The sequence below is a fragment of the Pseudoduganella umbonata genome (assembly GCF_014192225.1).
In the GTDB taxonomy this organism is placed as follows: domain Bacteria; phylum Pseudomonadota; class Gammaproteobacteria; order Burkholderiales; family Burkholderiaceae_D; genus Rugamonas; species Rugamonas umbonata.
The window spans coordinates 1-57,671 of record NZ_JACHXS010000004.1 but is presented as its reverse complement, the minus strand read 5'-3'; the positions used below and the strand labels follow the sequence as shown (position 1 = coordinate 57,671).

At 61.0% G+C, this 57,671-nt stretch carries 48 protein-coding genes (1 of these 48 running past the window's edge); 25 read left to right on the top strand and 23 right to left on the bottom strand.

Translation table 11 applies throughout. From position 1 onward, the window contains the following. The 5 genes from paoC (FHS02_RS12130) to FHS02_RS12110 form a co-directional block, all read right to left on the bottom strand. Positions 1-736, bottom strand: partial view of an aldehyde oxidoreductase molybdenum-binding subunit PaoC gene (gene paoC / locus FHS02_RS12130; protein ID WP_137312014.1) — the beginning only. It extends 1,475 nt beyond the left edge of the window; 736 of the gene's 2,211 nt are visible here — the first part of the coding sequence; it begins with the start codon at positions 734-736; its stop codon lies off the left edge, out of view. Continuing rightward, a complete protein-coding gene (locus FHS02_RS12125; RefSeq protein WP_137312015.1) occupies positions 733-1,692 on the bottom strand; it encodes an FAD binding domain-containing protein in 960 nt (319 codons plus the stop codon). The genes paoC (FHS02_RS12130) and FHS02_RS12125 overlap by 4 nt, the downstream gene beginning before the upstream one ends. Beyond that, on the bottom strand, positions 1,689-2,327 hold the full coding sequence (gene paoA / locus FHS02_RS12120; protein ID WP_137312016.1) for an aldehyde dehydrogenase iron-sulfur subunit PaoA: 639 nt from the start codon (positions 2,325-2,327) through the stop codon (positions 1,689-1,691). Before paoA (FHS02_RS12120) ends, FHS02_RS12125 begins: the two co-directional genes overlap by 4 nt. 404 nt (positions 2,328-2,731) lie before the next feature. Continuing rightward, complete coding sequence (locus FHS02_RS12115; RefSeq protein ID WP_137312017.1) at positions 2,732-3,508, bottom strand: SDR family oxidoreductase; 777 nt, start codon at positions 3,506-3,508, stop codon at positions 2,732-2,734. 40 nt (positions 3,509-3,548) lie between these two features. Next, positions 3,549-4,997: an MFS transporter gene (locus tag FHS02_RS12110; protein WP_307722181.1), complete on the bottom strand. Its 1,449-nt coding sequence runs from the start codon at positions 4,995-4,997 to the stop codon at positions 3,549-3,551. 636 nt (positions 4,998-5,633) lie between these two features. On the opposite strand from FHS02_RS12110, the gene FHS02_RS12105 reads away from it, so the two are divergent. From FHS02_RS12105 to FHS02_RS12075, 6 genes are all read left to right on the top strand, one after another. Further along, positions 5,634-6,110 (top strand): (R)-mandelonitrile lyase, encoded by a 477-nt coding sequence (locus FHS02_RS12105; protein ID WP_229422452.1) that lies wholly within the window; start codon positions 5,634-5,636, stop codon positions 6,108-6,110. Positions 6,111-6,372: 262 nt separating this feature from the next. Further along, complete coding sequence (gene paoA, locus FHS02_RS12095) at positions 6,373-7,026, top strand: aldehyde dehydrogenase iron-sulfur subunit PaoA (RefSeq protein WP_137312018.1); 654 nt, start codon at positions 6,373-6,375, stop codon at positions 7,024-7,026. Then, on the top strand, positions 7,023-7,976 hold the full coding sequence (locus FHS02_RS12090) for an FAD binding domain-containing protein (RefSeq protein WP_137312019.1): 954 nt from the start codon (positions 7,023-7,025) through the stop codon (positions 7,974-7,976). The genes paoA (FHS02_RS12095) and FHS02_RS12090 overlap by 4 nt, the downstream gene beginning before the upstream one ends. Positions 7,977-7,980: 4 nt before the next feature. Further along, entirely contained in the window at positions 7,981-10,173 is a 2,193-nt protein-coding gene (paoC, locus tag FHS02_RS12085; protein ID WP_137312020.1) for an aldehyde oxidoreductase molybdenum-binding subunit PaoC, read from the top strand. A gap of 537 nt (positions 10,174-10,710) precedes the next feature. Continuing rightward, complete coding sequence (locus FHS02_RS12080; RefSeq protein WP_137312021.1) at positions 10,711-12,255, top strand: class I SAM-dependent methyltransferase; 1,545 nt, start codon at positions 10,711-10,713, stop codon at positions 12,253-12,255. A gap of 448 nt (positions 12,256-12,703) precedes the next feature. After that, positions 12,704-12,880, top strand: coding sequence for a hypothetical protein (locus FHS02_RS12075; protein ID WP_175424654.1), 177 nt, complete (start codon positions 12,704-12,706; stop codon positions 12,878-12,880). A 167-nt stretch (positions 12,881-13,047) separates the two neighbouring features. Here FHS02_RS12075 and FHS02_RS12070 read toward each other — a convergent pair whose 3' ends face one another. From FHS02_RS12070 to FHS02_RS12035, 8 genes are all read right to left on the bottom strand, one after another. Further along, on the bottom strand, positions 13,048-14,319 hold the full coding sequence (locus FHS02_RS12070) for a maltoporin (protein WP_137312022.1): 1,272 nt from the start codon (positions 14,317-14,319) through the stop codon (positions 13,048-13,050). Positions 14,320-14,630: 311 nt separating this feature from the next. Continuing rightward, positions 14,631-15,578, bottom strand: a complete 948-nt coding sequence (locus FHS02_RS12065) for a PfkB family carbohydrate kinase (RefSeq protein ID WP_175424655.1) — start codon at positions 15,576-15,578, stop codon at positions 14,631-14,633. Positions 15,579-15,691: 113 nt separating this feature from the next. Next, a complete protein-coding gene (locus tag FHS02_RS12060) occupies positions 15,692-16,609 on the bottom strand; it encodes a helix-turn-helix domain-containing protein (protein WP_137312024.1) in 918 nt (305 codons plus the stop codon). 98 nt (positions 16,610-16,707) lie between these two features. Further along, complete coding sequence (locus FHS02_RS12055; protein ID WP_229422453.1) at positions 16,708-18,186, bottom strand: mannitol dehydrogenase family protein; 1,479 nt, start codon at positions 18,184-18,186, stop codon at positions 16,708-16,710. Positions 18,187-18,191: 5 nt separating this feature from the next. After that, positions 18,192-19,259, bottom strand: coding sequence for an ABC transporter ATP-binding protein (locus tag FHS02_RS12050; protein WP_137312026.1), 1,068 nt, complete (start codon positions 19,257-19,259; stop codon positions 18,192-18,194). A gap of 31 nt (positions 19,260-19,290) precedes the next feature. Continuing rightward, positions 19,291-20,109: a carbohydrate ABC transporter permease gene (locus FHS02_RS12045; RefSeq protein WP_137312027.1), complete on the bottom strand. Its 819-nt coding sequence runs from the start codon at positions 20,107-20,109 to the stop codon at positions 19,291-19,293. A gap of 51 nt (positions 20,110-20,160) precedes the next feature. After that, positions 20,161-21,021 carry a carbohydrate ABC transporter permease gene (locus tag FHS02_RS12040; RefSeq protein WP_137312028.1) on the bottom strand — a complete coding sequence of 287 codons (861 nt, stop codon included), beginning with the start codon at positions 21,019-21,021 and terminating at the stop codon, positions 20,161-20,163. A gap of 129 nt (positions 21,022-21,150) precedes the next feature. Then, positions 21,151-22,461, bottom strand: a complete 1,311-nt coding sequence (locus FHS02_RS12035; protein ID WP_137312029.1) for an ABC transporter substrate-binding protein — start codon at positions 22,459-22,461, stop codon at positions 21,151-21,153. Positions 22,462-23,295: 834 nt separating this feature from the next. Between FHS02_RS12035 and FHS02_RS12030 the strand changes: the two genes are divergently transcribed. Both FHS02_RS12030 and FHS02_RS12025 read left to right on the top strand, forming a co-directional pair. After that, positions 23,296-24,069 (top strand): IclR family transcriptional regulator, encoded by a 774-nt coding sequence (locus FHS02_RS12030; RefSeq protein ID WP_137312030.1) that lies wholly within the window; start codon positions 23,296-23,298, stop codon positions 24,067-24,069. Between the two features lie 219 nt (positions 24,070-24,288). Next, complete coding sequence (locus tag FHS02_RS12025; protein ID WP_137312031.1) at positions 24,289-25,470, top strand: acetyl-CoA C-acyltransferase family protein; 1,182 nt, start codon at positions 24,289-24,291, stop codon at positions 25,468-25,470. A 616-nt stretch (positions 25,471-26,086) separates the two neighbouring features. On the opposite strand, the gene FHS02_RS12020 is transcribed toward FHS02_RS12025, so the two are convergent. Further along, positions 26,087-26,323, bottom strand: coding sequence for a hypothetical protein (locus FHS02_RS12020; RefSeq protein ID WP_137312032.1), 237 nt, complete (start codon positions 26,321-26,323; stop codon positions 26,087-26,089). Between the two features lie 257 nt (positions 26,324-26,580). Between FHS02_RS12020 and FHS02_RS31515 the strand changes: the two genes are divergently transcribed. The 3 genes from FHS02_RS31515 to FHS02_RS12010 all read left to right on the top strand — a co-directional run bounded on the left by FHS02_RS31515 (position 26,581) and on the right by FHS02_RS12010 (position 28,842). After that, positions 26,581-27,093 carry a histidine kinase dimerization/phospho-acceptor domain-containing protein gene (locus FHS02_RS31515; RefSeq protein ID WP_137312033.1) on the top strand — a complete coding sequence of 171 codons (513 nt, stop codon included), beginning with the start codon at positions 26,581-26,583 and terminating at the stop codon, positions 27,091-27,093. A gap of 3 nt (positions 27,094-27,096) precedes the next feature. Further along, the gene (locus FHS02_RS32080) at positions 27,097-27,729 is read left to right on the top strand and encodes a sensor histidine kinase (protein WP_137317178.1); all 633 of its coding nucleotides are present in this window, start codon (positions 27,097-27,099) and stop codon (positions 27,727-27,729) included. An 87-nt stretch (positions 27,730-27,816) separates the two neighbouring features. Then, complete coding sequence (locus FHS02_RS12010) at positions 27,817-28,842, top strand: chemotaxis protein CheB (protein WP_229422454.1); 1,026 nt, start codon at positions 27,817-27,819, stop codon at positions 28,840-28,842. A gap of 341 nt (positions 28,843-29,183) precedes the next feature. Here the strand turns inward: FHS02_RS12010 and FHS02_RS12005 are convergent, their stop codons facing one another. The 3 genes from FHS02_RS12005 to FHS02_RS11995 all read right to left on the bottom strand — a co-directional run bounded on the left by FHS02_RS12005 (position 29,184) and on the right by FHS02_RS11995 (position 32,925). Next, positions 29,184-30,329 carry a sensor histidine kinase gene (locus FHS02_RS12005; protein ID WP_137312035.1) on the bottom strand — a complete coding sequence of 382 codons (1,146 nt, stop codon included), beginning with the start codon at positions 30,327-30,329 and terminating at the stop codon, positions 29,184-29,186. 577 nt (positions 30,330-30,906) lie between these two features. Then, entirely contained in the window at positions 30,907-31,074 is a 168-nt protein-coding gene (locus tag FHS02_RS12000; RefSeq protein WP_175424656.1) for a hypothetical protein, read from the bottom strand. A 60-nt stretch (positions 31,075-31,134) separates the two neighbouring features. Beyond that, positions 31,135-32,925: an acyl-CoA dehydrogenase gene (locus tag FHS02_RS11995; protein WP_137317179.1), complete on the bottom strand. Its 1,791-nt coding sequence runs from the start codon at positions 32,923-32,925 to the stop codon at positions 31,135-31,137. 300 nt (positions 32,926-33,225) lie between these two features. Between FHS02_RS11995 and FHS02_RS11990 the strand changes: the two genes are divergently transcribed. The 6 genes from FHS02_RS11990 (at position 33,226) to FHS02_RS11965 (ending at position 41,036) form a co-directional block, all read left to right on the top strand. Next, positions 33,226-34,383, top strand: a complete 1,158-nt coding sequence (locus FHS02_RS11990; protein WP_137312036.1) for an FAS1-like dehydratase domain-containing protein — start codon at positions 33,226-33,228, stop codon at positions 34,381-34,383. A gap of 42 nt (positions 34,384-34,425) precedes the next feature. Further along, the gene (locus FHS02_RS11985; RefSeq protein WP_137312037.1) at positions 34,426-35,676 is read left to right on the top strand and encodes a CaiB/BaiF CoA transferase family protein; all 1,251 of its coding nucleotides are present in this window, start codon (positions 34,426-34,428) and stop codon (positions 35,674-35,676) included. 89 nt (positions 35,677-35,765) lie between these two features. Next, on the top strand, positions 35,766-37,355 hold the full coding sequence (locus tag FHS02_RS11980; protein WP_137312038.1) for a class I adenylate-forming enzyme family protein: 1,590 nt from the start codon (positions 35,766-35,768) through the stop codon (positions 37,353-37,355). Further along, positions 37,352-38,524: an iron-containing alcohol dehydrogenase family protein gene (locus FHS02_RS11975; RefSeq protein WP_137312039.1), complete on the top strand. Its 1,173-nt coding sequence runs from the start codon at positions 37,352-37,354 to the stop codon at positions 38,522-38,524. Before FHS02_RS11980 ends, FHS02_RS11975 begins: the two co-directional genes overlap by 4 nt. Before the next feature lie 3 nt (positions 38,525-38,527). Then, entirely contained in the window at positions 38,528-39,943 is a 1,416-nt protein-coding gene (locus FHS02_RS11970) for an aldehyde dehydrogenase family protein (RefSeq protein WP_137312040.1), read from the top strand. A 40-nt stretch (positions 39,944-39,983) separates the two neighbouring features. After that, complete coding sequence (locus FHS02_RS11965) at positions 39,984-41,036, top strand: NAD(P)-dependent alcohol dehydrogenase (RefSeq protein ID WP_137312041.1); 1,053 nt, start codon at positions 39,984-39,986, stop codon at positions 41,034-41,036. Positions 41,037-41,250: 214 nt separating this feature from the next. Here FHS02_RS11965 and FHS02_RS11960 read toward each other — a convergent pair whose 3' ends face one another. After that, on the bottom strand, positions 41,251-42,822 hold the full coding sequence (locus tag FHS02_RS11960; RefSeq protein WP_137312042.1) for an MFS transporter: 1,572 nt from the start codon (positions 42,820-42,822) through the stop codon (positions 41,251-41,253). Between the two features lie 367 nt (positions 42,823-43,189). On the opposite strand from FHS02_RS11960, the gene FHS02_RS11955 reads away from it, so the two are divergent. From FHS02_RS11955 to FHS02_RS11925, 7 genes are all read left to right on the top strand, one after another. Then, positions 43,190-44,152, top strand: a complete 963-nt coding sequence (locus FHS02_RS11955) for a Bug family tripartite tricarboxylate transporter substrate binding protein (RefSeq protein ID WP_137312043.1) — start codon at positions 43,190-43,192, stop codon at positions 44,150-44,152. A 101-nt stretch (positions 44,153-44,253) separates the two neighbouring features. Next, positions 44,254-45,231, top strand: coding sequence for a tripartite tricarboxylate transporter substrate binding protein (locus FHS02_RS11950; RefSeq protein ID WP_137312044.1), 978 nt, complete (start codon positions 44,254-44,256; stop codon positions 45,229-45,231). Positions 45,232-45,244: 13 nt separating this feature from the next. Then, a complete protein-coding gene (locus tag FHS02_RS11945) occupies positions 45,245-46,597 on the top strand; it encodes an MmgE/PrpD family protein (RefSeq protein ID WP_137312045.1) in 1,353 nt (450 codons plus the stop codon). A gap of 50 nt (positions 46,598-46,647) precedes the next feature. Then, positions 46,648-47,439: a crotonase/enoyl-CoA hydratase family protein gene (locus FHS02_RS11940; protein WP_137312046.1), complete on the top strand. Its 792-nt coding sequence runs from the start codon at positions 46,648-46,650 to the stop codon at positions 47,437-47,439. Positions 47,440-47,467: 28 nt separating this feature from the next. Beyond that, a complete protein-coding gene (locus FHS02_RS11935; RefSeq protein WP_137317180.1) occupies positions 47,468-48,058 on the top strand; it encodes a DUF2889 domain-containing protein in 591 nt (196 codons plus the stop codon). Positions 48,059-48,137: 79 nt separating this feature from the next. Next, positions 48,138-48,599, top strand: a complete 462-nt coding sequence (locus FHS02_RS11930; RefSeq protein WP_137312047.1) for a tripartite tricarboxylate transporter TctB family protein — start codon at positions 48,138-48,140, stop codon at positions 48,597-48,599. A gap of 12 nt (positions 48,600-48,611) precedes the next feature. After that, positions 48,612-50,156: a tripartite tricarboxylate transporter permease gene (locus FHS02_RS11925; RefSeq protein WP_137312048.1), complete on the top strand. Its 1,545-nt coding sequence runs from the start codon at positions 48,612-48,614 to the stop codon at positions 50,154-50,156. A gap of 496 nt (positions 50,157-50,652) precedes the next feature. On the opposite strand, the gene FHS02_RS11920 is transcribed toward FHS02_RS11925, so the two are convergent. Then, positions 50,653-51,705 (bottom strand): porin, encoded by a 1,053-nt coding sequence (locus FHS02_RS11920; protein WP_137312049.1) that lies wholly within the window; start codon positions 51,703-51,705, stop codon positions 50,653-50,655. A 389-nt stretch (positions 51,706-52,094) separates the two neighbouring features. Here FHS02_RS11920 and FHS02_RS11915 point away from each other — a divergent pair, with 389 nt between their 5' ends. Beyond that, positions 52,095-53,024 (top strand): LysR family transcriptional regulator, encoded by a 930-nt coding sequence (locus tag FHS02_RS11915; RefSeq protein ID WP_371870569.1) that lies wholly within the window; start codon positions 52,095-52,097, stop codon positions 53,022-53,024. A 587-nt stretch (positions 53,025-53,611) separates the two neighbouring features. Here FHS02_RS11915 and FHS02_RS11910 read toward each other — a convergent pair. The 4 genes from FHS02_RS11910 to FHS02_RS32075 form a co-directional block, all read right to left on the bottom strand. After that, the gene (locus FHS02_RS11910; protein WP_137312051.1) at positions 53,612-54,427 is read right to left on the bottom strand and encodes an NAD-dependent epimerase/dehydratase family protein; all 816 of its coding nucleotides are present in this window, start codon (positions 54,425-54,427) and stop codon (positions 53,612-53,614) included. After that, positions 54,427-54,876, bottom strand: a complete 450-nt coding sequence (locus FHS02_RS11905; protein WP_217496879.1) for a MarR family winged helix-turn-helix transcriptional regulator — start codon at positions 54,874-54,876, stop codon at positions 54,427-54,429. Before FHS02_RS11905 ends, FHS02_RS11910 begins: the two co-directional genes overlap by 1 nt. Positions 54,877-55,555: 679 nt before the next feature. Then, a complete protein-coding gene (locus FHS02_RS11900; RefSeq protein ID WP_137312052.1) occupies positions 55,556-56,536 on the bottom strand; it encodes a tyrosine-type recombinase/integrase in 981 nt (326 codons plus the stop codon). After that, the gene (locus FHS02_RS32075) at positions 56,529-56,816 is read right to left on the bottom strand and encodes a GIY-YIG nuclease family protein (RefSeq protein ID WP_371861496.1); all 288 of its coding nucleotides are present in this window, start codon (positions 56,814-56,816) and stop codon (positions 56,529-56,531) included. The genes FHS02_RS11900 and FHS02_RS32075 overlap by 8 nt, the downstream gene beginning before the upstream one ends. Between the last annotated feature and the right edge of the window lie 855 nt (positions 56,817-57,671).

The window sequence follows — 57,671 nt, the reverse complement described above, 5'->3', positions numbered from 1 at the left end:
AACCGCCGCCAATGTATGGCGAAACGATGCGGATGTTTTCTTTTGGGATGTCCAGGGTCTTCGCCACATCGCGCATGCCCCAGCTTACCAGCTGAATGGCTGTCCACAGCGTCAGCTTGTCGCCATGCCACGCCGCGATCGTGGCATGCGGCTCCATCATTGCATGGCCGTGATCGGGGGTCGTGTAGGTAGCGTCCAGCGTCACTGGCGCGGCAGCGAAGGCACCGTCGAAATCACCAACGGCGGTGTCCGCGAATCGCTTCTGTTGCAGTGGCTGCTGCGCGGGCTTCTTGCCTCGTGCCTGTTCGAGATCGAAGCTGCCTTCGCCGCGCGCATAACGTACACGCACCAGATGGGCAGCGGCGCGCGCCTGCTCGAACGTCTCGGCAACCACGATCGCCACCGCCTGGTGATAGTGGTCGACGTCCGGGCCGGCAAGTGCGCGGGCAACATAGAACGCGCCGACGCCGAGTTTTCCCGCATTGGCGGCGGTGACGATGCCAAGTACGCCAGGCGCGGCTTTCGCCCGGTCGACGTCGATCGACTCGATCCGTCCCTTGGCAATGCCGGCGCCGACGATGTAGCCGTACGCGGCGCCGGGGGCGGCATTGTGTTGTTCGTAGGCGTAAGTTGCGGTGCCGGTGGTTTTGAGTGGACCGTCGATGCGCGCGGTCGGCTGGCCCACCACTTTCAGACGGTCGATAGGGTTGCGGCTTGCAGGAGTATCGAATTTCATGATTTGCTTGTCCTCGCGTCGGCAAGTATGGCATCGAGCGTGCGCTCGACCAGGGGCACCTTGAAAGCGTTATCCTCCATGGGCTTGGCGCCGGCCAGCAGGCTGGCCGCGGTGGCTTTCGCTCCCTGCGGCAACAGTGCATCGGCTGCGGGTACGCGCCATGGCTTGTGGGCGACGCCGCCCAAGGCCACGCGGCCCGTGCCGTCGGGCTGCACGATTGCGGCCACGGAAACGAGTGCAAACGCATAGGAGGCCCGATCGCGCACCTTGTGATACACGTGCTTGCCGCCAAGCGGCTTGGGCAGCGTCACTGAGGTTATCAGCTCTCCGGCCGTCAGCGTGTGTTCCACGTGCGGTGTATTGCCGGGCAGGCGGTAGAAATCCGCGATCGGAATCGTGCGCGTACTGCCGTCCGGCCTTACCGTTTCGATGCCGGCATCGAGCAGTTGCATGGCCACCGCCATGTCGCTTGGATGGGTGGCGATGCAGGCATCGCTGTGGCCGATGACCGCATGGCCACGGGTATGGCCTCCGATCGCCGAGCAGCCGCTTTCCGGCAGGCGCTTGTTGCATGCCTGGTTGGTGTCGTAGAAATAGGGGCAGCGGGTGCGCTGCAGCAGGTTGCCGGCGGTGGTCGCCTTGTTGCGCAACTGCGCCGAGGCGCCTGCCAGCAGCGCCCGCGACAATACGCCATAGAATCGGCGAATGCGAACATCCGCTGCCAGGTCGGTATTGCGCACCAGCGCGCCGATGCGCAGACGCCCATCTGCCGTCGGCTCGATCTTGTCCAGTCCCAAGCCATTGACGTCGACCAGATGGGCAGGCGTTTCGATCTCGAGCTTCATCAAGTCGAGCAGGTTCGTGCCTCCGGCGATGAAGCGGGTACCGGGCTGACGCGCAGCCATTGCCGCTGCTTCGGCGGGTGTGCGTGCGCGCTCGTAAGTGAAAGCCTTCATGCTTTGCCGCCGACTTCGACGATCGCGTCGATGATGTTGGAGTAGCCGCCGCAGCGGCACAGGTTCCCGCTCATCCGCTCGCGTAGTTCGGCGGCGGACAGCAGGGGCCTGGTACCCAGGTCGGCCGTCACGTGGCTGGGGATGCCACGCTTGATTTCATCGAGCACGGCCACGGCCGAGCAGATCTGGCCCGGCGTGCAGTAGCCGCACTGGTAGCCGTCGTGTTTGACGAACGCTGCCTGCATCGGGTGCAGTTTGTCCGGCTGACCCAGCCCTTCAATCGTCGTGATGCTGTCGCCTTCATGCATGACCGCCAGCGACAGGCAGGAATTGATGCGGCGGCCACCCACGAGCACCGTGCAGGCGCCACACTGGCCCTGGTCGCAGCCTTTCTTGGTGCCTGTCAGGTGAAGATGCTCGCGCAGTGCATCGAGCAGCGTGGTCCGTGTGTCGAGTTCCAGCGACTGGCTCTTGCCATTGACGGTCAACGAAACCGTGGCTTTCGGCGGCGGCGCAGTTGCGTTGTCGTTGTCCTGGGCGTAGGTGACAAGTGGCACGGCGGTTGCCGCCGCCGTCGCGGCACTGGCTTTCAAAAAGTCACGGCGGGTAGTGTCGGGTCCATCGGGAAATCCCATGAGCGATCCTCCAGTATTGGGTGAGCGATGCGTGGCAAGGTACTGCCGTCGGCGGGAGGAGGGCGATGCATCATGCCGCGCAAGCCGCCAAAAGTGTTGTCAACTTTACTGGAGACGATTGAATGCGAATAGTACGGGAATTGCGCAAGAAGCTATAAGCCAGGCTAATCAATTGGGTAATGCTCGGTGAGCACATATTCCGGCCCGCGGCCAGCGCGGCCTGGTTGCTCGAGTCGTTTTCATTCAACTTGAACCGCTGTAACCGTGCTTTCACGAGCGCCGAGGTTCAAGCTGGCCAACTCCACGAGTTATCGAACATGCATGTGCGCCTTGCGCCCGGTCCCGGCAATGTGCTGCCGGAGCACCCGGACTGCCTGGCCATCGCCGAAGCAGGTGACCGAATCTCAATGCTGTGGCGAACGGCCGCGTACGTGTTGCAGGTCGTTGCGCACGCTGTCAGGCTCGGCACTAAGGGCCATGTTGGGCGCATCATGGACAGCATCGAGTGCACCCTGGATATCCCTGTCGAGTTTTTCCGCTACGACATCGAGGTCGTCCTGTTCCGGGCCGTCGTCGGAGGTCAGCTCGAAGGTTTTTCCCCGGGCTGCGTCGGATCGGACACTCCACAATAGTACTCGTGCCAGCTGCTGGCGTGCGATGACACCGTCGCGGGGTGTGCCCGACTGGTTCCTGTCCCCTTGCAGCATAACGATGCGATGCTGGCCAGGTCGATTGGCATCGAACCAGCCCGGCCGCACGATGGTATAGGGCATGCCACTCGCGCGAACCAACCGCTCGCCACGCCGTTTCCAGTCATGCGCGCCCTTGCGGTCGGTTACTGCAACCGTCGTCATCAGCGCAATGCGAACCTGCCTGCCTGCCAGGGCAGCGAGCACGTTGCGTACTGCGCCATAGTCGACTGCTTCCGGTCCGGGAGGACGACCATTGGCGCCGTGCGTGAACACGACAGCGTCGATGCCATCCAATGCAGGGCCAAGCGAAGATGATTCTGTCAGGTCGCCAACCGCTACTTCGACGCCGGTCGGAAACAATTCGGCCTGCTTACGGTCCCGTACCAGCGCGCGCATGGCAAGTTTTGCCTGGTTGCCTTCGATGATGACCTGCCGGCCAATACTTCCCGTTGCGCCAACGACCAGAACCTTTTTGACGGCCGTGCTCATGATGTTTTCCTCCTTTATGCAGCTTTGACTGTTATTCACTTCATGCAGCGATGGTTACGTCCGTATCGGGCCGTCTCGCGGTGAAGAATGCAATGAGTAATCCCACCACAAGCATCGCGGCGGCGCACAGCATGGCGTTTCCGATCCTGTGGGTGAGCAGGAGCCTGCCCGTCAAAGCCCTCGCTCCGATAGCCGACGCAGCGATCTGCAAGCCGAGCCCGAGCGAACTGCCCAATTGATGCGCTACATTGACGAGCCCGGACGCTGCGCCTGCGTCGCTTGCTGAAACATTGGCGATGCCCGCCGAAGTCAATGGCCCCAAGGCGCCTCCCTGGCCCAGGCCGATCAGCAGCATAGGCACAGCCAGCCCGCTGAGGTAAGTCGTGCCGACAGATACTTGGCCCAGCAGTAACATGCCAAGCAATCCCGACAGCATGCTGCCGAAAAGAACGATACGGCTGCCGAACCGGGCGATTACCCTGGGGGCAGCAAGCGCTGCGATGAAATTAACGATCATCGCCGGCAGGAACGCCAGGCCAGCCTGGGCGGGACTATAGCCCAGTACACCCTGCATATATTGCGTGGAAAAGAAGAAGAAACCGACGTTTGCGCCAAGGAAGAGCATGCGCACGGCATACGCGCCAGATCGCTCGCGACTGGCAAAAAGTCGCAGTGGCATGATTGGCTGTTTGGCACGCGCTTCCAGGAAAACAAAGATGCTCAGCAAGATTATCCCAGCGAGCACTGCCACAGCAGGCCGCAGGGGCGCTCCCTCCGCCGCCACCGAATCGACAATGCCAAATACCAGGGCGCTCATGCCGAGGGTCGATGTGATCGCACCGGCAATATCGAAAGTGCCAGGATGTTGCGCGGTTTCCTCGATGTGCCGTAATGCTGCAATGATCAGGCCCAGACCAATCGGCACGTTGATGAAAAAGCCGACGCGCCAGGAAAGCCAGTCCGCCAGCACGCCACCCAGCACCAGCCCGATACTGGCCGAAATTCCCGCAGCCGACGCATAGAAGGAAATCGCTCGGGTCCGCTGTGGGCCTGCCGGGAAGTTGGTTTGCAATAATGCCAGAGTCGAAGGAGCCAGGATAGCGGATCCAAGGCCTTGCACGGCGCGTGCACCCACAAGCCACGAGGCTGTGCCGGCCATGCCGATCATGAGCGATGACACCATGAAGATCGACAAGCCTACGATAAACATCCTGCGCCGGCCGAGAATATCGCCGGCCCGGGCGCCCAACAGCAGGAAACCTCCGAACACCAAGGTATAGGCGTTGGATACCCATGAAAGCCCCTCGCTGCTGAAACCGAGTTCGGCTTGGATTTTCGGTAAGCCCGTGATGACGATCGAGATGTCGAGGACAATCATCACGTAGCTCACCATGATGATCGCAAGTATGGCCGTTTGATTGGCTGGGAAGCGTACTTCGGATGCGGCGGAGTGTGGAGGCCCCTGCATGTTGGCCGATTTGATAGGCATGACTCGATCCTCTTTTTCTGTAGTCATCGTTGCCAAAGCGCTGGCTCGTTCGTTTGACGCCAACTATAGCGCGTGTGCAGGCAGTGATTAAGAGGTGGAATCCGCATGAGCTAATTAGTGGCGCTTATGAGTCAGGCAGTTAAACCGATCCGGGGATTGCCCCGCTGCGGTTATGCAACGGCGTCGCGGTGCTGTGAAAACATGGAACGTCAGTCGGATACTGCATGGATCGATGCGGGCCATCGATTCGGCGCAGGAATGGGCACAAGCGCCATGAGTTGGCTGGCTACACAAAGCAACCCGCTTCAGGGCGAAGGCCATCAAACACTTACGGCATAGAGCACCGGAGCACCGGTTCATCGGCTCTTGGCGGTTCCCATTGATTAGTTCTACTAATAACGCCTTGCGATATTTTGTAGCTAATCATTTTCAGTCTTGTCCGGTACAGTGAAGAAAATGCAAGTCGGAGGCTTACCAGGAATCGGCGGCGTGCCTGCCGCTATCGTCGATGCCGTCCACAACGCGATGGCGTCAGCGTGAGCGATCATCCGATCACGCTGGACAAGCCCTGGTCCGCCTGCCGCGCACGGTGTGAGCGGCGAGCCTGTTTCCAACCTCGATACGAAAGATACCCCCATGATGAAAAGCGCCCTGGTCGCCATGACACTGTCGAGTGCAATCGGCGCGGCGTGTGCCGCGGAACAGGCACAGGCAAGCGTAACGGTCAACCGTGCCGGCTCGCAGCCCTCCCGCGCCGGACCGGCCCAGAATTTCACCGGTTCTGTGCGCGTCGACTCGCCATTCCGGGCGTCCGCGCCCGGCCGCGTTTCCGGCGGCGTGGTCACATTTGAACCCGGGGCGAGGACGGCATGGCATGTCCACCCGCTGGGCCAGACCCTGATCGTGACCTCGGGCGTGGGCCGCGTGCAGCAATGGGGCGGGGCGCAGCAGGAAATCCATCCTGGCGATGTTGTCTCGATTCCCCCCGGTGCCAAGCACTGGCACGGCGCGAGTGTTTCGACAGGCATGAGCCACGTAGCGATCACCGAATCGCTGGACGGCAAGACGACCGACTGGATGGAGAAGGTCAGCGACGCGCAGTACCAGCCATGAACCATCGTCATCGACAGAAACCACCGATGAAACATCTGGTCAGAAGCATCCTTGGCACCGCCTTGCCGACAGAATGGCTTGACGGAAGCGGAACTGGTGGAGGCCATCACGCATCTTGCGTTCTATACCGGCTGGCCGAATGGCGTGGGGGCCGATCCTGATCGCCAAGGAAGTCTTCAATGAACCATGACCCCATGCGGCGCCGTGCCTGCCGCGATGCCAATGTCCGCCACGCATTCCCGAATTGAAAGGAAGCATCCCGATGGACCACCATGACATCAATCAGACCCGGCGTGACCTGCTGATCACCGGCGCCCTGTCCGCGACCGCTACCGCGCTGCCGGCCGTTGGCCATGCACAGGCGCTGGCCGAAGCGGGCACGGCGGCATCGACCCCCGCGCCGGCGACGGGCAAGGTCGCGCTGCGCGTCAATGGCCGGCAGGTCGAGCTGGACGTCGACACCCGCACCACGTTGCTCGACCTGCTGCGCGAGCACCTGCACCTGACGGGTACCAAGAAGGGCTGCGACCAGGGCCAATGCGGTGCCTGCACCGTGATCGTCGATGGCCGCCGCATCAATTCCTGCCTCAGCCTGGCGGTGATGCATGAAGGGGCCGAGGTCACGACGATCGAAGGCCTGGGCCAGCCCGGCAAGCTGCATCCAATGCAGGCCGCCTTCATCAAGCATGACGGCTACCAGTGCGGCTACTGTACGCCAGGCCAGATCTGCTCGGCCGTGGCGGTACTTGACGAGGTGCGGCGCGGCATTCCCAGCCACGCAAGCGCCGACCTGAACGCGAAGCCGCTGCTGTCGGCGGCCGAAATCCGCGAGCGCATGAGCGGCAATATCTGCCGCTGCGGTGCTTATTCAAACATCGTCGACGCGATCACCGAAGTCGGGGGAGGCAAGGCATGAAGGCATTCACTTACCAACGCGCAAAAACACCGGCCGAAGCGGCAGCCGCGGCGCTGCAAAAGCCGAACACGCGTTTCATTGCCGGTGGCACGAACCTGCTGGACTTGATGAAGCTCGAAATCGAGACGCCGGCCCATCTGATCGACGTCAATGGCCTCGGTCTCGACAAGGTCGAGCCAACGCCGGAGGGCGGCCTGCGCATCGGCGCCCTGGTACGAAACACCGACCTGGCGGCGGATGCGCGCGTGCGCCGCGACTACGGCGTGCTGTCGCGTGCGCTGCTGGCGGGCGCCTCGGCCCAGCTGCGCAACAAGGCCACCACGGCCGGCAACCTGCTGCAGCGCACACGCTGCCCGTACTTCTACGACACCAACATGGCCTGCAACAAACGCGTGCCCGGCAGCGGCTGTGCGGCAATCGGCGGCTTTACACGGGGCCATGCGATCGTCGGTCAGAGCGATGCGTGTATCGCGACGCATCCAAGCGACATGGCAGTGGCCATGCAGCTGCTCGACGCGGGCGTCGAGACCGTCAACCCGGACGGCAAGGCGCGCACGATTCCGATCGCCGATTTCTACCGCCTGCCAGGCAATACGCCGCATATTGAACACGCGTTGCAGCCGGGCGAACTGATCACTGCGGTCACGCTGCCCAAGCCGCTCGGCGGCAAGCACTTCTATCACAAGGTGCGCGACCGCGCATCCTACGCCTTTGCACTGATCTCGGTGGCGGCAGTGGTGCAGCCCGACGGCGGCGGCCGCGTGACCCTTGGCGGCGTGGCGCACAAGCCATGGCGCGTGCCGGGCGCAGAACAGGCTCTGCCGCGCGGTGGCAAGGCGGTGACTGAGGGGTTGCTCGCGGGCGCACGCACGACCGACGAGAACGCCTTCAAAGTGGTACTGGTGCAGCGCACGATCGATGCGGTACTAGCCGAAGCACGGGGAGCATGAGGACATGAAATTCACTACAGCAGCCACCACCAATCCGATTGACCGCCTGCGGGTCGTCGGCAAGCCGGCCGACCGGATCGACGGCCCGTTGAAAACTACTGGCACCGCGCCCTATGCCTATGAGCAGCATGCAGCGGTGCCCGGCGCAGTCTACGGCCATGTCGTCGGCGCGGCGATTGCCAAAGGCAGGATCGCTGCGATCGACACGGCTGCGGCCCGGCGTGCGCCGGGAGTCATTGCTGTCGTCACCCATGAGAATGCGGGCAAGCTCGGGCTGGGCAATTTCAATACCGCCAGGCTGCTGGGCGGACCCGAGATCGATCATTATCACCAGGCGATCGCCCTGGTCGTTGCCGAAACGTTCGAACAAGCCCGCGCGGCCGCTTCGCTCGTCAAAGCGGACTATGTGAAACAGCAGGGCAGCTACGATCTGGCGGCCGCGATGAAATCGGCAACGTCGATCCCCAGGCAAGATGTAGGCGCCGGCGACTTCGAGGGCGGCTTTGCCGCCGCGCCGGTCAGGCTCGATGCGACCTACACCACGCCGGATCAGACGCACGCGATGATGGAGCCGTATGCCTCGACCGCGCGCTGGGATGGCGACAAGCTGACGGTGTGGACCTCGAACCAGATGATCAACTGGACCAAGAACGACCTGGCCAAAACGCTGGGCATTCCTGCGGAAAACGTGCGCCTCGTTTCCCCGTATATCGGCGGCGGCTTCGGCGGCAAGCTGTTCCTGCGTGCCGAGGCGCTGCTGGCGGCGCTGGGCGCCAGGGTGGCGCGACGCCCCGTCAAGGTGACGATGCAGCGCGCGCTGATCATCAACAACACGACCCACCGTCCGGCGACCATTCAGCGCATCCGGATCGGTGCCACGCGCGAGGGCCGGATTTCGGCGATCGCGCACGAGAGCTGGTCCGGCAACCTGCCGGACGGCAAGCCGGAAACTGCCGTGCAGCAGACCCGCCTTCTCTACGCGGGGGCCAACCGCATGACCCGGCTGCTGCTCGCCACCCTCGATCTGCCGGAAGGCAATGCGATGCGTGCGCCAGGTGAGGCGCCGGGCCTGATGGCGCTGGAGATCGCGATGGATGAAATGGCGGAAAAGCTGAAGATGGATCCGGTGACCTTCCGGATCATCAACGACACCACGGTGGACCCGCAAAAGCGCGAACGCAGATTCTCGCAGCGCCGCTTCGTCGAGTGTCTGCGCCAGGGAGCGGATCGCTTCGCGTGGAAAAACCGCAGCGCGACGCCGGGAAAGGTACGCGATGGCCGCTGGCTGGTCGGCATGGGCGTAGCATCGGCCTTCCGCAACAACATGAACATGAAATCCGCGGCGCGGGTGCGGCTGGAACGCGATGGAACGGTAACGGTGGAGACGGACATGACCGATATCGGTACCGGCTCCTACACCATTATCGCGCAGACCGCTGCCGAGATGCTTGGCTTGCCGATCGAACGCATCGCCGTGCGGCTTGGCGACTCGGACTTTCCGGTGTCGGCGGGTTCGGGCGGGCAGTGGGGCGCAAACAGTTCGACGGCCGGCGTCTATGCTGCGTGCGTGAAATTGCGTGAAGAGATTGCCCGTAAGGCTGGCCTGGATGTGGAACAGGCAGACTTCACCGGGGGCGTCGTGGCCGCTGGCGGGCGTTCGATGTCGCTGCGCGACGTGGCGGCGAACGGGGAGATTGCCGCCGAGGACACGATGGAATACGGTGACCTGGCGAGACATGCCCAGCAAAGCACGTTCGGCGCGCATTTCGTCGAGGTGGGCGTGGACATCGCGACTGCGGAAATCCGCATCCGCCGCATGCTGGCGGTTTGCGCCGCCGGCCGCATCCTCAACCCCAAGACCGCGCGCAGCCAGGTGATCGGCGCGATGACGATGGGCGTGGGCGGCGCCATCATGGAAGCGCTTGCTGTCGACAAGCGGCTGGGCTTCTTCGTGAACCATGATCTGGCTGGATACGAGGTGCCAGTACACGCCGACATTCCGCACCAGGAAGTCATTTTCCTCGATGAAGTCGATGCGATGACGTCGCCGATGAAAGCGAAGGGCGTGGGAGAACTCGGGCTGTGCGGTGTGAGCGCGGCGGTGGCGAATGCCATCCATAACGCCACGGGCATTCGTGTGCGTGATTACCCAGTCACGCTTGACAAATTGTTGGACAAGATGCCGGCCCTGAGGTGAAAAACAGGGCGTGCAGGTGAAGCCGGCTTGACCGGCAGGGGTCTGCACGGGTGTCTCGTACATGCCGATTGTAACCAGGTCGAGCTGGCAGTTCAGTGGCTGCGAGAGCCATGCATGCAAGTCCATGCAAGTCCATGCAAGGCCAAGTACATCGCGCTCACTGCGATCAATGTCGTGGTGTTGTAGCCGATTTTCTGATTTGTCTACCCGTGCGGCGCCAGCTTGTATGACCCCGTCAATATCCATCACCAAGACCTGGGCCGAGAACGTGCTTGCGCGTTGTCGGTGCCGTAAGCCTTCTCTCCGTCGGGAAATTCATTAGTGCACCTTATAACTACAAGCGGTCACGACTACCTAGTCAGCGCAAGTACGGTCCTGTAAAGTGATCAAAATCGCAATTTCTAGATGGCAATATGTGCTGGTGCCCGTGCATCCACGTCCCCGCGCCTGTCTTCCTTGGGAATTGCCAACGGTTCCATGCCTGCCTTGAAATAACAGGGCGCGGGATATTACATTGAGACCTTGAGAGGAGTTTGCATGTCTGACTGGACCGCCGGCTACGTTGCCGACGTTGGATATACCTTTGGCACATACGCCGAACTGAACCCGCAACGTATCAAGCTGGCGTTCCTGATGGCGGGACTCGTGCCGCCGGAAAACGGTACGGCCTGCGAGCTTGGCTTCGGCCAGGGCATGAGCGTCAACATTCATGCCGCAGCGTCGGTAACGGAGTGGCACGGCACCGATTTCAATCCGTCGCAGGCAGGGTTCGCCCGTGAACTGGCCGCTGCCTCCGGTGCAAACCTGCACCTCAACGACCAGGCGTTTTCCGAATTCTGCTTGCGTACCGACTTGCCGGAATTCGACTTCATCGGATTGCACGGTATTTTCAGTTGGATCTCCGACGAGAACAGGCGCATCATCGTCGACTTCGTCCGCCGCAAGCTGAAGGTCGGCGGGGTTCTTTACATCAGCTATAACACCCAGCCGGGCTGGGCCGGCATGGCACCGGTCCGGGATTTGCTGACGGAGCATGCCAATGTGATGGGGGCGGCCGGCAGCGGTTCGCTGGCACGTGTGGACCAAAGCTTCAATTTCGTGGAACGGCTGTTTGCCACCGATCCGCTCTTCGTGCGCGCAAACCCCAATGCCAAGCTCCGCTTTGAAAAGGCGAAAGAGCAGAACCGTGCCTACCTCGCGCATGAATATTTCAACCGCGACTGGGTACCGATCGGTTTTGCGCACATGGCGCGGTGGCTCGAGCCTGCCAAGCTTACCTATGCATGTTCCGCGCACTATCACGATCATATCGATGCGATCAATCTCAGCCCTGAACAGCAAAAACTGGTCGCAGAGATAGGGGACACGCATTTTGCCCAGACGGTCCGTGACTTCATCGTGAACCAGACGTTCCGGCGCGACTACTGGGTTCGCGGTGCGCGGCGACTGAGCCCGCTCGACCAGGAAGAACGCCTGAACGCATGCCGTATCGTGATGTTGACATCGCGCGAGCAGGTCGCCCTGAAAATCACGAGTCCACGTGGCGATGTGACGCTGCAGGAGACTGTGTATGGCCCGTTGCTGGACATGCTGGCGGACCAGGGCACCCACACGATCGGTGAACTGAGCGAGCGTGGAGCGCGGGAGCACCAGGTGAATAAACTGCAGGTATTGCAGGCGGTATTCATTTTGGCAGGTAGCGGGAAAGTGGCCGTCCTGCAGGACGACGACGTAATTGCCCGCGCCGCGCCGCAAGCGCAGAAGCTGAATTTGCATCTGTGCACGCTGGCGAAATCCAGTACCGATTTCCATGAATTCGCACTGCCGGCGACAGGTGGATCCATGACGGTGGACCGCTTCCAGCAGCTGTTTACGCTGGCACGCGCGCAGAGCGGAAAAGACGATGTCGAGGCATGGGCATCGTTCGCCGCATCGGTGCTGGCGCGGCAGGGACAGCGTATCGTCATTGACGGAAAACCTGTGGAATCGGACGAGATGCAACTGCGTGAATTGACGAAACGCGCGGTGCAGTTCCGTGACCATACTCTGCCCATGCTGAGAAAGCTAGGTGCAGTGGCCTGATTTGGCACACCACAGGATATGGAGGGCGCTATCTTATGGACAGCGCATCGAGTGGGAATGAGCAGCCTGTAGCTGAAACGCCGATCGGGAAGTGCCCGCAAGGGAGTTACTCGCTCGATAGGCCGGCGAAAGGCCGGCAGTCCACCGACACATCAACCAGGAAGGCCGTTCCGGTTCCAAGAGAGCTGTCGACGCAGACGCTACCGCCACGGCTCTCAGCCATCGCCTGTGCACACTGCAAGCCGATCCCCCAGCCCACCGCCGACCGAGGCGCGTCCTCGCGACGCAAATGTTCCACGGCATTTCAAACTGATGGGAGGAATCGGCTTCATCACCAGTATGCTCGGCAAAATCGGTTTGCCACCCGCGCTGGGCTACTGGTAGATATTGGTGAAGTCATCGCCCCGTGCTGATGCTGGCCGGCTTGTTCACCCGGGGAGCTGCGCTCATGGTCGTCGTCAACATGGTCGTCGCGCTGTTACTGGCGCATGCCGGTCAGTTCTTTTCGCTGAACGAGACCGGCGGCTGGACTCGCGAATTGCAGGGAATGTACCTCGCTGTCGCCGTTGCCTTGCTGGGTGCGGGCCGCTATAGCATCGGTGGAAACCGTGGCCGCTTCAACTGAAGCGGCCACGGAAACGCGCCCTGCAAGAGGCTATAAGCCGTGCCCATCGATCGACAGGGTGCTGCAGCACAATCGATGCTGGGTAAGCACCGGCACTGCTGCAGGAGGCGGTGCGTACGGCATATGGCCATACGCGCGCGAGGCGGCTAGCCTTGCTGGCGTGCAGTTTAGAACCAGGCTTCGGCGTGGAATCCGAAAGAAGTCCCGCTTGTCCCGTTGTTATAGACCGGTCCGGAGTTGTTGGCAGCATTCACGGATGCCGTTGCCGCGTTGTTCCACCTGCCGTAGGTCACGAATGCGCGCAATTCGGGACGTGCCCATAAATCCGGGCCAGCAGCAATGGTGGGCGCGAAGGTCAGCTTGGTCAGCCGCTTTGCCGGGCCTCCGTTAGGTGAAGTCACGCGGTCCGCGCTGAACTCCCCGATCAGCTTGAGATGCCTGGCGAGCGCGTACACCGGGCGCACGCCCATCGACATCCAGGTACTCGACCCGTTCGCGTTGGACTTGTCCTTCTGGACCAGCGCAATCATCTCCATGCCGAGATTCCAGGTCGGTTGAATCCACAGGTTATCGAGCATGCGCGTGCGGGTCACGTCCGCCCCCAGCAGCGTACTGCCGGACGCTCCCATGCCGCCGTGGCTGCCGCCAATGCCGGTACCGGGACCGACACCGTGCTGGATGCCGAAGGTATTGGCGCCCCCGAGCACGTTTTTCTGCTTGTGGAAAACCGACACCTGCCAGCCGTCGTGCCGTTCGCCCCGTGCTTCCGTGCCTTGCGCCGTAATGAGGGATAGGGCAACGTCGATGGTGCCGCCGGCATTGACAGGCAACTCCTGGTACGCCAGGTTCTGCCGGATCGCGGCCGTGCTGTCCAGAACCCGTCCATCCGGCCCGGTGAGGTTGAGGTCGTTGTCCTTGAAGAACGCGTAAGAGAACTTCCCCGGCCCTAGTCCAACTTTGTCAAGCCCGGCACCGGTGCCGCTGAAATTGATGTACTGGAAATCCATCATGTGAATGCTGGGCCGGTTGTAATAGCGCTTGCCGATCCATGCGGTGCCACCGCGCAGGAAGTCCAGGCCCTTCGCTTCGATATAACCCTTCAGCAAGTCGATCTTGGCATCCTGGAAACCGGTCTTGTTGCTGTAGGCAGCGCCCCAGATCGTGGCGACGTATTGCACGTCGCCCGACTGCGCCACGGTCTTGGTATAACCGCCTTCGAACACCGAGTCGCAGTCGTTGCCGAGGCGGTACGGCACAGTATTGCCGCCCAGGCTATAGCAGCTTTGCGGGCCGCGGTCGTTGCTGGCCGAGGTCCCGGTGCCGACGCGCATATAGGCGTGAAATCCTTCCCGGTCCTGGCCGCTGTCGGCAGCGGCGCCGCCGCAGGTCGCTGCGAGGAGGGCGGCCAATAGTCTGGATCTTCCGGTGCGGTAGTACATGTTTGTCTCCTGTCTGGTTGTTTTTGGTTTCTTCCAGGCGTGCGAGTACATCGCGCCGCCCTGGGGTAACACTTGTTGATTGATGCTGTGATTGGGTGGCAGCGCTGGACGCTTTCCGGCGCTACCAGGCGCGGGTCTAGCCGGCGCCTCGCGGCCGATCGGCCGCCAGGGGATTAATCATGGCTGTCTCCATCGTGTTTTTGTCATGGTGGGGCAGCCGGGCCACCGTAAAGAAAGTCTAGCAGCGGGGAGCGGCCTGGATCGATACGGAAACCGCGAGTATCGATACTCTGCGGCACTGCAGCCATCCGCTATCGGGACGCGGCGAGCAGGGTCTCGACTTCCGCACGCAGGGGCGGGCTGCAACCCTCGCGCATGACATTGATGCTGGCAGTGGCAATGGCATATTCGAGTGCACGTCCCATGGTGCCGGGCGCCAGTTCGGACAGGGCCTCCGCCGACAGCACACCTGCCTGGTGCAGGCTGGCTACCAGGCCTGCCTGGAAGCAGTCGCCTGCGCCGACCGTGTCCACGACGGTCACGCCCGGCGGAATCGGCAAGGCAAAGCTGGACTGGCGCGACAACAGCACCGCGCCGCGCTCGCCCAGCGTCAGCGCGATCAGCCGTGCCGCCGTGCCATCGAACAGCGTGCGTGCGGCGGACAACGGGTCCGGGCTGCGCATTCCCATGTACAGCAGGTCTTCGTCACTGACCTTGATCAGGTGCGCCACGTCGAGCGCGCGCCGTACCCCGGCCACGTAGAGCGCCTGATCGGCAACGGCCAGGGGACGCAGATTGGCGTCGACCGAAAGCAGTGCGCCCGCATCGATCGCCGCCGTGGCGATGCGCAGCGTGGCGTCGATGTCCTCGGGCAGCAGGGCCAGGCCGCCGGTATGGAACAGCGATGGCGCCGCCGGGAGCAGCGCGCAGGCTTCCTCGGGCGTGATATCGCGGTCCGCTACCGCGGCGCGATGGAACGCATACGATGGCACCTTGTGCGCATCCAGCGTGACCACCGCCAGCGAGGTCGGTAGTGCACTGCGTGTGCCGCAGGCCAGGCGGATGCCGGCTGCCTCGAGATGCCGTGCGAAACGCTCGCCAAAACTGTCCGACGAGAGCGGGTTGAGGTAGCTTGCCTGCATGCCCTGGCGTGCTGCCGCCAGGGTGAAATTGCACACCGCACCACCCAGTACCGCGGCAAAGCGCCCATCAGGCTGCTCGATCAGGTCGACCAGTGCCTCGCCATATGTCACCACCATGTCATTCTCCTTGTCCTCGGCCGGCGGAACGCCGGCTCCATTGCGCATCTTGCCGTGCCACTGGACAGGAAACTACGCGGATTTGTCGCGGAAACCGATACTTTGGGGCGCAGTCAGGCGCCGAAGCGCGCCTGGGATTGCTGGCGGAACTCCTTGGGTGTCATGCCCTTGAGTTCGAGGAAGCGGCGGTTGAAATTTGCCACGTTGTTGAAGCCGACGTTGTAGCAGATGTTGGTGACATACAGTTCGGTTTCCATCAGCAGCTGGCACGCCTTGTTGACCCGCAGGCGGTTCACGAAATCGGTGAAGCTGTTACCCGTGGCGCTGCGAAAGAAGCGGGTGAACATGCGTTCGGACATGTCCAGCTGCTGGGCAATATCCTTCATCGAGAACTGCGTGGTGATGTTCTGCACGATGAAATCCACGGCCGCGCTGACACGTGCCAGCGCATCATCGTCATCGGAGGACTGCATGGGAACTGTCGACAGCAGGCGGTAGTCGGTCGTGGCGGCCAGTTCGCTCAGCAATGTGAGGAATTCGATAAAGCGGGGCAGTCCGCTGGCTTCGCGTATGCGGATGAAGCGTTCCCTGGCCCGATCGCTCAGGTCGGAAAATTCGATGCCATAGCTGGCACGCTGCAGCAGCGGCAGGATTGCCTTCACTTCCGGGATGGCATGCGCCATCTGTTCCAGCGGCGCATGAGAAAACTGCAACACCATATCGCGCAGCCTGACGCCCTCGGCGGGCGTATCGAGCGACACCCAGTTATGCGGTACGCGCGGACCGGTCAGTACCAGGTGCCCGGGCTCGAACTGGCCGATATAGTCGCCGACAAAAACCCTGCCGCTGGTCGCGCAGATGAGGTGCAGTTCATACTCGTCATGACAGTGCCAGCGGATCAGCGGGCTGGGAAAACCGTGTTCCAGGTAACGGATGAAGCCGTACCGTCCGTTCGGCTCGTATCCTTCGTTCGGGTCGCGCACGCACTCGTGCTCCATCTCGAGCGTGCGGCGGATGCGCTTGGTCGGCATGAAAGTCTCCTGTTCATCGCAGTATGCTCTGCGTTCCCTTGAGTATAGCAAGGCACGCCGGCCCGGCGGAGGCGGACCGGCGCACGTACCCGGGCGCGCTATTGCGTGGCAGCCAGCACATGGTTCAGCGCGGCTCGCGTCCCGTCGCGATAGAGCCGCCCGAGCGCGTCGGTCATTTGGGCGGCAAAGCGCGGATCGTCGCTGAGCTCACCGAACAGTTCGTGCAGCGACAGCAGGTCGGCCGGGTCCTCGCCGCCACGCAGTGCCTTGTCGCGCAGGCGTTCTGCATGCACGTCGTTGAGGGGGAGGGCGATGCCCTGGTCCGAGCGGCCCGCCAGGTAGCGGAACCAGCATGCCACGGTAAAGGCGAGCAGCGTGGTCGGACCGCCGCGCGCGAGTTGTTCGCGGACCGATGGCAGCACGAATTTCGGGATGCGGGCCGAGCCGTCGGTGCCGATGCGGGCCAGCTGGTCGCGGATGGCCGGATTGGCAAAGCGTTCGACCAGGGTGCGCTTGTAGAGGGCCAGGTCGATGCCCGCGACCGCTGGCAGCAGCGGCGTGACTTCCGCATCCAGCATCCTGCCGAGCAGCTGCCGTATCCCTGCATCGCCGACTGCTTCGTGCGCGAACTCATACCCCAGCAGCATGCCGATGTAGCACAGCGCCTGGTGGCCGGCATTGAGCAGGCGCAGCTTCATCAATTCGTAGGGCGCGACGTCGTCCGTCATCTGGGCGCCCACCAGTTCCCAGGCCGGCCGGCCGGCCGGGAAATGATCCTCGATCACCCACTGCAGGAATGGCTCGGTGGTCACGGGCCACGCATCGGCCAGGCCGAAGCGCTGCCGCAGGAGCGCGCGATGCTCGTCGGTGGTGACAGGCGTGATCCGGTCGACCATGCTGTTGGGGAAAGCGCCGTGCCGTGCCAGCCAGTCGGCCAGGCCCGGGTCGCGCAGGCCGGCGAACGCCAGCAGCATCGAACGGGTCAGGTCGCCATTGTTCTGCAGGTTGTCGCAGGACATGACGGTAAACGGCATGAGGCCGCGATCGCGCCGCCGCTGCAGTGCTTCGGCAAGGTAGCCGAACGAACAGCGCGGCGTGCGCGGGTGCGCCAGGTCGTGCGCGATGTCGGGATGCGCCGCGTCGAACTCGCCGTTGCCCTGGTTGATGTAGTAGCCGCCTTCCGTGATGGTCAGGGCCACGATGCGCGTACCGGGATCGGCCAGCTTTTCCAGTACGGCTTCCGCATCGTCCGGCGCGTAAAGGAATTCGAGCACGGAACCGATCACGCGGGGCACGTCGCCCTGCGCGCTGCGTTCGAGTACCGTGTACAGGCAATCCTGCGCCAGCATGGCATCGCGGATGCCGGCGTCATGCGGCAGCAGGCCGACACCGCAGTAGCCCCATTCGGCCTGATCGGGCAAGTGCAGCAGCCGGTCCAGGTAGACCGCCTGGTGTGCGCGGAAAAATCCCCCTACGCCAATGTGGACGATGCTGCGCGCGACGTTCGAACGTGCGTAGGCGGGACCGGCGACGCCGTCGGGCAGGCGAGCCAGGGCGGCCTGATTCAGTTTGATCATGGTAGTCATTGGATTGCTCCCCGCGCGGTTGCGGCACGGATGTTGCCGAGACGGTCGAAGTGATGCACCGCCGTGGGGTCGAAACTGAGTCTTGTCCGGTCGCCCGGTTGCAGGTCGCGGCGCTCGCTGCCGCGCGTAATGACCTGCGTGTTGTTTTCGAGCCGCGCATACACTAGGGTTTCCACGCCGAGCGACTCCACTATGTCCACGGTGGCAGGCAGACTGTCGGCGGCAGATTGCTGGCCCGGCGGGTGAAGTCGCACGTGTTCGGGCCGGATGCCGACGAAACCGTCTGCGTCGCCTTCCGTGCCGGCAAGCGCCGCGAGGTGCGGCAGCGCGCCGGCCGGGACCACGTTCATGCTGGGGGTGCCGATGAACTGTGCCACGAAGCGGTTGGCCGGCCGGTCGTAAAGATCGAGCGGCGCGCCGTGCTGCTCGATCTGTCCGTCGCGCAGGACCACCACGCGGTCGGCCATCGTCATTGCCTCCACCTGGTCGTGCGTGACGTAGATGGAAGTGGCACCCAGTTCGCGGTGCAGCTTGGCGATCTCGATACGGGTCTGCACGCGCAGCGCGGCGTCCAGATTCGACAGCGGTTCATCGAACAGGAATACCTTCGGATCGCGCACGATCGCGCGGCCGATGGCGACGCGCTGGCGCTGGCCTCCCGACAGCTCCTTCGGGGTACGGTCGAGGTATTTGCCCAGGTCGAGGATCTCCGCCGCCTTGCCGACCTTCTGGCGGATAATGGCGCGATCCACGCCGGCAAGCTTGAGGGCGAAGGACATGTTCTCGAACACTGTCATGTGCGGATACAGCGCGTACGACTGGAACACCATGGCCAGGTCGCGCCTGGACGAGGGCAGGGCCGTGATGTCGCGGCCGTCCAGGCGCAGGTTGCCGCCGTCGATGGTTTCCAGCCCGGCAATCAGGCGCAGCAGCGTCGATTTTCCGCAGCCGGACGGACCGACGAAGACCACGAATTCGCCCTTTTCAATGGTGAGGTCGATGCCCTTGATCGCACGATGCGCGCCGAAGTACTTTTCAATCTTGTTCAGTTGTAGGTAAGCCATGGTCACTTCCTGTCGAGGTTATTTTCGGGATTCATTTGACGGCGCCGAACGTCATGCCCTGCACCAGCTGCTTCTGGCAGAACCAGCCCAGGGCCATGATCGGTGCGATGGCCATCAGCGAGGCGGCCGAGAGCTTGGCCCAGAACAGTCCTTCCGGGCTGGAGTAGGAGGCGATCAGCCAGGCCAGCGTGCCGGCATTGGCGGAACTCAGGTTCAGCGACCAGAACGATTCGTTCCAGGCCCAGACCATGCACACCAGGCCGGTCGAGGCGATGCCCCCCACGGAGAGTGGCAGCACGATATGGCGGAACTCGTGCAGCAAGCCCGCGCCGTCCATGCGCGCCGCTTCGAGGATTTCACGCGGCAGCTCGCGCAAATTGGTGTACAGCAGCCAGATCATGATCGGCAGGTTCATCAGCATGAACATCAGCGTCAGGCCGAAACGCGTGTCGAGAAGGCCGAAATACTGGTAACAGACATAAATCGGCATCAGTGCGCCAACACCGGGCATGTAGCGCGAGCTGAGAATGAACTTGAGCAGGCCCAGCGTGCCTCTGGCAGGAAAGAACACCATCGAGTAGGCCGCCGGGAAGGCGATTGCAAGACCAATCACGGTCGACAGCACGCTGGTGAACAACGAGTTCATCGCATAGCCGATGTAATTGTCGCGAGCCATCACTTCGCGAAAGCTCTCCAGCGTTGGCGTGAAAAAAAACAGTGGCGGGGTCGAGATGGCCTGCGCCTCGGTCTTGAACGCCATCATTCCCAGCCAGAAGATGGGGAAGAACAGTAGCAGCGCAAAGAACCATGCCGCGGCAGTCCGGAGGTGCAGGATCGTATGTTTGTTCATCAGAGGTTCCCGTTATGAGCTGTTTCTGGAGGCTTATCTGGATATCGAGGCTTACTTGGACAGGTTCCTGCCGATGACGCGCATCAGGAAGAACGCCGCGATATTGGCAAGCAGCACGGCGAACAGCGCGCCTGCGGAAGCGGCTCCGATGTCATAGGACTGCAGCGCCTGCTGGTAGATCATGAAGGTGATGGTGGTCGTGTCGAACCCCGGCCCGCCGCCGGTCGTGGTGAATATCTCGGCGAAGATGGACAGCAGGAAAATCATTTCGATCATCAGCACCACGGACATCGCGCGGCCCAGATGGGGGATGTACAGGTAGCGCAGCTGTTGCAGGTAGTTGGCGCCGTCCATGCCGGCCGCCTCGAGCTGCTCGCGGTCCATCGACTGGAGCGCGGTCATGAAGATCAGGCAGGCGAACGGCAGCCATTGCCAGGACACCATCATGATGATCGACAGCATGGGATACTCCGACAGCCAGTCGACCGGCGCCTGTCCGAGGAACAGGCTGACCTGGGCAAACAGGCCATGGATCGGATTGAGCAGCATGTTCTTCCACATCAGCGCATTCACGGCAGGCATCACGAGGAACGGTGAAATCAGCAGTACGCGAACGATGGCGCGGCCGGGGAATGCTTCATTGATCAGGAGTCCGAGTGCTGCGCCGCCGAGCACCGTTACCAGCATGACGGAGAACATCAGGACAAACGTATTTTTCAGCGCCGGCAGGAAGGCCCCGTCGGTGAAGAAGAACTGGAAATTCGTCACGCCATGAAATGGATGTTCGCCTGGTGTCAGCAGGCTGAACTCGACGAAAGCGTAGTACAGCGTGATGAGTAGCGGGACGATGGAGATGGCGGCGATGGCGAGCACCGCTGGCGTGAGCAGGGTTCGAGGCAGGAATCGTGTCATGGGTATCTCTTGGGCGTGCGTAAGATGCAGGGGCGTGCAGGGTCATCCGGCTTCGACGGCATGGCCGGCGGTTCCGAAGGACTCGAATGTGGGAGCGGGCCGGCGCGCTGCGTCAGCCCTGCGCCGCGGCTACTTGTAGTAGCCGGCCTTGCGCATCTGCCGGTCGGCTGCCTGCTGCGACATGCCCAGGGCCTGGTCCACGCTGATCTTGCCCAGCAAGGCCGAGGCGATCTGCTGCCCGGCCGCCACGCCGATGATCTGAAATTCCGGAATCACGGCAAACTGCACGCCGACGTAGGGCGATTTCGGCAGTGTGTTGTTCTTCGGACTGCTGGTGGCGATCGCCTGGGCTTCTGCCGCGGCGAATTTCGCGACCTTGGCGAACTCCGGCTCGCTGTAGGTCGACTTGCGCGTGCCCGTCGGCACCTTGTTCCAGCCAGACTCCCTCGCCACCAGCCTGATGTACTCCTTCGACGTGGCCCAGTTGACGAACTTCTGGGCCGCTTCGGGATTTTTCGAGCTGCGTGGAATCGCCAGCGACCAGGCCATCAGCCAGTTGGCGCCGCGATCGGTCACGGCGACAGGTGCCTGGGCAAACGCCACCTTGTCAGCCACTGTGCTTTGCTTCGGATCGCTGACGAACGATGCAGCAATGGATGCATCGATCCAGATGCCGCATTTGCCCTGGTTGAACATCGCCAGGTTTTCATTGAAGCTGTTCGCCGACGATCCGGGTGGGCCATATTTCCTCAGCAAGTCGACGTAGGTGGTCACCGCGTCCTTCCAGGGCTTGCTGGTGAACTGGGGCTTCCAGCCCATGTCGAACAGCTGGCCGCCGTACGAGTTTGCCATGGTGGTGATCAGCGACATGTTGTCGCCCCAGCCCGGTTTGCCACGCAGGCAGATGCCGTATACACCGTTGGCGGGATCGTGGATCCTCGCCGCCACGTTGCGCAGGTGGTCCCAGGTGGGCCTGTCGTCGATCGCCATGCCGGCTTTCTTCACGAGGTCGCTGCGATACATGATCATCGAGCTTTCGCCATAGAAGGGCGCCGCATACAGGGATCCGTTGTGCGACAGACCTTCGCGGATGGTCGGCAGCAGGTCGTCGATATCGTAGGCGGCGTCCGGCTTAATCGGCAGCAGCCAGTTTTTCCTGGCCCACAGCGGCGTCTCGTACATGCCGATCGTCATCAGGTCGAACTGGCCGCCCCCGGTGGCGATGTCGGTCGTTACGCGCTGGCGAAGGATCCCTTCCTCGAGCGTGACCCATTTCAGCTTGATGCCGGGATTGGCCTGTTCGAAGAAGCGGCCGAGCCTTTGCATTTCGATCATGTGGCCATTGTTGACGGTGGCGATGACCAGGTCGGTGGCCGCGAGAACGGTGCTGCTGCTCCATGCAAGACTCGCGCACAGCGCGCTCATGGCGATACGGTTCATGATGTTGTCTCCGGTTTTATGATTTATCCGTCTGTGCGGCGCCTGCCTGCACGACACTGTCAAGGTATCACCAGGGCCTGATATGGTCTGATACTCGGGCAGCCAGTATCGATACTTTTTGACGCATGAAACGATGAAAACTCGTTCAGCTCATGCGATTGAGTATCTGAATTCCCGGAATAGCATGCCCGCGCGCTGTTAGCGCCACGAGCTTTCGCTGTTCGGGGCTACTGGATCAGAAGCGCAACGGATGGGTGCAAGCGGTCACGACTGCCTGGTCAGCGGTCACACATCGGGTATTGAACTTTGAGCGCCGACATGTGCAAGGGTGCTGTCCGGCCTACCAGCCCTTGCCACGCGGATGTTGCCGCGTTGGCAGTTGTCATGCGCCGGGCTTGGGGTCTGTACATGCATACACGAGGTGCTGATTGACCGGCCGTCGTGAAGTACCTTGCTTGACAGGATACTAGCGTAAGGATACAGTTGTTCTTATATACGACGTAGAGTTCGTATATAGGAATAAGAAATCAGCAAATGTTCGAACGATGTCGATTCCATGCTCCTGCCTGCATATTGCATCTTACGACACCGTGCATGGTGGTCAAGCGGGCAGGGGACCAACGAGATTTTCACAAAGTTGCGTCTGACTATTGAATGCATGCTTTTCCACAAGCAGGCAGGCACGAATAGGGAAAACATGCTCGTGGAAGAGGCTTGGCGCACGGGAAAACATGCAAGAGATTTGCCAGGCAGTCGGCGCCATCCGCTGGATTCATGGGAGGCGACGGTTTTCGCTAGCTTGTCGTGGCAGTTCAGCAATGAAAAAGGGAAATAATGGATCAGCGCACCCCCGACGTTCGTCCCCAACGCGTTCCGGAGAACCACCGTACGGTTGACAGGGTGACTCGTATCCTGGAAGAGGTGGTATATAACCCAGGAATGACTTTTGCCGAACTCGTGAGAGCCCTGGACGCTCCAAAGAGTTCGATTCACGGTTTTCTCAGCGGGCTGCTGGCAAAAGGGTGGCTGTATGAGGTCAATCATCGCTATTACCTTGGCCCCGCCGTGTATGGACTCACGCTCGCAAGCGGTCATGTCCGCGCGGGGCTCGTGACACATTCAGATCTTGTCAAACTTCATGAGGAAACTGGTTTAGCGGTTTTTCTCGGCGTGCAAGCCGGGGATCATCTCATCTATATCGCGGAAGCAGGTAGCGATGCCATCGCCGGGTTCGAGGCGCGCACCAACATTCGTCGAACGCTGTTGGCCACCGCGGGAGGGAAGTCTTTGCTTGCGGCTCGGTCGATCGTTGAGCGGGAATCCTATTTGCGCCGCCGTAGCGCTGACGAATCCGAACTGGTGAACACCTTCCTCCAGGAATTCGATGAAATCATGAGAACGGGACTTGCCACGAATACGGGCCTGAGAAGCCCGCGTTTTGCAGTTGCCGCAAGCGTGCGCAATCAAAACGGTGAAGCTGTGGCGTCGATCACGCTAGTGGGCCCCGCTGCCGACATGAAGGAGCGGGTGCCGCAGTTGGGTGAAATACTGCTTAGACATGTCGACTCTTGGTCGCATCGAACCATGGCGCCGAGAGAGGCGATCTGACAGGACGGCCCACTGGTAGCTTGCTTCTCCGGCGAATGCATCTGCTTACGGCTCCTTCACCGCCTGAGCAAATTCGGAAGAAACCTGCAATGCAGGTATTGCACCAGGGCCGCCACGTATCGATCTGATTGCGTGACGCTTTTCTGGCGGCGGAATCTTGCCGCAATCAGTCTGGACTTGCCGCGGGTGAACACAGTTGTTAACCAGAGGAGTTGTCTCATGATGAAAGACGTCGTGGTATTGAGCGCTGCGCGCTCCGCCATTGGTGCATTCGGTGGTGCACTGTCCGGGTTGGAACCGGCCGAACTTGCCGGCTTGGTGATGAAAGAATGCATCGCCCGTTCCGGCGTAGCGCCTCACTTGATCGGCAATGCTGTCGTCGGTACCTGTATTCCTACCGATGCCCGTTACGCCTACGTATCGCGGGTCGCTTCTATTCAGGCCGGCATGCCGATGGACTCGATCGCCATGCAGGTGAACCGCCTGTGTTCGTCGGGACTGCAAGGGATCGTCACTGCGGCGCAGAACATCATGTTGGGTGACTTTGACTATGGTATCGGGGGCGGCGTCGAAATCATGTCGCGTGGCGGCTACATGATGCCGGCATTGCGTAGTGGGGCCAGGCTGGGCGATACGAAAGCGATCGACCTGGTGGTTGCCGCGCTCAACGACCCATTTGGCGTTGGGCACATGGGCATCACAGCTGAAAACCTTGCCGTCAAATGGAGCATCTCACGGGAGCAGCAGGATGCGTTCGCGGTCGAGTCTCAGCGTAGAGCGGTCCTCGCAATCGAGGAAGGCCGGTTCAGGTCCCAGATCGTACCGATCGTCACACAGACCCGGAAGGGCGACATTGTTTTCGAGACCGATGAGCATGTGAAGCCGGGCACCACAATGGCATCGCTGGCAAAAATGAAGCCTGCATTCAAGAGCGACGGCACGGTCACTGCGGGCAATGCATCGGGGATCAACGATGGCGCGGCGTTCTTTGTTCTGGCCGCAGCGGACATTGCCGAAAAAGCCGGACATCAGCCAATTGCCCGCATCGTATCGTATGCCATCAGTGGCGTGGCAAATGACATTATGGGCGAGGGGCCGATTCCAGCGTCCAGGCTGGCCCTCAGGAAGGCGCAACTGACTATCGATCAGATGGACGTCATCGAGTCGAATGAGGCGTTCGCAGCGCAAGCCATTGCTGTCAATACCGGTCTGGAACTCGACCCGGCGAAAACCAACCCGAATGGCGGGGCAATCGCGCTCGGTCATCCCGTCGGCGGTTCCGGCGCCATCATCGCGACCAAAGCCATCTATGAGTTGCAACGTATCGGCGGCAGATACGCGCTGGCGACAATGTGCATCGGTGGTGGCCAAGGCATCGCCGTGATCTTCGAACGGGTCTGATCGGAACGGTGCACTTGCCCAGAGCTGGCGGGCGGAGAGCAGTGAAGTGCAGTGGTTCATCTACTTATTTATGCTGCAGAACCGTGCAGCATGATGTCGGCGCTGGCCGAGCTCCATATTTGGCAGTTCGCGATATATTTCAACGTCGCCGGCAATGGAACCGCCAAGGCCACTGGCCATTGTACTGCTGCACTATTGGGGGCATCTTCTCGGTCGGATTCGCACTCATTCACCCGCACTCGCGCCGTTCAGGTTCTATTGCATTCAACGACTTGCACAATTTCCGATCCATTGGTTTGCCCTGGCTTGCCTTCATCTACCGATTTGGATCAAACGTTCCGACGCTCAATCGGCAAGCCAAGCTTGCCAAAGCGGCTAAGCGCTACGATGGGCGCTGTTCAGGTCAATAATGGAGGACGCGTTGGAGATCTGTCGACCGCGGGGCTGGATCCGCGCCTACGCGCGATATCGCAAGGCGGTCGCCATGGATCGCCTGGTGGCGAGCTCAGACTCGGGCGGGCGGAGCAGGGCGGCCAAATGGGCGTTGGCGTGGGGAGTCGCGGCCCAATTTTGGCCAGCCGAGGACGAACTCGGCCCGGCGCCGCTGCGACGCGTCTCATTGAACATCCACACGCGCAAGCTCGGCGCCGACCTTCCCCTCGGCGTCGATGGCTCTCACGGCGACCGACCAACCGCGGGCGGCAGTGCGGCAATCGAGGACCAACTGCCGGCGCTCACCCAAGCGGGACGCGGGCCCGTTGCCGGGGACCGGGCCGAGACCGACGAGCGAGCACGCCATCGCGGAAGTTATTGAAGAGCCTTCGCCGCCCACGATCCGGGCTTCGAAATCCATGTCGCCCAGCCGCGGCCGGCCAGAACCTGGGATCGCAACCGCGCGTTGGCGACGAGCCACGAGCATAACGGCCCTGCCGAGAGGTCGAGCCACGCTTTAATCGGAATGGCGACGCCCTCGGCTTTCTCCGCAGCGGACGGCTCGCCGCCGAGCGCGCTGAGCGCTGTCCTCGCCCAAGCGGCCGAATCAGACCGCCATAGGAGAAATGTAGGAGCCGGCGGGAATAAAAAACGGCGGGATGCGGAAGTCCGGACCAAGTGATACACGAGTACCAGATCTTCCGGGAATCGATCGCAGCGGTCGCCGAAGGCCGCGTGACTCTTGGCGCACGCGACTGGGCGGTCATCGACCAGTCGATCAATTCGGCCACCCGGGAAGCGATAGGTGGATTTACAGACATTCATGAGGAGATGCGGCGCAAGGTCGCAGCGGCACTCTCGCATGACATGCGCACGCCGTTGGCCGTCATCGCCAACGGCGCGCAGCGGATCGGCATTGCCCCGAGCATCGAAGTGGCGCGCCGAACCGCATCCAAGATCGAATCCAATGCGCTGCGTCTTCGGGATATGATGGCCGAACTGCTGGACGCCTTGACCTGTCAGGGCCATGTGAAGGTTCCCCTGCATTTATCGACGTTCGACGTGCACGGTTTGGTCCAGGAGGTTTGCGACCAATCTGGCCAGACGCTGGCGGGCGTTTGTACGTTCGAAGCGCTGGGTAATCCGGTCGAAGGCTACTGGTGCCGATCCAACTTGCGCCGGGCCCTGTAAGAGCTGGTCAACAACGCGATCAAATATGGCGACGGGAAGAAAGTCAAAGTACGAACGCGCGCGACGCGAGGTAGATTGATGCTCAGCGTCCACAACGAGGGCAATCCGATTCCCGAGGATCAGCACAACCGGATATTTGACTATTTGCGCCGAGAGGGCGACTCGACGGCGGTGCCCGGGTGGGGCATGGTCGACAATTCGTCAAGGCTGTTGCGGAAAGCCACGGAGCCAGCGTGGCCGCGGATAGCTCACCCGAGATGGAAATCACTTTCCTCATTGACGTGCCTGTCGATTGCCGCCCTTTTGTTGCATAGACGTGAGCAATGGAAGTGCGTTGCAGGGATGCGTAATTGTTGGTGGATGCAACTCGTCATTCCCCTGTGCCCCCACGCCCACGTCAGATACCAATTATCAGTCAATGTGCAGCACTGCCATGGTAAAAAATCGCGGCTTGGCATCCTGAATGCCGTGTTAGTCTCGCATCAGGATAGCCGGGCTTTGACCACATCGCGCTGGCCAGTAGCTGACACCGTGAGACGCGGGCGAGGCGATATCCAGACAGGAGGTCGTGAAAACAACGTTTTCTCGTCCTCACTGAGCCATTCACACATCGAGCCGTCCGTCATCGAGCATTGATAGCTCCCCTCAATGCGATCGACGGTTCGTATTGCCGAGCCGGATTCTGATCCCTGACGCTCTAAGCCACCACTGAAAGGAATGGCGTTGAAACTTCTCGATGACCGGCGAAATATTGTCGTGATCGGCACCTCCGCCGGTGGCGTTGAAGCGTTGTCGAAACTACTGGGCTTCCTTCCCGCCGAATTCGACGCTGTCATCCTGGTCGTCCTGCATGTCTCTCCTTCGGCACCAAGCCAGCTCGACGGCATCTTGGCCAAGCGCACTTCCTTGCGGGTCAGGCCAGCTAGGGACGGTGACGAGCTTCAACCCGGTACGGTCTTTACCGCCAGTGCGGATCGGCACCTGATGGTAATGCGAGACGGTATCCGGCTGACACGCGGCCCCAAGGAGAGCCGCTCCCGACCAGCCGTCGATGTCCTGTTCCGCTCTGCTGCGGTGGCTTATGGATCGCGGGTCATCGGCGTGGTCCTGACAGGAGCACTCGACGATGGCACGGCGGGGCTGTGGGCGATCAAGGACCACGGTGGGCTGGCATTCGTCCAGGATCCGGACGAAGCCAGTTTTTCTTCCATGCCGCAAAGCGCCATTGAGCAGGTGCAGATCGATTGTGTGGGTACGTTGCGCGCACTTGCTGACCGGCTTGCTACCGAAGTGCTTGCACCGGCCAGTTGGAAAAGGCGCACGGACAGCGATGCGGAACGCGCACGCACGGAAGTCGCTATCGCCCTGGAGGGCAATGGAATGGCCGCAGGCATCATGGACCTGGGGCCGGTATCGAAGTACACCTGTCCGGACTGCCATGGTGTGCTTGTTCAGATCAAGGAAGGGACGATGGTGCGGTTCCGCTGTCATACCGGCCACGCCTTCTCCCCGGTGGCACTGATGGAGGAAGTGAATGCCGAAATCGATAACGGATTGTGGGACGCGATCCGAAGTGTCGAAGAACGCATCCTGCTGATCAGGCAACTGGCGGAGATGCACACGAAAGTAGGGCGCATGGCGAACGCAGAGAGATTCGAACAGCAAGCGGCTGACGCGGAGTCCCGGCTGAAGGCGCTGCGCGACCTCGTCCTGGACCCCGGCTTCTTCGGACATGCCCCTGATGAGTGAGCCCTCGCCAAGGTCGAGCGATTGCAAGTCCTGAGGGATGTGCTGGAAATCGCCACTGACACGGAATTGTCCGCGTAGCCGCTTTTCGCAGCATGCATGTCGCACCGTGCGGGAGCGAACCGACCGCACGGCGCGCGCTAAGCAAGCGTGCATGGCGCTAGTTTGCGCGCCGCAGCATTTGGTCCGCGGCCGTTGGGCGTCGCTGGATGAAATTGATCGACGCGGCCGAGTCCGCATTTTTCATGGCGCGATGCTCACGCGGAGCCATGGGGGAGAGTGGATCGCTAGAATTTTCGTAAAAAACTGCGCCTTCTCAACCTATCGAGTCAGGCCTTCGGCCCTCAGCGAAGAAGGGGAGGGACCGCGCCTTTGACGAAGGGCCGGCAATCGACAGGCGCGTCGATCGTGAAGGTAGTGCCCGCTTCGTCGGAGCTGTCCACCAAGACGCTGCCGCCGTGGGCCTCCGCGACATTTTGCGCGGACGGAAGACCGATGCCCCATCCGGCGACGCCTAGGCCGACGTCGCGCGCGAGGTAACCGAAGATGCGCTCGCGGCGGTCCACGGGAATTGCCGGGCCAAAGTTGTGGACCGACACGGAGACGCGCCCGCGCTCCTGCTTGACGGCGATCGCGACCTCGCCGCCAGGCGCGCCGTGGTTGATGGCGTTCGCGACCAGGTTCTCCAAGGCCCTGCGCATGGCGGGGGCGCACCAATGGCCCTCGACGACCTCCCCCGAGACGGCCAAGGCGCCGGAGCCTTCCTTCTTGAATTCGTCCGCCACTTCGCTCGCCAAATCGAGCATGTCGAAGCGCGAGAGGGCCAAGGGGCGCGACTCCTGCCGCATCGCGGTCAGCGCGTCAAGGAGCTCGCCAATCATCTCGTCGAGCCGCTCGGTTTGATGCTTGATTTTTTCCGCGAAGACTTTGGCCGCGCCGAGGTCGTTGGTCAGCGCGATGAGCTGCAGCCCCGTGGCGATGACCGAAAGCGGCGCGCGCATGTCATGGGACAGCGTCGCGGCGACGCGGCGGCGCAGCGCTTCATGCGTCGCGGCAAACTCCCGCAGCGACTCGCGCGCCGCGATCTCGATCGAGCGCCCAATCGACGCCCAGGTCTCGGCGGACCACCGCGCTCCGCGCTCGTGGGCGACGTCGCGAATGGCGTCGCGAAACAACTGGTATTCGCGCAAGACCTCGTCGGGGCCAAAGCGGGTGAGGCGGGCACGCTCGCTTCCGTGAGACTGGGCGGCGGTCGTGTTTTCGGTGGCGGTCTGGCGGGCTATGCCGGGGCTGATGGCCTCGGCCAGATTGTCGTAGAGGCTTGGCAGATTGTCCGTGAGGGCGGGGGCGAGCAGCTCGGCCGCCCCCTCGATCTCGCCGCGCGCGCTGGCTTCCCAACGGTCAAAGACGGCCTCACGCATGGATAGAAGCTCAATGGCCTCCTCGGAGAGCCCTTCGGCGAAAACGTTTTTCTCTGCGGCCCATGCCATGGCGTCACCCCGGATCGACAGTTTGCTTTGAAAAGCGGACCGAGTCCGCGACCAGGCGTTGGTGTCGACGCGCCTGCCGCCAATGTTCAGGACAAGCGTAACTCGAAAACGCACCGCTGCGCCTGGGCAAAGCGCGGCAGGTCACAAATATTGCTCGCGCGACGCAACGGTGGCGCGTTTCAACGCGGCCTACGTCGGTGTCGAGGATAGGCTCGCTCTCGCGACGCCTATTGTCCAAGCGAGGCGCTGGAATAGGGCCGATCGCCAAGCCGCCTGCGGGGCGAAGCCAAAACCCGCGCAATCGTGTCCGAGGCAGCTCCGTTTGCCGCCATGTGGGTCCACGTGGCGACGCTGCCGCGGGCGCCGTCGATTTCCAGGCCGCAGCGGACCGCGGCGGCCATCTGGATGTCGCTCCTTGAGTTGGCTGGTCAAAATTTCTCCTCCGCCGCATGGCCTCCGAGCCATCGCCATCTTTAAACTGAACGGGCTTGCCCCTGCCCACTGATTTGTCGATAACGTGTGACGGCAGGCCGGCCCTGAACAGAAAAATCGGTTAGTTTACTGCCTTTCTGGAGCTCTACACGGGATTGAAGCGAGGCGGACGATAGGGCTGCTGCCCGCCAACATCACTTCTCCACAATTCCCGCTTGATCTGCTCGAGGTCCGGCACCGGACCGCCGGTAATATGACGATTTCTCATCCAGTCCCGTATCTGGTCCTTGGTCGGCCTTTCCGACTGGTTCATCGCAATTCCTTTCATGCCATCTATCGAAAATGCAGCAGGTTCCGATTAAGCCAGTGCCTGTCAGTTGAGCCACTCGGTTTCGGGAAAACCAAGCGAGCTGGCTCCTCCATGCATGATGGCCGACACCAGCGCGGAGGTGCGCGCCAGAATATGTTCGCTATAAAACTCTGCCGCCAATGCCGTGGCATGCAGTGATTCCTTTCTATTTCCGGTCCGGAGGACAGCTTGGAGGCGCAGGACGTGCATCCAGCCCCCGAAAACGGTTCCCCAAAGTTCGGCGTAAGGTACGGCTCCGGCATATACCTCGCGAGGCGCGGAAGCATGCTTTCCAAGAATCCATTCACCAACCCGGCGTAACGCGGCGCAGCCTTCGATCATCTGTGAAGACAGCGCACGGCCAGACGCATCGCTCTCTTCCCGCAACTCGCACGCGCTGTGCTCCATGCTTTCGATCAGCATCAATGCCGTCCGGCCTTCATCCCGGATGGTCTTGCGGCCGACCAGGTCATTGGCCTGGATGGCGGTGGTTCCTTCGTAGATCGTAAGAATGCGCGCGTCTCGATAATATTGAGCCGCGCCCGTTTCCTCGATGAAGCCCATTCCACCAAATATCTGAAGCGCGTCATACGTAACGTGCTGCGCGTTTTCGGTAAGCCAGGCTTTGAACACTGGGATGAGAAACTCCATTCGGCATTGCGCATTTTCCCTGGCATGGCCGGTCATCGAATCGGAGTGAGCGATGTCCTTTTGAACCGCCAGATACACCGCGAAGGCACGCATTGCATCCACTTTGCTTTTCATGGACAGCAGCTGGCGGCGCACGTCCGGGTGGCGAATGATCGTCTTGCCGTGGCTGCCATCGTCGGCAACGGCCTTGCCCTGTATTCGTTCCTGTGAATAAGCCAGCGCATGTTGATAGGCACGCGCCGAAATCGACAGGCCTTGCAGGCCTACGGAAAATCGCGCTTCGTTCATCATTACAAACATATATTCCAGGCCGCGGTTCTCTTCACCGACCAGATAGCCGACCGCTTCTTTTTCCTCGCCGAAGAGCATGACTGCTGTGGGGCTGGCGTGGATGCCCAGCTTGTGCTCGATCGAAGCGCAGTGGACGCCATTGCGGTTTCCAACCGACCCATCTGGATTCACCAGGTATTTCGGCACCACGAACAGGGAAATGCCTTTCACTCCCGGCGGCGCATCGCTGGTTCGTGCCAGTACGAGATGGATCACGTTGTCGGTCAAATCGTGATCGCCATAAGTAATGAAAATCTTTTGTCCCTTGATCCGATAAGTTCCGTCCGCCTGGCGCGTCGCCTTGGTCTGGATAGCCGCCAGATCCGAACCTGCCCCAGGTTCGGTCAGGTTCATCGTGCCCGTCCATTCGCCGCAAATCAGTTTTTCCAGGAACATCGATTTCACGTCGTCGTCTGCCGCAGTGAGCAGCGCTTCCACGGCGCCGTTCGTGAGCATCGGGCACAGCGCGAAGCTGATACTCGCGGCGTGCCACATTTCATCGACCACTGTCGAGATGACGGCGCTCAGGCCCTGCCCGCCATATTCTTCCGGGAAGCGCAAGCCATTCCATCCCCCTTCGGAAAACGCTCGGTAGGTTTCCTTGAAACCTGTTGCCGTGATCACGGTGGACCCTTCCAGACGCACGCCTTCAGTGTCGGCGGAACGGTTGATCGAATCGATCCGTTCGCTGGCAAACTTTCCCGCTTCTTCAGCAATAAAAAGGGCTGTGTCGCTGTCAACGCCGAAGCCGCACTGCTGCGCATGCCGATCGAAGTCGAACACATGTTTGAGCAAAAAACTGACGTCTTTCAAGGGGGGCTGATATTGGCTCATTTTGATGACAAGTGTTGGATAGGGGATGGGAAATAACAGCTGCTGCTTGTCCGGTAAGCCAGCCGGGGTTCCTTCCCAGCTCACCGAATCGTTACTTATTTGTTCGTATATAAGAACAATCGAACGTATATGCGTATAAAAGGTTAGGCCGGTATGTAGTTCGTGTCAATGGAAATCTTTGTCCAGACGTGACGCCGTCACAAATCCTGCAGGTCGAGAAAGCTTGACACCCAAAAAACGCCAAGCTAAAGTGAGATCGTCTATACGATCATGTATACGCATATACGAACAGGAGATAAAATGGACCAGCCTGCAGTGATCAATAAGGAGCTTGCTCTAGGAAAATTCACCGATAAGATGCTCGATGACATGCGCGCACTCATTGGCACCGACCTGCGCACGGAATCTTGTCTGAACAACGAGTACGCAACGCGCTTGGCGATCATGCGGTTCTGCGAAGGCATCGGCGATGACAACCCGTTGTGGACGAGCGCCGACTACGCGAAAGATGGGCCGTTCGGCACGCTGGTTGCTCCACCCAGCTTCATTTTTGCCTGCCTGGGTTCGGTGCAGGTGGGTTGGCCTGGGCTGGGCGGTTTTCATGCGGAAACCAAGATGAGCTTCGGCGAACCGATTCGCGTAGGCGAGAAGATCACTGCCAAGGTGACCTTTGATGGCTTCGATGGCCCCATCGCCGACAGCAATTTCGGTGGAAGGCGCATCAAGGATTACCTGCGTCAGGAGTACCGCAACGATGAGGGCGACCTGAAGGCAACCTTCATTTGCTCACGCATGCGCTTCGAACGCGGGGAAATGCAGAAGCGCCGGGAAAGCCGGGCGATCGAAGTGCCTCATCCATGGACGGATGAAGAAATTTCCGAGATCGAGGCAAGGGTTCTCGCCGAAAAGCCGCGCGGTGCCGAGCCGCGCTACTGGGACGACGTGCAGGTCGGTGATGAGATCGACGTCATTACCAAGGGGCCGCTGGGCCTGACCGATTTCATCGCTTTCATTGCGGCCGGTGCGGCGCCGATTCCACGCATTGCCGCACACGCGGTATCCCTGAAACGCTACCACAGGCACCCCAAGTGGGCTTTCCGCGATCCTCGGACGCATGCGCTGGAACCTGTTTACTCCGTGCACTACAACGATTATGCGGCCCAGTTGCAGGGCGCGCAGATTGCCTACGACGTGGGCATTCAGCGCACCTGCTGGCAGATCCATTCGCTGACCAACTGGATGGGCGACGCCGGCCGCCTGCTCGAGCTGACGGGGCAATACCGTTCGCACGTCTATCTGGGAGATGTTGTAACCCTGGGCGGTCGTGTCGATGCCAAGGAGGTCGATGAACAGGGCCGCCACATCGTTCGTCTGACTACCTGGGCAACGAACCAGCGCGGCCAGCAGGCGATGCCCGGGACGGCCGTGATCGCACTGCCCACGCGTTCTGCTGTTTGACCAAGCGAACTCCACACGAACCAATCAAGGACCGTGATAACCATGACCACAATCAGTGATATCGCGACCGCGATAGCGAAAGGTGAGGAACCTCGTTCGCCGGCGTCTGCTGAATTGGCAACCGACAACCAGGGGCAAGCTCAGGCGGACCCGTCTCTCCCGCTCAACGGGGTGCGCATTCTCGACCTGACGCGCTATCTCTCCGGACCCTATGCGACGCTGCTGCTCGCGGAGATGGGGGCAGAGGTCATCAAGGTCGAGGTGCCGGAATCCGGTGATGACACCCGTCACATTGCTCCACTGCAGGGTGATGTGAGCTTCTATCACTCCACTGTCAATCGCAGCAAGGCATCGGTGGAACTCGATCTGAAGTCCGACGAAGGAAAAAGGCTTGTGCACGCCATGGTCGCGGACTGCGATGTATTCATCCAGAACTTCCGCACCGGGGTTGCCGAGCGCCTGGGATTCGGATACGAAACGCTTTCCGAGATCAATCCACGCCTGGTGTATTGCTCGATTTCTGGCTTTGGCGGATCGGGGCCGGAGAGCCGCCGGGCCGCTTTCGACCTGATCGTGCAGGCGGAGTCAGGCGTGATGAGCCTGAACGGCGAAGGCGACAGCCCACCCAGCAAATTGGGGCTTCCGGTGGCTGACCTGACGTCGGGCATGTTCTCGGTTCACGGCATCCTCGCCGCGCTTCTGCGGCGGTCGCGGACGGGCAAAGGGGGACTCGTCGAGGTCAGCATGATGAGCTCGCTGCTGTCGCTGTCGGTTTACAACGCCACCCGATACTTCGTGACGGGCGAAACGCCCAAGCGCATGGGGTCGCGCCATCCGGGCGTGGTGCCTTATGGCCAGTACGCGACTTCGGACGGCAATGTCCTGCTGTCCACCTTCAGCGACGGCTCCTGGAAGAAGATTGTCGATGCCATGGACCGTCCCGAACTCGCGGACGATCCTCGATTCATGACAGCCGCCTCCAGAGTCGTGCACCGGGAGGCGTGCGATACGTTGCTCAGCGGCGTATTCGCAGGATTTACGTCCGAGGAAATCGTGAAACGGCTGCATGACGCGGGCATTCCCTGCGGCGTGGTACGCACTCTCGGCGAGGCACTGGAGAACGAAGCTGCCAGCGGCTCCGGAGCGATCGCAGACGTACAGTATCCAGGCAATGTCGGCACGATCCGCAGCGTGCGGATACCCATCAAGTTCGACGGCAAATGGTGTCCCGCGAGCCCTGCGCCGGCGCTCGGGCAGAACAACGCGATCCTGGATCGCTACAAATCAACCTGAACACGCAGAGAGATGGCGTGTGCCTTCTGGGCCCGTTGCGGCAGCCAGCACGACGCATGCGCACCTTATGCACCAATACGGAGACATCAATGTCATTAGTAGAAACGACATGGGGCAAGGAGATCGCGACCGAGACAGTCGGCGGGATTCCGTTTCGGATGTACACGGAGCGGCCACGCAGGGCCGAGCGTTTGCTCGACTTTGCCAGCCGCTGGCACGCCCGGCCTCACATCATCCAGGGCGAACGCATCGTCACGTTCTCCGATCTTCGCCAAGGCGCAATTGCCAAGGGCCACCAGCTTTCCAGCCAAGGCATCCAACGCGGAGATCGCATTTTCCTCCTGGGCTGGAACAGTCCGGAGTGGATCATCAACTTCTGGGCCTGTCTCCACGTCGGCGCCGTGCCTGTTCTGGCGAACGCCTGGTGGAGCGAAATGGAGGTGGGTAATGCTCTGGCAGCCCTGCAACCAGCCATGACGCTTGCGGATGACCGTTGTGCCGGGCGTGTGCCGGCAGACGCGGCTCGTGGCCCCTGGGGCATTGGCGCGATCGAGGCGCTGGGTGGAGAGGGGGCTGACGATACCGGTGGGGAACGCTCCGAGGAAGAAACCGCCCTCATTATCTTCACCTCAGGAACCTCGGGCCAACCGAAAGCGGTGGTGCTGTCGCATCGCGCATTGCTGGCACGCCTGCAGATGACTTTGCACATCACGCGCAAGCTCCCGCAGCAAATCGACGAGACAGCGCGCGACGTGACGCTGGTCACGGGCCCGCTGTTCCATGTGGGCAGCATGCAGACGCTCCTGAGGGCAGTTGTGGTGGGCGACACCCTGGTGCTTTCCGAAGGCAGGTACGACCCTGCCGAGGTGCTCGCCTGTATCGAACGCAACAAGGTGCAGCGCTGGAACGCCGTGCCAACCATGGTGACACGGCTGCTCGATCATCCCGACGTTTCCCGGAGGGATCTGAGCAGCCTGAAGGCCATCAGCATTGGTGGCGCGCCGGTCCATGCGGAACTGATGCAACGCATCCGGACTCAACTGCCGAGCGTCAGCCCGCGGATTCCGACCGGTTACGGCCTGACGGAGAACGGCGGACAAGCCACGGCCGCCGCAGGCTCCGAAGACATCGCGGAATTGGGATCGGCCGGCAAGCCGCTTCCGTGCGTGGAGATCCGCTTTCTCCCGCATCCAGGCCTCCCTGATGGGGAAATCCTGCTGCGCTCGCCTACCCAAATGTCCCGCTTCTTCGGGCTCGACGAATCGCCGATCGATGAGCAGGGCTGGCTGCACACCGGCGACCTGGGACGGCTCGACGATAAAGGCAATCTCTGGATCACCGGACGCTGCAAGGACATGATTATCCGTGGCGGCGAGAATATTGCGCCTGCGGCGATCGAACGTGCGCTGCTGGGTATTCCCGGCGTCACGGAAACCGTCGTGTTCGGCGTGCCGCATCGCGATCTGGGAGAAGAGGTCATGGCGGTCGTGGTGACCGACGCCGACCTCACTACGCAACAGTTGCAGGAACAGTTGCGCGCCCGGATCGCATCGTTCGCGGTGCCCAGTCGCTGGAGGATCCAGCGCGAACCGCTGGCAACAAACGACACCGGCAAGGTCGACAAAAAGGCGATCAGCGCCCAGGTCCGTGCCGAACTACAGAATGGGGGCTTGACATGACGCTGCAAAACTTCCAACACGTCACGCCGCCGCTGCGGCTGTTCCATGGCGCCGACAGCCTTTCGCAACTGGGGCGCGAGCTTGACCGGGTCAAGAGTCAAAGGGCTGTCGTCGTTTGCGGTGACTGGTTGGCCGCGGGACCCCTGTTCGAGCGGGTCCGCGTAGCGCTCGGGGAACGCTTTGCCGGCGTGTTCGGGGAAGTGCAGGGCCACAGTCCAGTATCCTCGGTCGAGGACGCCGCAGGGCTGCTGCGCAGCCTGAAGGCCGATTCCGTGATCGCCGTCGGTGGTGGATCGGCGATCGTCACCGCCCGAGCGGCCAGCATTCTGGCGGCAGAGGGGAAACCGGTATCGGAGCTATGTACCGTGACCGGAGCCGACGGCGGCTTGCGCAGTCCGAAGCTGTCGTCGCCAAAACTGCCGCAGTTTATCGTGCCGACCACGCCGACCACGGCCATGGTAAAGGCAGGTAGCGCGGTGTTCGATCCTGCCAGCGGCCAGCGGTTGGCGATGTTCGATCCCAAGACGCGTGTGCATTCCGTGTTCATCGATCCCGAAATGATCCTGTCGGCGCCGCGCAGCCTGGTCGCAACTGCCAGCATCAACACATTGTCCATGGCGATCGAAGGACTGACTTCCCGTTCGGAGGACGCCCTGGCCCAGGGCGCGCTGATGCAGGCGCTGAGGCTGATTGGCCAGCATCTCCCTCGGGCAGCACGCGTCGACGATGCGGTCACGCGCGGCCAACTGGTACTTGCCGCCATCCTGTGCGGTCAAGGAACGGATCACACGGCCGCCGGCATTACCACGGTGCTCGGTCACGCGATCGGTGCGCGTCACAATATCGAGAACGGCACGGTCAACGCCATCGTGTTGCCCCACGTGCTTCGCTTTAACGCCGAGTTTGCAGCAACTGGCATGGCGGACGTTGCCGCCGCTCTGAATTCTCCGCGCACCGGTGCCCAGGCGGATGTGGAACCAATCATCGACAAGGTCACGTCGATTCTCGACGAGCTTGGCATTCCAGGGCGTCTGAGGGACGTGAACGTGCCGCGCGAAGGCCTGGCCGATATCGCCGCGCATGCGATGGGCGACTGGTTTTTGCGCGGCAATCCGCGGCCTGTGCAGAGCGCTGCCGAACTACAACAAATTCTGGAAGAGGCCTGGTAAGACATGATCGAACTCAAGAAGATCTATATCAATGGCGAATGGATTTCTTCGTCGGGCCGGGGAACGCTGACGATTATCAACCCGGCGACCGAAGAAGCGATTGCCACCGTGCCGCGTGGGACTGCGGAAGACGTCGAGCTCGCCGTGCGAGCTGCGGCACATGCGTTTCCGGCATGGTCGCAAAGCCCGGTGGAAGAGCGCATTGCGCTCTTCGGCAGGCTGGCACGGTTGACCGAAGCCCGCGCCAACGACATCACGCAGACCCTGGTAGCCGAGCTCGGCTACCCGATCACGGCGCTGCGCACCTCGCAGACCCTGGCGGCCGTGGAGGAGCTTGACATCATCGCCGAGTCCCTGGCACAGATCACATGGGTGGAGTCCGTGGGCAATACGCAGGTGTGCCGTGAGCCGTCCGGCGTGGTCGGCTGCATCACGGCCTGGAATGCGCCTTTACGGTCCGTCATCTCGAAGGCGGGTGCGGCTATCGCAGCGGGATGCACCGTCGTTCTCAAGCCATCGGAATTGGCGCCACTGACCGCATTCCTGTTCGCCGAACTGTGCGAACAGGCGGGCCTGCCGCCAGGAGTGTTCAATCTGGTATGCGGCACCGGCCCCGAAGTCGGCGAGCCGATTGCGTCGCACCCACTGGTCGACATGGTGTCGATCACGGGTTCGGTTCGCGCGGGACGCCGCGTCATGGAAGTGGCATCCCAATCCGTCAAACGTGTACACCTGGAGCTGGGTGGCAAGTCGCCAAACATCATCCTGGCCGATTCGGACTTCGAGCGCGCAGTGGCCGACGGTATTGCCGACGCCTTGCGCAACACAGGCCAGGTGTGTGGCGGCCTGACCCGCATGCTTGTGCCACGCCAACGCTTGAAAGAAGCAGAGGATCTGGCAGTGCGCAAGGCGCAGAGCTATGTGCTCGGCGACCCGCTGGACGAGGCGACTACACTCGGTCCGGTATCGTCTTCCGCGGCACGTGACCGGGTTCGCGCATACATCCGCTCGGCGCAGGAAGAGGGTGTGACAATGCTGACCGGCGGAGCGGACGCGCCCGAGGGATTGCCTCGTGGCTGGTACGTGCGACCGACGATCTTTTCGGGGAATAATCACAGTCGGGTTGCGCGCGAGGAGATCTTCGGGCCAGTCGTCGTGCTCATTCCTTTCGATGACGAGGAGGATGCGATCCGCATCGCCAACGACTCCGATTATGGACTGGCAGGTGGTGTCTGGTCCAACAACGTCGAACATGCCCGGCGTATCGCTGCACGCCTGCGGGTCGGGCGTGTGCGCATCAACGGGGCGCCGCTGGACAAGCGCGGCACCCATGGCGGGTTCAAGCTTTCAGGTGTCGGCCGCGAGTGGGGGCGTTTCGGCATCGAAGAGTTCATGGAATACAAATCCATTCTCGTCTGAAGCCCATGTAGTGCGGGTAACCGCATCTGGAAAGGTTCGCATGATTACTGTCAACGCCCGTTGTACTTGCAGTCCCGGTGGCTCTTTCCAGTCGACAACGATTCGGCGTCGTAGGGTAGGCGATCACGACGTTTTGATCGACATTGCCTACGCTGGCATTTGCCATTCGGACGTCGAACATGCACGCATGTCGCGGCAGGGGGGCAACACGCTTTACCCCCTGACACCTGGGCATGAAATCGCCGGGGTAGTCACCGCTGTAGGGGCGAACGTCACCAGATTCCGGGTTGGTGACCGGGCCGGGGTCGGCAATATGGTTGATGCATGCCGTTCATGCCCGAATTGTTCGGCCGGGCTGGAACAATATTGCAGCAAGCGGGTATTGACGTATAACTCGATCGGCCGGGATGGACTGCCAACACACGGAGGCTATAGCCAGAAAATCGTCGTCGACGAAACGTTCGCGGTGCGGATCCCGGACAGCATTCCACTCCAGAACGCCGCGCCGCTGATGTGTGCTGGCATCACGCTGTATTCGCCGCTGCGGCACTGGAACGCAGGGCCGGGCAAGCGAGTAGGTATCGTCGGCTTTGGCGGGCTGGGACATGTAGGTGTGCAGATATCGAAGGCGCTTGGCGCTCATACAACGGTATTCGATCTGTCCGAGTCCAAGCGCGAAGATGCGCACCGTATGGGCGCAGACGAGTTTTGCGTTGCAATGGATACTGCTGCTTTTTCACGGCTCGCCAGTTCGTTCGACCTGGTCATTTCCACGGTTCCCGCGAGCGTCGACATGGATGCCTATCTCGGTTTGCTGGCACTGGACGGCACGTTCGTCAACCTGAGCGTTCCGTCGAAGCCCGTGAACTTTTCCGCCGCATCGCTGCTCGCCAATCGGCGCGCGATTGCCGGTACCCGAAGCGGCGGCCTGCGGGAAACACAGGAAATGCTGGACTTCTGTGCCAGGCATCAGATCGGCGCGGAAATCGAGGTGATCGCCGCAGATCGCATCGATGAGGCTTTCGAACGTCTGCTGGCCGGGGATGTCCGATACCGCTTCGTCATCGACATCAGTACCATGGCCGACGATTGATCTTTCTTATCCTGTTTCCCCGATCAGGGCAGTGCTAATGGCCTGGCGAATCGATAGTAACCGGGCCGGCTTCAGCAGCCCGGTTCATGTGTGCTTTCCCGCCCCGCTTCCTTTCATGCCTTCCCAAAATCATGCTACACCCGGCCTTCGAACAAGGCTTGCGGCGGCCAGTCCTGCGTGCAGGGTTGCGAGTGCTCCTCGATCAATGGGTGAACTAAGCCAGCTCACTCACAAAGCGCTTAATCCTGGGCGGTTCAGCGCCAACATGGCAGTCCAGTCGACGTTGCCGAAGATGCATGTCTGAAGCATTGAGCCGTTCCAGTCGGCGCTGATGCTCCACCCAGTTTTCGTCCAGGAAGTACTCGATGTAGCGTCCTGGTTCGGTGGTGTCGCGTAATAGTCCCCACGTCATGGCGCCTTGGCGTAGCCTTGCCATTCGGGTCTCGCGCATCACGGCAGTAAATGTTTCCAGATTGGCAGGAGGGATCTTGTATTCGATCGTGACCATGATCGGCCCGGTATTCGGGGCGATGTCGAATACAGGAGGCAGGGCCCCACCGATGGGCGCGGCTGGAGACAGATCGACATCCTTGTCTCCGCCTGCGCCATGGCGTCTGGTCAACACCAGCAGCAAAGGGCCGAATGCCGAAGCGACGATGACGCTGGTCGATACTGAAGCGACCTGTGCGACAGCGCCCCAGAGGGCTGCTCCGGCCGCGCCTCCGGACATGACGGCCATATGGTAGATCGACATGCCACGCGCGCGCACCCAGTTGGGCAGGGCCAGCTGTGCGGCCACGGTCAACGAATTCGCCGCGGCGATCCAGGCCATGCCTGCCACCGCCATCGCTGGCAGGGCCAGCCACAATGAAGTGGACAGTGTGGCCGAGACAGAGGCAACCGCATGGACGCCGATGCCCCAATACACGATGGTATCGCGGCCGATGTAGGGACGCACGCGGGCAAGGTTAAGGGCCATCAGCAGTGCCCCACTTCCCATCGCCGCCAGCAGGGCGGTGAAAATGCCGGGGCCTCCGCCATCGATCCCTCGTGCGATCAGCGGCAGCAGTGCAGTCAGCGCAGTCGCCTGAAAGAAAAACAGAAATATTCGCATCAGCAGGATCCGCATCCGGGGCGAGCGCGCGACATGCTGCAGCCCCACGCGCATGGCGGCCAAAAAGCGTTCCTTGGGTAGGGTGCTCACTTTTGGAGCGGGACGCCAACGCAGGATCAGGGTGAACGACACCATCGCCAAGGCGGCGTTCAGGGCGAACACATATCCGCTGCCGGCACCTGCGATCAGCGCTCCAGCGGCGACCGGGCCAATCACGCGCGACATGTTCATCGCGACGCCGTTCAGCGCTAGCGCTGCCGGCAATTCGTGGCCTGGAACCAGATCCGGCACGATGGCCGCAAATACGGGCCAGCGCATCGCCATGCCGATGCCGTTTGCAAATGTGAGTACCAGCAGCAAGGAGGCGGAGAGAGCCCCTGTGAAGGACAGCACTGCCAGCAATACGGCGACCACGCAAACCCACACCTGGGTCAGTGCGAAGTAGCGGCGCCGGTCGACAATGTCCGCCAGCGCGCCGCTCGGCAGGCCAAGCAGGAACACCGGCAAGGTCGAAGCCGTTTGCACCATGGCGACCATGAAGGCGTTGTCGGTCAGCGTAGTCATCAACCATGCGGCGGCGACGTCATTCATCCACATCGTCATGTTCGCGCCGAGCCAGGCCAGCCATAACATCCGAAACGCGGAGCGGCGCAGCGGAGCGAAGGTCGACATTGCGGTATGGGGCGAGGGGGGCACGCAGTATCTCCTGTTTTTCGCCGAGTATAGCCGGTGGCGGAGTGCAATTTCGACGTGCCATCCTTCCGATTTTCAGGAACCCGATTCGCAAAAATAGAAAGTATGTCGAAAGCGAAATAGCGTAGACTTATGACGCATATAGGATTGAATGTTCACATACGCGAACGACATTGTGGTGAATACCGTGACAAGCGTGCAGACATACCCGAGCCTCACTGGCGATCCGCATCCAGCGGATGCCACGCTGCAGGTTAGGCCCGGTCTTGAGTTGCATGATGGAGCACAAGATTCAAACAGCGGTCCCCGGCCGCTGCAAGATAAAAACCAATGGAGATAGAAGCCGATGAAAACCCGTACCTTCCTCAAAACGCTCGGGCTGGCAGTGCTGCTGCCCACCAGTGTGACGGTGGCGCAAGCACAATCCAAGCGTCCTGTCCGTGTCATCGTTCCTCTTCCTGCCGGGTCGTCGAACGACTTTGCCACCCGCGTGCTGACACAGCAGTTGTATGGGATCCTGGGCCAGAGTTTTATCGTCGATAACAAGGCCGGCGGCAACGGCACCATCGGCACGCTTGACGTGCTCCGCGCCAAGCCCGACGGCTTGACCCTCATGTGCGGTTCCAATTCGCCGCTGGCAGCGAATGTGGCGTTCGTAAAGAATCTACCATATGACCCGCTGCGGGACTTCACCCCTATCGCCGGCGTCACCCTCACCAATCATGTCTTGCTCGTCAAGGCAAGCCATCCAGCCCGTACGCTTGCCGAATTCATTGCATACGCCAAGCAGCGTCCTGGAAAGGTGTCGGTCGGATCATCCACAGCATCGGTACGGCTGCAGATCGCCACGCTGAACCAGCGCGCCGGCATCCAGCTCATGGACGTTCCTTATCGAGGTACGCCGGCCAGTATCACGGATGTCATGGGAGGCGTGCTCGAGGCGACATTGACCGATCCAGGCAATGCGCTGTCGCAGGTCCAGGGGGGGCAAATGCGCGCACTTGGCGTTACGTCACTGCGCCGCAATCCGGCCACGCCTTCGTGGCCCGCCATCTCGGAAACGTTGCCGGGCTTTGACTTTCCTTCGTGGAACGCACTGGTTGGGCCAGCCGGCATGCCACGCGATGTGGTGCAACGACTTGCCGACGCCGTAGCAAAGGCGCGCAAACACCCCGATGTGGTCGCAGCGCTCAAACGCCACGGATCAACTACGCTGGACATGGGGCCAGAGCAGTTGAAGGATTTTATGGCCGCGGAAACCAGTAAATGGGTGAGCCTGGCGCGCGCGGCGGGCATCCAGCCAGAGTAAGCACGATATCGGGAAGTGCCGCAACTATCGTGGGGAATGGCTGAGCGCTGCCGTGACAGGCAGCGAATCAAGAACAGTTGACAACCTGGAGCGAGACAAGCATGTACAAATTGCCTGCATCCGTCGTACGCGTAATTCCCCTTGCATTAATGACGCTGACTGTTGTCGACGTGGCCGCGCAGCAGGCTTACCCACGCCAGCCAATCAGGATACTGGTCGGTGTCGGTCCTGGTGGCAGCACCAACAATATGGCAAGGCTGATCGCACAAAAGTTCCAGGAGAGCTGGGGGCAGCCGGTGATCGTGGAGAACCGCAGCGGGGCCAACACCAGCATCGCAGCCGAGGCGGTGGCCAGGGCCGTGCCGGATGGCTATACGCTGCTGGTGGCGACCAATACCCATATCGCGGTGCCTTTGATGATGAGGGTCAGGTACCAGCCCCTGAAGGACTTTGCGCCAATCGGCACACTCGGCGTCAGCCGCTACGTCATGTCGGTCCACCCATCGGTGCCGGCCAGGACATTGAAGGAATTCATCGCCTATGCCAAGGCACGCCCCAACCAGCTGAACTACGGATCCTCCGGCAGCGGCGGCGGTTCGCACATCGACGGCGCGGTATTCGACCTGCTGACAGGAGTGCGCACCCAGCACGTGCCGTACAAGGGCGGCGGCCAGGCATTGGTTGATGCCATCGCCGGGCATGTCCAGATCTCCTACAACACACCGATGATCGTCGCGCCGCACGCTGCCTCGGGAGCGCTCAGGCCGCTCGCGGTGACAGGGCCGAAACGGGTCGCGCTCCTGCCCGGCGTGCCGACTTTCGCCGAGGCCGGACTGCCGGCCTTCGACGAGAAGGCCTGGTGGGGCTTGTACGCGCCCGCAGGCACGCCCAGGCCAATCGTTGACAAGCTTGCCGCCGAGCTGAAAAAAATACTGACGACGCCGAGCGTGCAGCGCACCCTCGAAAGCCAGGGCGCGGAAGCGCTGATTTCAACGCCGGATGAGTTCGCGGCCATGATGAGGGCGGAGTCCGCCAACCTGGGAACGGTCATAAAGTCCGCCAACATCAAGATCCACTGAAGGAATTCATAGCATGAGCGATACCATCAGCCTAACGATCGCGAAGTACGCAGCATCGACGTCGATCGCGGGAATTCCGGCCGAAGTCAGAGAGCGCGCCAGGAAGGTCATCTTCGACGAGATCGCCTGCGCATTTTTCGCCCGGCGCAGCCTGGCAGGTGCGCTTGCCGCGCGCTTCGCAGCGCAGTCTGGCGGTCTGCCAGAGGCGCGCATCCTGGCCACCGGACAGCGCGTTCCGGCCGCCAGCGCTGCCCTGGCAAACGGTACTGCTGGCCACGGCGAGGAGGTCGATGGTGCGCATGTGGTCGGCGGCCATCCTGGCGCCAGCATCGTGCATGCCGCCCTGGCACTGGCTGAACGCCAGCGCGCCAGTGGTGCAGAACTGCTCAATGCGGTAGTGCTGGGCTATGACGTCGGTGTGCGCATCGTCGAGGCTTGTGGCGGCCTGTTCTCCGTCAAGAACCGCTTCAGCCTGAATTCCGACTTTCTGTTCGCCATCGGCTGCGCGGTGGCCGGTGGCAGGCTGCTTGGGCTGGACCCGGAGCGGCAATGCCACGCCATGGCGCTGTCCAGCTTCAGCAGCAACGCTTTGTGTGCTTTGTACGCGGAGAAGCGCCATATCAGCAAGTCGCTGTGCAATGGGCAGTTCGCTGCCGCCGGGGTAACGGCGGCGCTGATGGCAGCAGCCGGCCTGCAGGGCAACGAAGACATCATCGGCGCGCCGCATGGCGTGCTCGATGCCTGGGGTGAGGACGGCCAGCGCGTGCTGGCGACACGCGGCCTGGGCGATCGCTACGCCATCATGGGGGCCAATTTCAAGTTCCTCAACTGCGGCTACCCGATCCACGCTGCGGTCGAGGCGGCCCTGGCGCTGATCGCCAAGCACGCTATCGACACCGGCGAGATCGTGTCGGTGGACGTGGGCATGCCGACCGATACGATGAAAGTGGTGGACAACCGTGCCATGCACAATATCTGCCTGCAGGACATGCTCAGCGCTGCCCTGGTGCGCGGCGGGCTCGGACTGCGCGAGTCGCCATTTCCGGCAGTGCTGTCCGATCCGGCCTATATCCGGCTGCGTCCCCTCGTCACACTGCGCGGCGATGCAGATCTGGATCACTACCAGCCAAACGGACGCGGCGCAACCGTGGCCATCTCCACACGTAGCCGCCCCACGGTCTCGATGCGGATCGACCATCCGCGCGGTCACAGCCTGCGCGGCGAGGTGAGTTGGCACGACCTCGCCGCGAAGTGGCGCGACGGGCTGCCGGAATGCGATGTCGATCGGATGCTGGAGGCCGCCCAGGGACTGGAGGATCTGGACGACGTTGGCACATTGCTGGACGCGTTCACCACGCGGCACTAACCGCGCTGCTGCCCGCCCAATACAATTTTACGACTGACAGGAAGCACACCATGTCCGATTTTCTGATCTACGAACAAGACGGCCCGCTCGTCATCCTGACCATGAACCAGCCCGAGCAGCGTAACCCGCTGACCGGCAACAGTGCGGTGCCGGAATTTCTCGCTGCCATCGAGCGCATTCACGACGATCGCGGCGTGCGTTGTGTCATCCTCACCGGAAACGGCCCTTCGTTTTGCGCGGGAGGGGACATCCGCGAGATGAAGCGGCAGGCCACGGCGGAGGTGAGCGAGATGGATATACGCCATGATTACCGCCGCGGCATTCAACGGTTGACGCTGGCGTTGTTCAACCTGGAAGTACCGGTCATCGCTGCCGTGAACGGTCATGCCATCGGCGCCGGCCTCGACCTTGCCTGCATGTGTGATATCCGTATCGCAGCTGACAACGCCAGGTTCGCCGAGAGTTTCATCAAGCTGGGTATCATACCCGGGGATGGCGGGGCCTGGCTGTTGCCGCGCATCGTCGGCATGTCGCGCGCGGCGGAAATGGCATTTACTGGCGATATGCTGGACGCGCAACAAGCGCTGGCCTGGAACCTGGTCTCGCGCGTGGTGCCGCGAGCGGAACTGATGGAGGCAGCGCGTGAACTTGCCGGGCGCATTACCCAGCATGCTTCCCACGGTGTGCGCTTGACCAAGCGCCTGATGCGCGAGGCGATTCACGGCCGCCTGGACAGCGTGCTCGAGCTGTCCGCAGTGTTCCAGGCCATCGCTCACAAGACACCGGATCACAGCGAAGCGGTCGAAGCCTTTCTCGACAAGCGCGCACCGCGCTTCGGCTGAAGCCGTGCTGGATGATCACATCATGTCCATGACTTTCGACGAATCCCTCCACCCGCAGCCACAGATCGGCGGGGATGTCAGCAGGGAAGAGTTGCATTTCCGCCGCATTGATATGCGAGGCTTCCGCCGCTCGGACGGGTTGTACGAAGTCGAGAGCCGGCTGGTCGACCGCAAACCCCGCGATTTCGCTTCTGCCTATGGTAGCCGGCAGGTCCCGGCCGGCGAGCCACTTCACGATCTGGGCGTCCGGCTGGTGTTTGATGAGCAGCTGACCGTGTGCGCCGTGCAGACCTTTACCGATGCCGCGCCTTACGGCCAATGCCCCGAGGGGGGCCTTGCGCTGCAGTCGATCAAGGGAATGCGCATGACCCGCGGATGGAGCAAGGCAGTACGCGCAAAACTCGGCGGCGCTGCCAGTTGCACGCATTTGATGGAGCTTCTGATGCCCATGGCCACTGTTGCCTTTCAGTCGCTGAGCATGCTGCGCAAAGGCAAGGCAGAACCGCTTGATGCCGATGGTCGCCCTCTGCGCATCGATAGCTGTTATGCCTATGGCGCGAAACAAGAGCTGGTGCTGCGCTACTGGCCCGAATTTTACCGTGCCGAGGAGCCAAGATGACATGACACGTCCAGGCTGGCAGTAGTGCCGTGATTGCGTCACGGCGGAAAAATATACAGACGATAAGGAGACAAGCGGTATGTACATCAGAAATCAGCAGGACTTTTGGGCGGGCGTGATGTTCGTCGCATTCGGCGCCTTCTTTGCCAGTGTCGGCACGGAATACGATTTTGGATCGGCGGCCCAGATGGGACCAGGCTACTTTCCCACGATACTGGGCGTAATCCTCGTGTTGGTTGGTCTCAAGGTCTCGGTCGGCAGCCTGTCGAAGAAAGCGGCACGCCAGGCAGTCAACAAGTTCGCCTTTTCGAAGCTTTTGCTCATCCTCGGACCGGTCGTACTGTTCGGCGTGCTGCTGGAGCATCTCGGCCTCGTGCCGTGTCTGCTACTGCTTGTCGGAATCTCCAGTTACGGGAGCGACGAATTCACCTGGCGCGCGACGATCATCAATGCTGCGGTACTGAGCGCGTTATGCCTGTTCGTTTTCGTCTATGCCCTGGAACTGCAGTTCCAGATGTGGCCAACGTTCCTTGGTAATTAAGGGGAGGGCCACATGGAACTTCTGCTTTCCCACCTCAGCCTGGGCTTTGGCGCGGTATTGGCGCCGGAAACCCTGACCCTGTTCGGCATGACCTTCAACGTGCCGATGAACCTGGTGTATTGCCTGATCGGCGTCACCATTGGCACCCTAATCGGCGTGCTGCCCGGCCTGGGCCCTGTCGCAACCATCGCCATGCTGTTACCTGCGACCTACGCCCTGCCTCCGCTGGGTGGTCTAATCATGCTTGCAGGCATATATTATGGCGCGCAGTATGGCGGCTCGACGACAGCCATCCTGGTCAATCTGCCTGGTGAGACTTCGTCCGTCGTCACCTGTATCGACGGCTACCAGATGGCACGGCGGGGAAGAGGCGGGGTGGCACTCACCACCGCTGCGCTGGGCTCGTTCTTTGCTGGTTCCGTCGGCATCCTGTTGCTGGCAGCATTCGCCGTGCCTCTGGCGACTGTCGCGTTCAAATTCGGTCCGGCGGAGTATTTCTCCCTGATGGTGCTCGGTCTGATCGGCGCGGTGGTGCTCGCGTCCGGATCTCTGATCAAGGCAATCGGAATGATTTGCCTTGGCCTGCTGGGAGGCCTGGTTGGTACGGACGTCAATACCGGCGTATCACGCTACACGTTCGGCATACCTGAATTGACGGAAGGGATTGGCTTCGTCGCCGTGGCGATGGGCGTATTCGGCTTTGCCGAAGTCGTTACCAATCTCGAGAAAAAGGGGCCACGTGAAATATTCACGAACAAGGTGACCAGCATGTTTCCTACGAAGGAGGATTTCAGGCGCATGATTGCCCCGATCCTGCGCGGCACCGTGCTCGGCTCGATGCTCGGCATCCTGCCCGGTGGCGGCGCGGCCCTGTCCGCTTTTGGTGCCTATTCGCTCGAGAAAAAGGTGAGCAAGCACAAGGCAGAGCTCGGACAAGGCGCCATCGAAGGTGTTGCCGCGCCGGAAGCTGCAAACAACGCTGCCGCGCAGACGTCCTTCATTCCATTGTTGACGTTGGGTATTCCGCCGAATGCGGTGATGGCTTTGATGGTCGGAGCCATGACGATCCATAACATCCAGCCTGGCCCGCAGGTGATGACGGTTAACCCATCGCTGTTCTGGGGGCTGATTGTGTCGATGTGGGTTGGCAACCTGGCGCTTGTGGTGCTCAATCTGCCGTTGGTCGGAATCTGGGTGAAACTGCTGACCGTGCCTTACCGTTTCCTGTACCCGGCTATTCTGGTGTTCTGCTGTATCGGTGTTTATACCGTCAACAACAGCACTTTCGACATTTTCGTGACAGCCGCGTTCGGGTTGATCGGCTACCTGTTCATCAAGCTTGGCTGTGAAGGCGTGCCACTGGTGCTTGGCTTTGTGCTTGGTCCCATGATGGAAGAGAACTTCCGGCGTGCCCTGCTGCTGTCGCGTGGCGATTTCAGTGTTTTCCTGACCAGGCCACTGTCGCTGGCCCTGCTTTGCGCTACCGCTGTGCTGGTCATCATCGTAGCCTTGCCTGCAATTAAGGCGAAGCGCGAACTGGCATTCCAGGAAGAGTAAGTCCATAGCGCCCGTGATGGGCATAGTCCCAGGCGCGCTGCAGGCGGGTTCCGGCCACCGGGTCGGGACCCGCTTCGCCATTTCGTGTCATCCTGTTCGGCGTCCCTGCGATGCGTTTTCAATCGCCCGGTAGTCCGCTACGGATGCCATGCCCCACACGAGTTAACAAGGGAAATGGCAACAGTGCATCGGTGGTGCGCGCGCGTATCGGAGCGCCCTGCAATTCGCAGGTGTCATGCGGGCCGGTTCGCACTGCTTGCTTGGCATCCAAAGATCGATTCGCCACGTATTGGAGAAATCAGAAATCTCCAGGACAAGGGGCTGATGGGAAGCGTCGTACGTGCGGGATCAGGTAGGCCGGCGTCGCTGGAGGATGATGCCGGCGCCGTGGGAAAGCCAGATGATGGCTGTCAGGCTTGCCATCATGACGGATGTACGGGCGGGGAAGGGAGTCCCCGCGATTAGCAGTACCGGGCAGGCCGGTACAGCGAAAAGGTTAGAAATGTTTGCGCATGCCGATGACGATGCCGCTGGTAGACTCATTGGCGCCGGTTGTATCGTCGACGAGGGCGTGCGCCGCGCCGCCGCTGTTACTGATGCGTGCCACCGTGGTGTACAAGGCCGTCTGTTTTGACAGGTTGTAGACATAGCCCAGGGCGAGTTTTCGTCCTTCGGGATTGCCCGGTGCGTCAGTGCGATGGTACGAATATGCAAACCTGAACTGACCGCTGCCGACCGGCACCTGGACTCCGGCGACACCGCCCCTTGCCGACAGCGTTCCGGCACGGTCGCTGTTCATGAACGCCATTACCCTGAAGGTGCCAAAGTCCCAGGCGGCGGCAATGTTGCGCTGTATCGAATCCCCTGCGGCATAGTTGGTGCGGCCGGTAGCAATCCCGCCGATGAACGGGCCTTGCTCGTAGCTCAGCCGGATACCGGCGCCATTGCCATCGTCGGAAGTCGGTGTGCCACCCGGATTTTCTCCCCGGTAGTGCATGGCGTTGATGCCAAAACCGCCCAGGCTGCGCGGAGTATGATAACTGACGCTGTTCGATGCCCTGATCGCGGCAGGGCCGGTGATCAGGCCACGGCGCGGCATGGCGATGCCAAAGCCAACAAGGCCGTGCGGGTCGCCGATAGCAAAGTTCATATATTGGGGAACATAGTCACGTCCGGCACGGACTTCGCCCCATGGGCCTGACAAGGATAAGGTCGCGCGGCGATTGAAGGTCAAGCCTCCCGGAACTGTGTTGCCGGTCCGCTGATTGTTGGTGTTGGTGGCCTTTCCCATGCCGTCGTCAGGATCGTAACCGGCCTCCAGCACAAGGCTGGCGCTCATGCCGTTCCCCAGGCCCTCCGTCGCGCGAAAGCCGAGTCTGGGCGTATGCAGGCCGCCAGGCAAGACCTGAACGGCGTTGCTACGAGAACCCTTGGCATAGGCGATGCCAAGATCGATGACGCCGTACAGAGCGACCGAGGTCTGAGCCTGTACCGGTCCGAACAGGCTTAACATAGAGAGCGGCAGCAGGATTTTTTTGGTGCAGATCATTTCATGTCTCCGTTTTTTAGTAGTCGCATCCGCGACTTTTTTAGATGCTACGAAGTGATATCAGCTGATTACGGACGTATGGATACCTCCTGTGACTGGCAAGGATTCGACTGCTTGTGTTAAGGGATGCGCGCGTGGCACAATCGTCGCGAAGCTGCAAGGCTCCGCAAGGCAGCGCTTTTGGCGGCCCTGTAGTTCAGTGACGAAAAGCTTCTTTTATCGAAGACGAACTTTCGGCATGACGCGATATCAGCTGTGTCCGCGCTTGCTTCGAGGTGATGTCATGTTGGGCAGTCTATGACCTGAATACCACGTTGGTCTATTTGGATTTTCGGGAACCGGACTGCCAGTTTTGTGAACGATTCGAATCGGTCCCGAGAGATCGTCGAATACCGGAGAGCACCATTCAAATCGATCTTGTTCAACTCCGCACGTTCGCTGCCGTGGCGGAGGAGCAGCACCTCACCCGCGCTGCGGAGCGGCTTCATATCAGCGTGTCTGCAGCTAGTGCACACGTGCGTGCCGTGGAAGAACTCCTGGACACCAAGCTTTTCGTGCGCGCCAATCGTGGCCTGGAATTGACACGTGCCGGCCAGTTGCTGTTGATTAAAGCGAAAATGCTGCTCAATGAAGCGGCGGTTTTCACCTCGTTTGCTCGCGAGATCCGCGGCAAGATAGAGGGCCAACTAGTCGTCAGCTCCAGTAGCGAACCGAATTCCTGTCGGATCGGCGATGTCATCCGCGTGCTGCGGGAACGAAATCCATTGATAGACGTTGAATTGCGTGCGAGGCCATCGACGGGAGTGCGGCAGGGCCTCAGCACTGGTGAGCTGGACGTGGGAATGCTGCTGGGACTTCCCATCGGGACCGGTTTCACCTACTACGAGATGACGACCATCCTGTTCAAGGTAGCCGGGCCATCGGCATGGAAGGAACGGATCGAAAATGCAACGTGGGCCGAGTTGGCGGCGTTGCCTTGGCTGACGCCAACCGACTACAACATGGCGTATTCGCTAATGCTGCGTCAATTATTCGACGAACGCGGGTTAGAGCTAAATACCGTGGTCCGTTTTGATAATGCAGCCTTAGGGCGTGCTTTAGCTCAATCGGGGGTTGGGTTGATGCTGATGCGAGCAGAGCATGCTGACGAGGGACTTCAACAGGGTGATCTGGCCATATCTCCGATCGCGCATGCTCGGTTCCCAATCTATATTGCCCACATCGCTGGCCGTGGCAATGACCCGCTGATCCGCGCCTTTCTCGACGCAGTGGCCGATGTGTGGCCTGACATGAAGATGAGTCCTAGAGGCGAGGTATAAGCCGCGTATATGATCGTACGCAAATGCTGAAGACGACATTCCAAAAAACCGCATGGACCTAGCGCCGAGCGAGCCCTAAACTTCAAGCACCATCAATGCCTAGTCTGTTGGTGGTTGTATAGGGAGGTCAGGCATGGCCGGGAAAATCGTTGCGAGCAAACAAGTCAAGATTGGCGCATCGGATCCGCTTGCCGAACATTGTTGTCATGGTCAGCATTGAGTTCATGTGGAATTTCGCAACCTTGCACCTTGTCACCGAACTCGGTAACGAAAAATGTTGCCGGGCTTGCGGCGAATACTGGCCCGCCGACGAGGAGTTTTTTATGCCCATGCGATCTAGCCGCGATGGTTTAACCCCGCGGTGCATTGCATGCATAAAGGCCAAATTGTGGCAACTTCCCAACTGTTGATTTGCGGCGAAATCTTACCCACTCTACCAAGTAATTTGCAGCTGAATCTGACCACGTTTAAGAGACAATCTTACTCAACAAGTTGAGTGGGGAACCGGAGTGACCGACGTGGCACTACTAATGAGATCCCAAAGCTTCATCGCTCGGCGTCGCGCTGCGTTCGCGTCCCATTGACTGTTAGAGGATACCTTCCCTGTAGGCTTGATGGACAGTCGCAACAGTCGGAATAAAACCAAGGCGACGCGCAAGCGAGCCGTCGACATGCAGGTGCCACGGATGCACAAGCGGCTCCGAAGATGGTTCTAACTCCAAGCCGACGAGCTTCAACAGTTCGTAGATCGAAGTGGGGGCTTCATCTACAATATTCACAATATGGCCGTCCATCGCTCCGGCTAGGGCAATGGTCATAGCGTTAGCGATGTCACGGTGGTGAATCATGCTCATCTTATGCGCGGGATGCCATTTTGCGTGTTGAAGGTGCTTGTGTATCGCTTCAATATGCCCATCGCTGTCTCCATAGATGAAGCCATATCGTTGGATTGACCAGTTCAATCCACTCGCGCGCAGTGCATTCTCAGCAGCCAGCTTGCTTGCAGGATAAGCTAGGGTCGGCTCGACGCAGTCATCCTCGCGGCCGGGACGCGTAGCATCTATCTCGTAGACGTTGGAAGTACTGGCCATAATGAAGCGGGCCTCAGGCGCATAGGCTTTTGCGGCATTGATCAGGTTACGCGTGCCTTCCAAATTAACTTTCCAGATCAGTTCCTCATCTGGAGTGCGAAACACTGCGGCCAAGTGAATAATCGCGGAAACGCCTGTTACTGCATGGCTCAGCGAGGCAGGATCGAGAATGTCGCCCACAATCTCTGATGTTCCAAGAGGAAGCTCATTGCTGCGACGGACGAGGCCCTGGCAGGCAATTCCGTTCTTGATAAGACGCCTTAGCAGGCGTTGGCCTACCAAGCCTGTGCCTCCGGTGATCAGAACGGTCATTATTTGCTCCCTTGAGTTAGTCGATACGTCAAACGTTTGGTGGCGCCCTGCAGTACCCGAACAACGGTGGCCATGTCGGCCTCACCAACGCCGTCGAAGGAGTGCTTCAGGATCAGTTCTATCGGATCGGGCAGTTCTTTCCAAAGACGATGTCCCGCCGGGGTAATGGTCAGCATTCGTTGACGCTGGTCCTCGCTCGCCGGCGTCTGCTCGACGAAGCCTTTCTGAACTAATGCACCAATGACTTGGCTCAAGGTCGCCTTTTCCACTTGCAATAGATCTAGAAAATCCCGCTGTACCGTGGGTCCGTTATTGGCTAGCTTCCAAAGTACATACCATTGCGTCGAGCCCAATCCATACGGACGCAAGCAAGTGTCCATCGTGGCGCGGCTGGCGGCGTGATAACGCTTGACCCATTCCGCTACGGCGTTTCCCTTCAAATGATCCAAAATACCCCCTTTTGTTCGGTGCCGAACGATATTAGTATGGTACCGAACTTTCTGCAAGTTGTTTGTTGGATTGCCGTAGGCATCACGACACACATTTGCGTGGGGGAAGACAAGTTTGTCTGTAACGCAAGGGTAAATTTGTCCGCAGAATCTTGACAGTGGAGGTTAATTTGTCTGTATTTTCATTCGAAGGGCTGCGTCAAACACCGACAAAAGCCCTCACTGGCTGAGTGTGTACGCGTCCCTGCGATGCGTGCCATTTTGCCGAGCAGTCGCTTATATGGTCACGAGGCCGGTGGCATCGTGCCGTACAGATGACCGCAGCTTCCACATCGGTGTGGTGCGTCTAGGAGCCGACGTAAAGCCGATATGGCGCCGTGGCGCCATACGTCCTGCACCTGACCTCCAACGATTCGCATGCATTGGACAATATCTGCGCCGAACTGGTTGCTAGCGCACGTGTTGTCACTCTTGAAGAAACAAGCAGCCGATCTGCCCGGCGTTGCGCTGATCGATCGCAAGACGAATACCTGCGGTGCCTGTGGAACCAGTGCCAGCCGACTGGCCACGGCACACATACCAGGGTGTTCACGTTGCCCGTGTGGTTCCGGGAATTTCCAGCATCGCGCTACGGCACGATCGAATGGCACTGGTTCAATCGGTGGTTGCTGCTGCGCGACTAACTGCGTGCTGCGTTGACAGCAGGCGCGAAATTCACGCTGAAGGTGGGACTGTCGGCACGGCGCATTTGTCGGCGGTCGTATACGCGCGTGGTGGCAATGCTGGCGTGCCCCAGCCAGGCCTGCACCTGGGCGATATCGGCGCCATTTTCCAGCGCATTGGTGGCGGCGGTCGCGCGCAGCGCGTGGGGACCGAGGTTGTCGTCCGTAATGTTTAACACGGAAAGGTAGCGGCGCAATAGCCGGTACACACCATCCGGGGTTATGCCCTGGGTCCTCCCGCGAGTGTTGTTACTGGTGGGCCTGAACAGCGCCCCCTGCCGGTCGCCACCATGGCCGGCCATGCGCAGGTAAGCGGCGATCGCGGCCGCCGCCTCAGGATGCAGCGGCACGTAGCGCAGCTTGTCGCCTTTGCCGTGCACCTGCAGGTTGTCGACGCCGCGGCGCCGCTGCAGGTCGGCCACACGCAGCGCACACAGTTCGGCGCGGCGCAGCCCGTGATAGAGGAGGGTGGCCAAGATCGCGCGATCACGCAGACCTGCCAGTGTGCTCGGATCGCCTGCCTCCAGCAGCGCGCGTGCCTGGTCATCGCCGAGCGCCGGCGTCACTCCTTCGGTCGTTGTAGCCCGCGGGCGCCGCACGCCGTCGACGGGGTTGCCGACAACCGCCTGCGCCTCACACAGGGAGTCGAACAGCGATGACAGGGCGGCAAGTTTGCGACGGATGGTGGATCCGGCCAGGGCTCGGCGCTCGAGATCGCGACGCCACGCCAGCACGTGGCCACGTGTTACGTCGCGCAGTTGCGCCGGCGCGGCGACGCCTGTAAACGCCATGAATTCGCGAAGATCGGCCTCGTACGCGCGACGGGTCTGCGGATTATCCAGGTTAGCGAACCAGGCGATCGCCGGCGGCACGTCGGCCAGCTGGTGAAACTGCAATGTCGTGAGAACGGTGCCGGATGTCGTTATGGATTCATTCATAGGAACACGTAATGGACGCGGAGGGCAGGATGCAAGCAGTGTACGCGCCACCACGAACATTATCCGTACCGTATATTTTCATGAGGTCGAGCGTCAGGTAAGTCTTGGCTCTGTTCGCCGTGATCCAGCTTGTCGTACCCAACTCGACCGTGCTGACAACTTCCAACGGTCTATGCAGCCGCGTCCATGAAGAGCCTCGTCCCTCGAAGTGCTTCTGAAGGCGATCAGTTAGGTTTCTCGACTGGCCAACGTAATACTTATCGCCTTCCAGGCGCAGCACGTACAAGAAGTGTGCTTCCGCTGCCGCTTGCCCATGTCGCGTTCTCCGGTCGAGCTGGAGACTTTACTCTTGATAACATGTTTTATCGAGAGTTAGGCTATGGAATACCATACAACTGCCACTGCCACTGGCTCTGACATTGGTGGTGTGCTCTTCTGTTTTCGTACAGCCCGCTTTTTCCTTTTGATCATGTGGACACGCAAGCAGAGTCCAAAGTAGTGCAGGGAGCGTCAAAATAATCCTAGACGTGTAGGTGGGTAGGAAGGTGGGTAGGACAGCAAGCCCACGATTTTTCATAGGAGGTTCGAAGGACACCGTCTCCGCCAGAACAAAGTAAAACGGCCTCCCCTGCGGGAGGCCGTTTTGCTTTGTTCGGACGGTAGACGGTGGGATTCGAAGACCGGGCCCTGCCGGGCCTGGGCTCTCCGAATCGCCCATTCTCCTGGCGCTTCGCGCCAGTCCCGTCTCCGCCAGAACAAACAAAGAAGGCCTCCCCTGCGGGAGGCCTTTTTTGTTTGTTCGGACGGAGACGGTGGGATTCGAAGACCACGCGCCTGCAGGCGCGGGGGCTCTCCGAATCGCCCATCTGCTGGCGCTTTAGCGCCAGCCTCGCGCGCCGGGGGCGCGCGGCGCATGCGTCATCTTTCGCGGAGGATGGCATTATGGACGGAAGCGGTGGGATTCGAAGATCACGCGCCTGCAGCGCTGGCTCGACCACGGCTTGCCCGAACGGTCGCCCTCGTCGTCAATGCGACAGGACGTGACAGCGTACATGGACGCCCCCGATTTGCAAGCACATCAGTCGTTAAAGGCAAATAGGTAAGTCTGCAAGCGTACATTCGGACTTTGTATGGG

Coding starts and splice junctions, on each gene's coding strand:
- FHS02_RS12125 (WP_137312015.1), bottom strand. CDS start 1,692: ATGAAGGCTTTCACTTACGAGCGCGCACGCACACCCGCCGAAGCAGCG.
- paoA (WP_137312016.1), bottom strand. CDS start 2,327: ATGGGATTTCCCGATGGACCCGACACTACCCGCCGTGACTTTTTGAAA.
- FHS02_RS12115 (WP_137312017.1), bottom strand. CDS start 3,508: ATGAGCACGGCCGTCAAAAAGGTTCTGGTCGTTGGCGCAACGGGAAGT.
- FHS02_RS12110 (WP_307722181.1), bottom strand. CDS start 4,997: ATGCCTATCAAATCGGCCAACATGCAGGGGCCTCCACACTCCGCCGCA.
- FHS02_RS12105 (WP_229422452.1), top strand. CDS start 5,634: ATGATGAAAAGCGCCCTGGTCGCCATGACACTGTCGAGTGCAATCGGC.
- paoA (WP_137312018.1), top strand. CDS start 6,373: ATGGACCACCATGACATCAATCAGACCCGGCGTGACCTGCTGATCACC.
- FHS02_RS12090 (WP_137312019.1), top strand. CDS start 7,023: ATGAAGGCATTCACTTACCAACGCGCAAAAACACCGGCCGAAGCGGCA.
- paoC (WP_137312020.1), top strand. CDS start 7,981: ATGAAATTCACTACAGCAGCCACCACCAATCCGATTGACCGCCTGCGG.
- FHS02_RS12080 (WP_137312021.1), top strand. CDS start 10,711: ATGTCTGACTGGACCGCCGGCTACGTTGCCGACGTTGGATATACCTTT.
- FHS02_RS12075 (WP_175424654.1), top strand. CDS start 12,704: ATGGTCGTCGTCAACATGGTCGTCGCGCTGTTACTGGCGCATGCCGGT.
- FHS02_RS12070 (WP_137312022.1), bottom strand. CDS start 14,319: ATGTACTACCGCACCGGAAGATCCAGACTATTGGCCGCCCTCCTCGCA.
- FHS02_RS12065 (WP_175424655.1), bottom strand. CDS start 15,578: ATGGTGGTGACATATGGCGAGGCACTGGTCGACCTGATCGAGCAGCCT.
- FHS02_RS12060 (WP_137312024.1), bottom strand. CDS start 16,609: ATGCCGACCAAGCGCATCCGCCGCACGCTCGAGATGGAGCACGAGTGC.
- FHS02_RS12055 (WP_229422453.1), bottom strand. CDS start 18,186: ATGATCAAACTGAATCAGGCCGCCCTGGCTCGCCTGCCCGACGGCGTC.
- FHS02_RS12050 (WP_137312026.1), bottom strand. CDS start 19,259: ATGGCTTACCTACAACTGAACAAGATTGAAAAGTACTTCGGCGCGCAT.
- FHS02_RS12045 (WP_137312027.1), bottom strand. CDS start 20,109: ATGAACAAACATACGATCCTGCACCTCCGGACTGCCGCGGCATGGTTC.
- FHS02_RS12040 (WP_137312028.1), bottom strand. CDS start 21,021: ATGACACGATTCCTGCCTCGAACCCTGCTCACGCCAGCGGTGCTCGCC.
- FHS02_RS12035 (WP_137312029.1), bottom strand. CDS start 22,461: ATGAACCGTATCGCCATGAGCGCGCTGTGCGCGAGTCTTGCATGGAGC.
- FHS02_RS12030 (WP_137312030.1), top strand. CDS start 23,296: ATGGATCAGCGCACCCCCGACGTTCGTCCCCAACGCGTTCCGGAGAAC.
- FHS02_RS12025 (WP_137312031.1), top strand. CDS start 24,289: ATGATGAAAGACGTCGTGGTATTGAGCGCTGCGCGCTCCGCCATTGGT.
- FHS02_RS12020 (WP_137312032.1), bottom strand. CDS start 26,323: ATGGATTTCGAAGCCCGGATCGTGGGCGGCGAAGGCTCTTCAATAACT.
- FHS02_RS12005 (WP_137312035.1), bottom strand. CDS start 30,329: ATGGCATGGGCCGCAGAGAAAAACGTTTTCGCCGAAGGGCTCTCCGAG.
- FHS02_RS12000 (WP_175424656.1), bottom strand. CDS start 31,074: ATGAACCAGTCGGAAAGGCCGACCAAGGACCAGATACGGGACTGGATG.
- FHS02_RS11995 (WP_137317179.1), bottom strand. CDS start 32,925: ATGAGCCAATATCAGCCCCCCTTGAAAGACGTCAGTTTTTTGCTCAAA.
- FHS02_RS11990 (WP_137312036.1), top strand. CDS start 33,226: ATGGACCAGCCTGCAGTGATCAATAAGGAGCTTGCTCTAGGAAAATTC.
- FHS02_RS11985 (WP_137312037.1), top strand. CDS start 34,426: ATGACCACAATCAGTGATATCGCGACCGCGATAGCGAAAGGTGAGGAA.
- FHS02_RS11980 (WP_137312038.1), top strand. CDS start 35,766: ATGTCATTAGTAGAAACGACATGGGGCAAGGAGATCGCGACCGAGACA.
- FHS02_RS11975 (WP_137312039.1), top strand. CDS start 37,352: ATGACGCTGCAAAACTTCCAACACGTCACGCCGCCGCTGCGGCTGTTC.
- FHS02_RS11970 (WP_137312040.1), top strand. CDS start 38,528: ATGATCGAACTCAAGAAGATCTATATCAATGGCGAATGGATTTCTTCG.
- FHS02_RS11965 (WP_137312041.1), top strand. CDS start 39,984: ATGATTACTGTCAACGCCCGTTGTACTTGCAGTCCCGGTGGCTCTTTC.
- FHS02_RS11960 (WP_137312042.1), bottom strand. CDS start 42,822: ATGTCGACCTTCGCTCCGCTGCGCCGCTCCGCGTTTCGGATGTTATGG.
- FHS02_RS11955 (WP_137312043.1), top strand. CDS start 43,190: ATGAAAACCCGTACCTTCCTCAAAACGCTCGGGCTGGCAGTGCTGCTG.
- FHS02_RS11950 (WP_137312044.1), top strand. CDS start 44,254: ATGTACAAATTGCCTGCATCCGTCGTACGCGTAATTCCCCTTGCATTA.
- FHS02_RS11945 (WP_137312045.1), top strand. CDS start 45,245: ATGAGCGATACCATCAGCCTAACGATCGCGAAGTACGCAGCATCGACG.
- FHS02_RS11940 (WP_137312046.1), top strand. CDS start 46,648: ATGTCCGATTTTCTGATCTACGAACAAGACGGCCCGCTCGTCATCCTG.
- FHS02_RS11935 (WP_137317180.1), top strand. CDS start 47,468: ATGACTTTCGACGAATCCCTCCACCCGCAGCCACAGATCGGCGGGGAT.
- FHS02_RS11930 (WP_137312047.1), top strand. CDS start 48,138: ATGTACATCAGAAATCAGCAGGACTTTTGGGCGGGCGTGATGTTCGTC.
- FHS02_RS11925 (WP_137312048.1), top strand. CDS start 48,612: ATGGAACTTCTGCTTTCCCACCTCAGCCTGGGCTTTGGCGCGGTATTG.
- FHS02_RS11920 (WP_137312049.1), bottom strand. CDS start 51,705: ATGATCTGCACCAAAAAAATCCTGCTGCCGCTCTCTATGTTAAGCCTG.
- FHS02_RS11910 (WP_137312051.1), bottom strand. CDS start 54,427: ATGACCGTTCTGATCACCGGAGGCACAGGCTTGGTAGGCCAACGCCTG.
- FHS02_RS11900 (WP_137312052.1), bottom strand. CDS start 56,536: ATGAATGAATCCATAACGACATCCGGCACCGTTCTCACGACATTGCAG.